Below are 53,269 nucleotides of genomic sequence, written 5' to 3'. Positions count from 1 at the left end.
AGACATCCGGCGGCAGGCCGACATCGACGAAGCGGGACGGCGTCACCAGCACATTGTGGCTTCCCAGATGCAGGGCGACCATCGGCTTTGCATGGGTCACGGCCGGCTGGATGCGAAGCGTCACTTCCACGCCGTCGGGAGTCACGTAATCGACGCGAGCCTTGCCGATATCGCCTTCGGTCAGGCCCCAGGATGTGCATTTGAGCTTGCCGTTGTCGAAATAACCGATCTCCTCGACGGAGGGCGTATTGATCGTCAGCGTACGCATCAGCGCGAGATGGGCGGGGGAGCAGCGAGCGGCGCCGGAGGCCTCCATATCGACCAGCGCCTTGCGGGCATCGGCAAAGGTGAAGTGCGCGCGGGCGATCGCGTCATTGCCGGCTTCGTCGAGAACCCGGAGCTCCTTGTTGATCGCCAGTTTCCAGGAGGCATAGCCCATGACCGCGAGAGGGATAAGCGCGCCGACGGTTGCCAGCACGACGCTTAGTACGATGACCCTTGAACGCCTTGCCTGCATGCGGACGACCCTCCACAGAGCCCCATTCAGCCACAAATCGCTTAACGCAGGTCTTAGACCGGGATTGCAATTTTAAGTATTTTATCGGGTTGAATTCGCGCGCATCGCGGTTTGCCTCAGCGCTCCGCCTTCTGGAAGATGTGGGCGGCCGATATGCGGGTCGTGGGGATGACCGGGCCGAGAAGCGCGCGAAGGTTTCCGGTCAACGCCTCGGCGACGCTTTCCTGCCGTTCCGGCGCGAGCGCCAGGAAGGGTGAGAGGCTGCGATGCAGGGCGACGAAGCGCTCGATGCCGTAGTCTTCGGCAAGCTCGACATGGCAAAAGAGCCTCTCTTCGAAAGCCTCTGTCTGCAAGGGCCCGGCAAGACCGCGGAACACCGCGGCGACATCATCCCGCGATTGTCTCGCGATCGGCTGCTTGTAGCCGGAGCGCCGGAACGCCTCCTCCACTGCCTCGGCCTGCCCGGCCGCCGGCTGGGGCTCCTTGTTCCACAGCAGCACGGCAAATCCACCCGGCACCAGCACTTCGCCGATGCGCCGGACGCCTCTTTGCTGATCGATCCAGTGAAAGGAGGATGCGGCAAGAACGATATCGAACGGGACCGGGAGATCGGCCTGCTCCAGCGTGCTCGTCTGGAAGGAGACATCCGGAAAAGGGGCGAGGATTTCACGCGCAATCGCCACGAAATCGGCATTCGGCTCGACGCAGGTAAAGCGGCCGCCGAGCGCGGCGAAATCCTGCGTGGCGGTGCCCGGGCCGCTGCCGACCTCCAGAATACGGCTGTCCGGCCGCCACCCCGCGACGGCTGCGGCTGCGGCTATCAGCGCAGCCGGATAACGCGGCCGTCCCTCCACGTAAAACCGTGCACCGCTGGAATACCAGCGCGCCTTTTCATCATCGGTTTTTTCGTCGTAGATCGGCAAGCGTGATCCTCCGTGATACCGCTTCCTTCTCGACAGCAGGCCGGCGACCGTTGCCAATTGCGGAACGGTCAGCGTCGGCGCCGCAAGCCAAGACTATGTTCTCGTCTGGCATGCCGGTGTTGCCGCGCATGGCGGAATCTTAATCGTGCCACCATATCCTGAGTTGCACACGAACATCGGTATCACCCACGCGATTAGGGAGGTCGCCCATGCTGTTTCTCGAGTTATTGCGCATTTCGGCCGCGGTCTTTCTTGCCATGTTAGTTGGCGGAACACTCGGTGGAAAGATCAGTGGTGGCCCGGCGTGGAAAAGCGCGATCGCAGTCTTTGTCGGCGTTCCATTATCCGTGGTGGTGTTCTTTCTAATGCAAGGACGCGGGTCGCCGGCATCGCTGATTGCCGGTCAAGTCCTCGTCGGCGTGACGTTCACCTGGCTGATAGGATGGACGCTTGGATTGCGCTTCTACCCCATCCTCGGCATGCTGATCGGCGGCTGCGCTTTTGGCGCGGTGGCGCTAAAGGTGTGTCTCGTTGTGATTGCCGCCAGTGATGCCGCTCCCTACTAACGGCCACATGTGCCGCAAAGCTGCGAAAGCAAGGTCCACCTTAATTTGGCTTTCCGGCTACGCATCTCTGCGGTTAGGCTAGCCCGGAATAGCCCCGCTTATGGAGATGAAGCATGTTCACCCACGTTATGATCGGCAGCAACGACCTGGAGCGGTCGCGCCACTTCTATGACGCCACCTTCGCGGCATTGGGCGGCAAGCCCGGCGAGATGGATGCGCGAGGCAGGCTGATCTATGACCATGAGGGCGGCCGGCTGATGATCACCACACCGATCGACGGCAAGCCGGCGACCGCCGCCAATGGCGGAACGATCGGCATGGGTGCTGCAAGCCAGGCCCACGTTCTCGCCTGGCATGCCGCCGGTGCCGCGCATGGCGGCACGGCAATCGAGACCCCACCCACGGAACGCCCGAACGGGGCGTTTGTGGCCTATCTGCGCGATCCCGACGGCAACAAGCTGACGGCGCGCACCAAGGCGACGAAGTGAGATGGAGTGCGTCAGGCTTTGGCCGCTTCCGCAAGCAGCGGTCATTGCAGCCGCCATTGCCACTAATCTCCGCCTGGAATTGGCTTGAAGAGGGCCGCTATGGATGAGGAAGTCTCAGATCGCGTCGTTGAACAAAGGTGGCGAAATCGGGTTATCGAAGCTGTCGAAGTTCTTGCTCGGGGGAACGAAGGGCTCATTGCGGTAAATTACAACGAATACTTCCTGGGGTTTTATGACTGCTGGGACGATGGGCAGCTGCTCGTGCGGCCGAACAGTGCCTTCTCGGCCGAGGAAGAACAGGCGGTGAATGCGCTGGGGCGTATGCTGGAAGGCATCACAAAGGATACGCTGCAGTTCCAGAGCGAGGCAGAGTATATTCGGTCGGGATGCGCTGAACGGATCAAGCCTGTGGCGCAGCACGTTCTTGAACTGTTTCTGTCGCGAGGCCGGTTTAGCGAGGATTATGAGGAAGCATCGCCGACTCTCACTGGACCTCAACCTAGCTAGGGATGTGGCTCTTTTCCGGGAGAAACCGCTCGGCGGCGATGCGGTCTCGGCGGCGTTAGGCGTTGAGTGGGCATTGCTCTCGATCAGAAATGCGTAAACGGCTCGCTGGAAACGCTGCTTCGACGCTCTTCTCCTGCCGCATATCGAGGAAGGTGACCGACAGCCGCGGCAAATGCATCGCGAATTTCAGATTGGCTGAAGTTGCGGTCCCATAGCTCGGTCATGAGTGTCGTCATGATATCACGCAGCGGCTCTGTTGGATGACCCTCCTGCCTGGAGAGCTCGGCGCAACGCAAGGCGAAATTCGAGGCTGCGGTCAGGCTGAATACGCCCCACTGTTCTTCACTCTGCTCGGGCATCTTTGACCTTCCATCATGTTGCTGGCCACGAGAATACACCTGGAAAGCAAATTGTCTGCCAAGGGGGCCTCGACTCAATCCCGACAGCCCGCGTCAGGCCTTCGTCATTTCCGCTCCGGCCTTCGACTTCAGCAGGATGATGAGAAGCAGTCCGGCGACGATGAGGGCTGCGCCTTCGAGATGATAGCGCTGCAGCTGCTCGCCGAGGATGAGGTAGGCGAGGACGGCGATGAAGATCGTCTGGATGTAGAGCAGCACGCCGGCCCGCGCTGCGCCGAGCGCCTCGATGCTGCGATTGAAGAGGTAGTACATGATCGCGCCGCCCGGGATCGCCACATAGCCGAGTGCCAGTAGGCCGCTGGCATTGAGCGCCGCGCGCTCGTCGGAGGCAAGCTCGAAGAGGTAGAAGGGCAGCGCCGTCGCGACTGCGGCACCGAGCAGCAGAACCAGGAGCGCCAGGCGGTTCAGATCGAATTTCGCCCGGCGCAGCAGCACGGTATAGAGGCTGAAGCAGAAGGCGCCGGCGACGATCCACAGCTCGCCGGGATTGAGGTCGAGGCGCAGGAGTGCCGCCGGGTTGCCCTTGACGATGATGACCAGGATCCCGAGAAAGGCGAGGATCGAGCCGATCACCTGCCAGCGCCCCATCGGCTCGGCCAGGATGAAACGGGCGAGGATCATGGTGATGATCGGGATCAGCGCGATGATGATGCCGGCGGTCGTGGCATCGGCATGTTCGAGGCCGACGAAGATCAGGCCCTGGCAGATCGCCAGCCCGATGCCGCCGATGACGAGCAGCTCCAGGCCGCGGGCCCGCACCAGCGCGATCATGGCGGAGAAATGCCGGTAGACGATCGGCATCAGGATCGCCCAGGCGATCAGCACCCGCCAGAAGCACAGCGCCCAGGGCGGCATCTCGGGAGAGACCCATTTGGCGGCGATATAGACGCCCGCCGACAGCAGCCAGCAGAAGACGCCCACGGAATAGGCGGCAGCGAGCGAACCGCCCGGCCCCTCTTCCGCCCCGACCGTGTCACGATGGACCGCCAAGACATGTATCGCCATGGAGGAGTTATGCCACAATTCCCCCGCGCTGCACAGATGAGGGCGACGGCGCGCTCAGCCGCCCTGATCGCGATCCATCTTGATCTGCCGCAGCATGCTGTGACCGGAGACGAGAAGCTCGAGCAGGAAGGCGGCCAGCGAGGCCATCAGCGAAACGATGGCGCCGCCGAAGAACCACACCAGATTTTCTGGCCTGAGACGCACGGCAAGCGCGCCGGAGAGAAGATTGAGGATTGCGCAACAGGTACAGATACCGGCGAAGACGCCAAGGATGACGGCGGCCTCGAGGATCAGGGTCCGGCTGCGGAGATAGACGAGCTGGCGCGAGCGGTTTTCGCGCGGCAGGTGGGTGTCCGTCACCTCGTTCAGCCTGTCCGAGACGCGCCCCAGACGGGTGACGTAGATCCCGACAAAGGCAGCGGTGCCGGCAAGCAGGAATACCGGGGCAAGCGAGGTCTGGATGACCTCTGCATAGTCGACAATGATCGGAGGGGTGTCCATCCGGATTCCCTAACAGTTCGATGCTGCAACAGGATATCAGGATATGACGGGGGCTTCCACGGAGGCAATGTGAAAGGTGGAGGCTCAGCCAAGGAGGACGTTGGCACGGCTTGGCTCGCCGACTAGAACGACAGGAACAAACGAGGGAGGATTGCGATGACGGACGTGCTCGACAAGGGACCTTTCTTTCATGGCACAGTCGCAACTTTGCGCGCAGGTGATCTGCTCACCGCGGGATACAGGTCGAATTACCATCCCGACGTCGTCATGAACCACATCTATTTCACAAGCCTTGTGGACGGCGCCGGGCTTGCCGCCGAAATTGCGGCGGAACTCATCAAAGGCGGCAGCATTCCGCATGTCTACGCTGTGGAACCGACAGGGCCATTCGAGAACGACCCGAATGTGACCGACAAGAAATTCCCCGGAAACCCGACCCGGTCCTACCGCAGCCGCGCACCGCTCAAGGTCATCGGCGAAATCACGCACTGGACCAGATTGACGCCTGAAGCCCTGCAGGCGTGGAGAGAACGGCTGGCCGTGCTGCTTTCCGACGAACGGGCAGAGATTATCAACTGATGCGGGGGACGCGGAGGTGTGGGGCGTCAACGGCTGTCGCCAGAGCGCTACGCTGTCCGGTCGCGTCCGCGGCGGAAGAGTCTTCTCAGCCCAAAGACTTGGGCTGACTGGATTCCTGTGACGAGCACAGGAATGAGGGAAGTGGCAGCCTGCCCAAGCACAGGGCGGAGGGGAGCGCGAACGGCAGCTATGCGCCCGTAAATTCGAGATCTATTCAATCGGCCGGACCGGCAAACAGTATGAGATTTTCGTCCGGGTCCCTGACAATGAAATTTCGAGCGCCCCACGGCTCCTTCTTGAGCGTCTGGTGAAAATCCACTCCGGCAGCCTGGAAATCCAGAAAGAGCCGCTTGATCTCACTTGCGGTGTCGACCGTGATCGAACCGGAGAGCAGATGTTCGCGTTGCCGGATGTCGCCGGCAAACACGGGCTCGCAAACGAGCCTCAGAGCGAGGCGGGCGTTGTCACGAACGACCTGTCCGTAGAATGGAGGGTCGCCGTAAACAAAGTCGAGCGCGAAGCCGAGTTTGCCGGTGAAGAATTCGCACGACGCTCTGATGTCGGAAACGAAGAGTTGTGCGGAGACAGAACTGAGAACCGGGTGGGATGCGGTCTGTTTGCTTTGATTGTTCATATTGGGATTGTCCATACGGGCTCCTGACCTGAGCGCCAGCCACCCTTCGAATCCCAATTGACGCGCGACAAGATCTTGCGCGTCTTTGAGCTTGAAACTGGATTCCAGTATCTGATTATCGTCGAGATGTTGAAATCGTGGCAAAGCAGCGCGGATATGGGCCGCGACCGGATAATACCGCTCGCGATGCCACCGCAGATACTGCTTGGCTTGCTTCTTGAGGTTTTCGAGATTCGGCATAGGCGCTACCTTTGAAAGTGTAGGCGGGCGTTGCCCAGTCGGCTCAACGGCCGGTGCACCCTACGTAGCGCTATCTTCAAAATGCAGAACTTCCGTGAGACGGTCAAGACCCACGACCTTTCTATCACAAAGCCTGCGATCGAACTCCGAAGAGTTTCCGCAACGACAGCCGTCATGGCCAGATCATCGACCGCGTCGAGCGAGAATGGATGACCCGTTTGGGCCGACGTCGGTCACCAGCCCGCCGCCAGCCTTCGAAAGGATTTTGCAGCATCGCGTCCCAGTCAGCCCAAGCGCAGGGCGGTGTAATCACGTCTGCTTTGCGCAAACGCCAGTCAATATCGGATCGCTAACGTTATGTAAGACACGCGCGAAGGCGTTTGGACATAGCTGGCATCAGGGCCGGATTTACGCCTTGCAATCTACAACGTCCGATGGCGAGATAGACTCTCGCCAACATTGCACGGAAAGCACGAGATATTGGAAAACATTGCGCACTTAATCGCTTACGACGAGGCTGGGGAACTGTCTTCATTAAAGCCTTTATCGGATGAGCAAGTTGCAGCAATCGCCGCGCAGCATCCCGGAATCTCGAACCAGTATCTTGAGTTTGTTCGAGAGATCGGTATCGGTTCGACGACAAGAGGTCTCAATGTTTATGATCCAGAGCCTGCATCAAACGCTGAAATTCACCCGTCCTACCAAGCCTATCAATCTTTGAGTTATAGGGCACTGACTGGACGCCCCCAGCCCCCAGTGAACCCGTTTCCTGCCGACGCGGTCGCCGTCGCAGACAGTGGGGCATCATGGCGGTATTGCCTTTGCCCATCGGTAGGCTCGGGAGTTTTCTGTCTGGACATGGCTGGTCCAAGCTTCGAACCTGAGTGCGATGATTTCTTTTCGTTTGCCGCGCGCACCTTAATCCTCGGCAGACGCTCGGATCAGTAGCCTCTCCTAGGGCCGGACTGTGACCATCGCCAACGCCGAATCTCGAAAGAGCTGCGCTGGGCGACCACCGCCCCTCCATCTCTTCTAAATCAACGCAGCGAGAACCTTCATCAGCTCAACCGCCCTAGCCCTGCTCAGGGTGACGGATGCGTTGGCTGTGTGTGTGCCGCGGCCATCGTCACTGCGTGTTTCAGACACGTTGAGCCGAATTGTTCTGTCGTTGGAGCTGATTGTTGCCGTCAGACTAGCGCTGCTCGTGGTTGTTTCGTCCCAAGTACAGCTCTGCTTCATCCCATTGATCGGATAGGGATTGTGGATAAAACGCTTAGGAAAATCCATTACGAGTATCTCGCGGGGTGAAAGAAAGCGCAGCATGCCACGCGGCGTTGTTGCGTCAACACACCACCGCACCATCACCGACACGATTTACCAAGCATTATATTTAGGGTCAGATGGCTTCATGATCGAACCTACCATAAATTTTGTCGAGCTGTCTGAAATCCGAGCTTTAACGGAACGGCTCTTTGAGAGGCTCCGAGAAGTGGGGCTTGATCGTGTGCCGCTCGACCAAGGTCCTTTTTGGACGGTTTTCTTCGATGAGGCGTTCGGCGAAGTAGCGCCCGAGCCGATGCTGACCGACGTTGGCGATTGCGTCGCCGATCTGCGGGCGGAAGTAAGCGCCGAGGAAATGATCGGCTGGCATGCGCTACATCATTTGTCCGAACTGCTGAGTTACCTTGCGAAGTGCGATCTCGATGGCAATCTAAGTCGCTAGTGCCCCCGCCCCATCATCAATCGTCGGCACAACGTCCCCTCAATCCCGATAGCCAGACCCCTCCCGGTCCAGCACCCGCCTGACACTTTCCAGGTGCATGCGCGCACTCTCCGGGTCGCCCTCGCGCATCTGCCTGGCCGCAGCGGCCGCAACCTCGGCCGGAACCGGCAGGAGGCGGCGGCCGGTGCTCATGGCTTTGAGCTGCACTTCGGCGGCGCGTTCGAGGTAGTAGAGATCGTCCCAGGCCTCGGCGATATTGGGGGCGCAGACCATGACGCCGTGGTTTTTCATGAACAGGATATCGTTGCCGCCGAGGACGGCGGCGATGCGGTCGCCTTCGCGTTCGTCGAGCGCCAGGCCGTTGTAATTCTCGTCGACGGCGACGCGGCCGTAGAATTTCAGCGCGGTCTGGCCGGCCCAGACCAGCGGCTCGCCCTCGACCATGCTGAGTGCCGTGGCATTCGGCATATGGGTGTGGAAGGCGGCGCCGACGCGGGGCGACATCTTGTGCAGGCGGGCGTGGATATAGAAGGCGGTCGCCTCCGGCACGCCGTCACCGGCGACGACATTGCCCTCGAAATCGCAGATCAGCAGCGAGGAGGCCGTCGCCTCCTGGAAGGCCCAGCCGAGGCGGTTGACGATAAAGAGATCGGGATGGCCGGGCACGACGGCGGAGAAATGGTTGCAGATCCCCTCCTCCAGGCCGAGTTTCGCCGCCATCCTGAGGCAGGCGGCGAGATCGGCGCGCGCCTTCCAGATCTCCTCGGTATCGAGCGAGACATTGCGCAGGAGGGCAGGCCCGCCCTTGGTGATGTTCAGTTCGTGAGCCATGGTTGCCTCCGCAGCAGTGGTTAAATCCAGCCGGCGGCAGCGAGCACGCCGGGTACCTTTTCGAGATCGGGAACGACCGCATCGGCGCTGTAATCGCTGAGCGGCTTGCGCCCCGTTCCGCGATCGACCCAGACCGTACGAAAGCCCAATCTGCGGGCGGCGGCAAGGTCAAGATGCGGGCTTGCGCATATATGGACGAGATCATTCATGCCGATGCCGAGTTCCTTCCAGGCATGATGGAAGATTTGGGTGGTGGGCTTGTAGGCGCCGGCCTGCTCTGCGGTGATGACGCGGTCGACATGGCCGCCGAGCTGGGCGACGTTGCCCGCAATGATCGCATCGTCGGTATTGGAGATGATGGCGAGGCGGAAGCCCGCCGCCTTCAGGCGCCCCAGCGTCTCCACCACTTCGGGAAATGGCGGCATCCTGCCGATCGAGGAGGTCAGGATTTCGGCATCATCGGGGGTGAAGGCGAGGCCGAATTCGCCCATCGCCCGCTCCAGCGCGATGGCGCTGACATCCCCGAACGAGCGGTGCGGACGCTCCTCTTCCAGCGCGTGTTCGTGGCGGTCATAGGTGGCGATGAAGGCGGGCTGGTCGATATCGCCGCCTTTCGCCGACAGGATCCTGTCCATGGCGGCGAGCAGGCCCTCGTCCCATTGAATGAGCGTTCCGTAGCAATCGAAGGTCAGCCAGCGCGGGCGGTTTCCGGGAAGGGTCATATCCGTCGTCTCCTTGTGTGGGAGCAGATTGACAAAGGCCGGCGCCATTGAGAAATTAAATAAGGAAATTTCTCTCAGTGAAAAATCAAATGAGCTACGGTTTCGATCTCGATCTCCTCAAGACCTTTGCCGCCGTCGTCGATACCGGCGGCTTCACCCGGGCGGCCGAGCGGGTGCATCTGACGCAATCGACGGTCAGTCAGCAGGTGAAGAAGCTGGAGACCAATATCGGCCATGCGCTGCTGTTGCGCGACACGACGGGCGGCGTGCAGACGACCGAAGCGGGCGAGCTGCTGCTCAGCTATGCCCGGCGGCTGCTTTCGACCGCCGAGGAAGCGGCCGAGGCGATGCGGAAACCCGCGGCGCCGCGCACCGTGCGGCTCGGCGTGCCCGAGGATTTTGCCGGGCGGCGGCTGATCGGACTGCTCTCGGGTTTTTCGGCCGCCTCCCCGCATATCAGGCTCGATACGGTGAGCGGCTGGAGCACGGAGCTGCGCCGGCTGCTGGAAGCCGGCGAGATCGACCTGGCGCTGATCAAGCGGGAGCCGGGCGATGGCGCGGCACTCGCAAGCTGGAAGGAAGAGCTGATCTGGGTGGAGGGTGAAACGCGGGCGGCGGAGAGTGATCCGGTGCCGCTGGCGGTGTTTCCGGTCGGCTGCATCTACCGCGAGCGGGCAATCCGCGCCATCGAGCGCAGCGGGCGGCGCTGGCGGATCGCCTATACCAGCCAGGGGCTGATGGGCGTGCAGGCGGCCGTCGCCTCCGGTCTCGGCATCAGCCTGCTGCCATCGGATGCGGTTTTGCCGGAGCACCGGCCGCTTTCGGCCGCCGATGGCTTCGAGCCGCAACCGGCATCGGAGCTGGCGCTGGTGAAAGGGCGGGCACGGCTTTCGGCGGAAGCGAAATCGCTCGGCGAATTCCTGACCGGCAATCTGGCGCCCTAGGGCCGATTGGCCCGGAAATGCGGCAGGGGCGAGCGTGGCGCCCGCCCCTCAGCCGGTGTCTCAGCCGAACTTTTCGGTCGTATCGGCCTTGCCCTTCACCCAGTAGCCGGAGGCCTTGATCCAGGCGAGCGGATAGCCGCGCTCTTCGGTGAGATAGGCGCGGATGGCGCGCACCACCGAGGCCTCGGCGGCGACCCAGACGAGGGTCTGCGGCGCGATGTCGATGCCGCTCAGCGCGGCGATCAGCGGTGCGGCATCCGTCGCATCCGAAAGCGGGCGGTGGGTCCAGCGGGTGGTGAGCTCAGCCGCCGTCTCGAAGCTCTGCTGCTCCAGCGGCCCGGCGACGGCGCCGAGCACGGTGATGACGGTGCCCTCACCGCTTTCCTCGACGCGCCGGCCGATTGCCGGAAGCGCGGTTTCATCGCCGACCAGCAGCCAGCGCCTGACCTTGTCGGAGATGACGGCCGAGCCGCGCGGGCCGCCGATTTCGAGCGTGGTGCCGGGTTTAGCATCGATCGCCCATTGGGTGACCGGACCGGCCTCGTGCAGGGCGAAATCGATGGTCAGGCTGCGGGCGGCGTTGTCATAGCGGCGCGGGGTATAGTCGCGGCGCTCTTCCTCTCCGTTCGCACCTGGCACGATGACCTTGATATGGTCATCCGGCGCGAGGCTGACGAAATCGGCGAGGTCTTCGCCACGGAGCACGACGCGACGCATGCCGGGCGTGATGTCGGTGACGCTTTCGGCCACCAGCGAGCGGCGGCGCAGCTCATGCCTGACACGTTCGATTTCAGGGGCGGAAATATCCTTGGCGTTGGTATCCATCTTGTCCTTCAGGGGCTCATAAAGCTCGATCCGCAGGACACAGTCGCGCAGATCGAAGCCGCAGAGCCGTTCGATCATACGCGTTGAGTGACGTTAACGCTTACGTGGCCGGGCAGGCGCCCGGACAGTGACGAACCGGCTTAAACCGACAGTGGCCCCCGGCGCAAGAGGCTGCGCGGCGGATATATCCAATGTTTCTAAGATTTAACTTATGCAAGGCGGGTGGGTCCGATGGTCGTCTGAATCGCAATATAGGATGCGATGGCGGATCAAAAAAGATCATGGCTTCAGGTATTTGAGCCGCCCGCTTCCAGCCAATCGCGATAGGCGGCAATCAGCTTGGCGGCGACGAAGACTTCCGTTCCGGCCAGACCGGCGGAGCAGAACAGGGTCGTTTCGCCCTCCTCCACCGGTCTTGCGGATGAATTTCCGGCGAGCGCGCTCAGATCGGCAAGCGGCACGGCAGCAGCAGCCCTGGAGAGAAAGAACGGTGCGTCATAGGCCGTCGTCTGCTCGATGGAATCGGTGGCGACCATTGCCGCCTTCAGGGCGATATCGAGGTCGAGCTCGTGGCCATCCGCCGTCTTGGGGCCGACGGAATTGACATGCGCGCCGGGTTTCAGCCAGGCGGCCTCGATGACGGGAACCCTGCTATCCGTGGCGCAAATGACGATGTCGGCATCCGCGACGGCCTCGCGCGCCGAACTCTCGGGCAAGATGGGCAGCTTCAACCGGGCTTCCATCTCAACGCTGAAGGCACGGCATCTTTCGCTGTTGCGGCTGAAGACGCGGACCTGCCGGAGAGGCCGGACGATCGATGCGGCTTCGAGCTGTGTCCGGGCCTGCAGACCGCTGCCGATCACGGCAACGTTCGCCGCGCTCCCGGCGGACATGCGGCGGATGGCGACGCCGCCGATCGCACCGGTTCTGAGGGCGCCGAGCTGTTCGCCGACGACGACGCCTTCCAGCCTGCCGGTCGCGATCGACCAGACGGCGACGACCTGATCCTGCCTGCTCCCGGCGAAGGTCTCGTAGGCGCGGAAACCGGCCAGAGCCCGCTCCCCCATCGACCCTCCGACGGTGAAGACGAGGCTTCCCGCCCCCGCAAAGGGAACCGCATGCCGTGGCGGCGCGATGAGGAGACCGGCGGCCTTTGCCGCCAGGGCCTCCTCGACCGCCTCTATCGCCAATGCCATTGCCGGCATCGCCGCCAGCTGCTCGTCACCAAGAACAATCATTTCCAACTCCGCGCCGATCCGCGAAAGGCTGGCATCTCAACCTAGGTTGAGGTCAAGCGGGCCAGTCTCCATCCCCGGCCTGTATCCCTCCTCGCCCCAATGCTGCATGCGCGCGCTGCGGCGCGGCGGGTTGTAGTGGCGGGCGAGCGCCAGGAGGGCGGTGCGGAGCATCAGCTTGGCGGAGCGGACCGGCCATTGGCGTTCGCGCTCCACGGTTTCCAGGCCCTTCATGAAGCAGCAGATATCAAGCGCCGCACCCGCGAGCTCCGGTCCCATCGCCTCGATGGCGCGGTTGACGGCGATGCGGGCGGCGATGGCGCTGTCGGCGAGATCGGTCATGCCGCCGCGCTCGCCTCTGGTGCGGCCGGAAAGGCGCGGCTGCCAGGAGGCGGTGACGCGGGGCTGCAACTGGGCGCGGGTGAAATCGGCATGCAGGCGCTCGCCGGCGGCCAGCGCCTCGGCGGGAAGAAAGGGCTCGCCGCCCTTGTCCTTCAGCCGGGAGAGCGCTGCGAGCGGCGATTCCGCCTCGTTGACGCGCAGGGGCTGCGGCGTGCCGTCGATCTCGCGGACGGTGGCGGCGATCTCGCCATGCTGTTCGATGAAGGCCTCCTCGCGGGCGGCGAGCGCGCGCCGCAGATAGGCGCGGGCCGGGGGTGCGAGGCTGAGGCGGGACTGGGTCTCTGTGACGAGGCCGCGGGAGATCGCTTCGGCAAGCACGGCGGCCGGAAGCGCCTGGCGGCTGCCCGAGCGGTGGAGCACCGGTGCCGGCGTCCCCTGCCCCTCCACCTTCGCCTCGCCGCCGGACAGGAAGCGCAGGAGCTTCAGCATCGCTTTGTTGTTCGCCGCCTCACTCATGGGACGAGACCTCCGGAAAGCGGAAGACCGAGACGACGGTGCGCTCGATCGCCGAGACAAAATCGTCGAAGGCGGCATCATCGCGGCGCTGCTCGACGACCATGCAGGCATGCGCCACCGTCGACCGGTGCCGCCCGAAGCCGCCGGCGATATCCTGCTGGGTGAGCTGCAGCGCGGTGTGGCAGGCATACATGGCGATCTGGCGGACATGGCAGAGCATGCGCCGCCGGTCGCGCCGCTCCAGCATGCGGCTGCCTGTGATCATCACCATCTCGGCGGTGATCTTCTGGGCGATGCGGCAGACGGTGCGGATGGGGAGTGAGACCGATGGCGGGCGCGGAGGCGGAGGCGGCGCCGGCGGCTCGTCGTCGATCAGCGGACGGAGCGCGGTTTCGAGACGGTGGCGGGGTAAAGGGATTTGATTGAGCGGCATTTGAAAACTCCTGGGTAATAGGAATTAATTCATATACCGTAGCTGAAGATTGACGGGGCGGGAAGAGTGGGGTGGGAGATGATTGGCGGATTTTGGGGTGGTTGTGGCTTAACGTGTTGAAAGGGTTTGTGGATTATTTTCCTATTCACTTCGGTCGCGGCAGGACTCGAGTGTGGAGCCCCCTCATCCGCCCTACGGGCACCTTCTCCCCGAGGGGAGAAGGGAAAATCGGAGCAGGCCGCGAGTCCCCTTCTCCCCAGCGGGGAGAAGGTGCCCGTAGGGCGGATGAGGGGGCCGTGGGTGAGACGCTCAATCGGTCAACTTACAACCCCGCTTCGGCCATCCAGATCTCCGCATCCGCCCCGCCGGGAATGCGCAGCGGCGCGGCGGTATCCGTGGCGGCGCGCCAGATGGCTGCAGCAACATCCGGCGCATGGGTCACCGGGCCGGTGTCTTCCTGCACGCTTTTCACGAATTGCTGGAGCAGCGGCGCGTAATCGGGATCATCGGCGCCGCGCAGATGCGGGCGGGCGTTCTGGCCGAAGCGGGTTTCGGGCGAGCGGCCGGGCAGGACGATATGGACGCGCACACCGAAGGGCGCGACTTCGACGGCGAGGGATTCGCTCAGCGCGTTCACCGCCGCCTTGCTGGCGCGGTAGACGCCGATGACCGGCAGTGTCTTGACCGTCACCGTCGAGGTGACGTTGACGATGACGCCCGCCCGGCGCTGGCGCATCTGCGGCAGCACCGCCTGGATCATCGCCAGCGTGCCGATCACATTGGTCTGGAACAGCGACTGCGCCGTTTCGGGGTCGGTCAGCTCGATCGGCGCCGGGGCGCCGAAACCGGCATTGTTGACCAGCACATCGACCGGACCGGCGCTCGCAACCGCCGCCGCGATGCTTGCGGGATCGGTGACATCGAGCGCCAGGACGCGCAGGCGCTCGGACGCCGGGAGCAGGCTGGCCGCGGGCGTGCGCATCGTCGCGACGACGTCCCAGCCGCGTTCGAGAAAGAGTTTCGCGGTCTCCAGGCCGAAGCCGGACGAGCAACCGGTGATCAAAATCGTAGGCATAGACATCTCCATGTGAAAAGGAATGCCGTGATGCTAGTGACCGGGATCAAGACCTTCTATAGTCTGAAGTCTCCATTTCTTTAGCGTCAGTCCTGATCATGACCATCGATCCGCTTGCCGACATCGTCACCCTGCTGCAGCCGGCGGCGCGCTTTTCCAAGCTGGTGGAATGCGCCGGCGCCTGGCGCATTCACCGCGAGGCGACGGGGGAGCCGTTCTATTGCGCCATCCTCGAAGGCGCCTGCCGCGTCAGATTCGGAGACGATCCGCCGTTCATCCTGGAGGCCGGCGATTTCGTGCTGGTGCCGGCGATGCGCGAGCTGGTGAACGAAAGCCTCGAGGGAACAGCCGATCTGCCGGATACGATCCCGGCGCAGCTGAGCGACGGCCGCTTTCGCGCCGGGCGCCTCGAAGGGCCGGCGGATCTGCGCATGCGGATCGGCCATTGCAGCTTCGGCGCGCCGGATGCGGCGCTGCTGGTGTCGCTGTTGCCCGAAGTCGTCATCGTTCGCGGCGAGCCGCGGCTGGCGACGCTGATGCAGCTGGTCGGCGAGGAAACCCGGGAGCGGCGGCCGGCCCGCGAACTGGTGCTGGAGCGGCTGCTCGAAGTGTTGCTGATCGAGGCCCTGCGATCCGGCACGGAAACGACGGATGCCCCCGGCCTCAGCCGCGGCCTTGCCGACGAGCGCCTGGCGGCCGCCCTCCACGCGCTGCATGCGCGCCCGGCCCACCCCTGGACCGTGGCCGATCTTGCCGCGGAAGCAGCCCTTTCGCGCTCCGCCTTCTTCGCCCGCTTCCAGCGCGTCGTCGGCGTGGCGCCGATGGAATATCTGCTCGCCTGGCGGATGGCGCTGGCGAAACAGCTACTGCGCAGGCGGGAGATGGGGATGGACGAGGTGGCGGAGCGCGTCGGCTACGGCTCGGCGAGCACGTTCAGCGTTGCCTTCGCGCGCTATGCGGGGGTGCCTCCGGCGCGGTATGCGCGGGGTGGGTGAGGTTGCGTGAGACGGGAAGGATACCGTCGTGAGACAGGTGTTGGGTGTGGCCCCCTCATCCGCCTGCCGGCACCTTCTCCCCGCGGGGGAGAAGGGACGATCCCATCTGCTGGTAGCCCAAGGGAGCGCCGGTAGCGACCTCCCTTCTCCCCAGCGGGGAGAAGGTGCCCGAAGGGCGGATGAGGGGGCTCCGGGTGAAGGGCGGTGGGCGAGGCATCGTACAAGCTATCGACTCCGTCAGGCACAGCCGCCCGGAACATCGCGACAGGGAATCGAGATGTAAATTTCTCCGCTCTCCACGCTTCCCACTCACCTCTCGCTCCTCCCCCTCACCCCACCCTCCCTTGTCATCAAACCGATACACTTCACTTGCTAATGATTTGCAATTGCAGACCGGACACCATTGATGACCGAAGACCATACCGAGACCAGTATTCTCCTTCCCCTCGCCGTTCTCTCCATCGCCCAGCTGATCGGCTGGGGCGCCGTCGGATTTCCGGCTGTCGCAGCGTCACAGATGGCGGCGGATCTTCAGATCGGGATGCCTGAAGTCTTTGCCGGGACGACGGTTTTCTATGTGATGATGGGGGCGTGTTCGCCGTTGTTGTCGCGGGTGTTTGCGAACCTTGGGGCGCGGCCGGTGATGATTGCCGGGACGGCAGGGTCGGCGGTCGGGCTTCTTCTCCTGTCGCTGGCGCATTCGCCGGCCGGCTATTTCCTGGGATGGCTGATCGTCGGCGCAGCCGGCAGTGCCAGCCTGACCATGCCGGCGCATATCCTGCTCAACGAGATTGCCGGGCGCAAGGCGGCGCGGGCGATCGGTACGCTGATGCTGGTGACCGGCCTGTCGAGCACGATCTTCTGGCCGCTCACCTCGTTTCTGGAGGCGGAGATCGGCTGGCGGGGCGCCTGCGAGGTCTATGCGCTTGTGATGGCTGTCGTCTGCCTGCCGCTTTACATCTTCGGCCTGCCGCGCAGACGCATCGAGGCGGCCCCTTCGGGCGTGACGGCGGCGCCCGTTGCGGCGCGCAGCTATGACCGGACCTTCGTGCTGATCGTGGCGGCTATCGTCTTCAATGCCTTCATCACCTATGGCTTCAGTTCGGTGCTGATCGAGCTCTTGAAAGGCGAAGGCCTGAGTGCGGCGCAGGCGCTGACCTTCGGCTCGGCGCTCGGCATCATCCAGATCGCGGCGCGCGGCGTGAATTTCGTCGCCGATAACAAATGGGATGGGGTGGCAATCGGCATCGGCTCGTCGGCGATGCTTTGCCTGTCGCTGTTGATCCTGCTTGCGGTGCAGGGTTCGCCGGTCGCGGTCGGCGTCTTCCTGGTGCTTTACGGCACGAGCAGCGGCGCTCTCGCCGTGGCGCGCTCGACGATCCCGCTGGTGTTTTACGACAAGGGAGAATTTGCCAGGGCGTTGTCGCGGATCGCGCTGCCACTCAACTGGATTTCGGCCGCCTCACCGCCGGTTCTCATCTGGCTGATGAGCAATTACGGCAATGGCGCGGTGCTGTCGCTCTGCCTGTTCTGCTCGCTCTCGGCCATCGTCATGCTCTGCCTGCTGCGCGGGCGGCGGCCGGCCGAAGCGGCGCTCGCGGCATAACGGCATCCGGAAACGAAAAAAGCCGGGCGGGAGCCCGGCTCTTGGCATCGACAGCGCGCTGATATCAGCCGCGGCCGCGCTTGCGGCGCTGGCCGAGGCCCATTTCCTTGGCGAGGCGCGAGCGCGCTTCGGCATAGGCGGGAGCGACCATCGGATAGTCGGCGGGAAGATCCCACTTTTCGCGGTATTCTTCCGGCGAAAGGCTGTGATGGGTCATCAGGTGGCGCTTCAGGGACTTGAAGTTGCCACCGCATTCCAGGCAGGTGATCTGCTCGTCCTGAACGGACTTGCGGACAGAAACAGCAGGCTTCTGCTTTTCTACGATCGCTGCGGCGGGTTGAGGCACGGACGTGTTGCTAAGGGCGGAATGCACGTCGGAAATCAGATTGGCCAAGTCGGTGACCGGGACTACATGATTGCTGACATAGGCCGCTACGATATCGGCCGTCAGCTCTACCAGCAATTCCGGCCCAGTGCCGGTCGCGGTATCCGTCATATTTTGTTTCTCCTGTTCGCATGCATGGATGATCTATGCTTCGAGAAGCAAAAAGATCGCCTTCGTAGAGGCTAACAGCAGAAGTCCAGCCTAAGGCAGCATGTCCTAAAACGCGAATCCACCCCTAGATTCTTGCCGCCGAATTCTGTCCCAATACTGCCTGAATCCGAATCATACCGTCGCACTCTTCGACCGCAGCCCTAATTAGACATTGGATATCAATGTTAAGGATGGAAAAGCGAAACGATTCTAATTCGAAATCAGAACTCTACTTGCAATTCAATTATCATCGTTTTACCGAAAGTCCAATTCTTATTTGCGTGATTTCTACGTAAAAAATCGACGCACATTAAGATTTTGCAAGCAAGCACCCGACTTTAGTCCATAAGCGAAGGCAAAATTTGCGTAAAACTGCTTAACGCCCTGTATTTTATACTCTCATCGTTTGCGCATCTCATCACGTACGGAACCGTCCCACAATTTGTGCCCGGTCGCATGCGCGGCCTTCGCCAGGAGGTGCGCGGCAACCGGAGCGGTCAGTAGAAGGAAGACGATGCCGGCTAGCGCTCGCGCAAAGATTGCAAATTCCCCGGAATAGGTGCCGGCCGCCAGAAGCAGCAGTCCCGAACCGACTGTGCCAGCCTTGGACGCCGCATGCATGCGCGAATAGAGATCGGGCAGACGCAGCACGCCGATCGCCGCAGCGAGCGCGAAAAAGGCGCCGCCGAGCATCAGAAGCGAGACGAGGATCGCGATCGCATATTCCATCAGCCTGCCCTCCCCGGCTTGGCGGTCTTGCGCTTCGGCTTGCCCTTGGGCTTGGACTTTTTGACGGCGGGCGGCGCCTGCTGCTCGCCGCGCGACAGCACGAAGCGGGCGAAGGCGACGGTGGCCAGAAAGCCGACGAGGCCGAGCGAGATGGCGATGTCGATATAGAGCGTGAAGCCGGTCTTGACCGCGACCACGGCGATGAAGCCGATGGCGATGCCGGTCAGCATATCCAGGCCGACAACCCGGTCCGATAGCGTCGGCCCGGCGATGATGCGCCAGGCGGTCAAGAGCAGCGCCAGGCCGAGGACGGCGAGCGCGATATTGGCGGCGAGCGCGACGATGGCTGACGGTTCCATCAACGGAAGGCCTCCATGATCTTGCGCTCGAAGCCCTCGGCGATCGCCTTGCGGGCGGCCTGCGGGTTGGAGCAGTCGAGCGCGTGGACATAGAGCGTGCGGCGGTCGTCGCTGACATCGACGGAGAGCGTGCCGGGCGTCAGCGTGATGAGATTGGCGAGCAGCGTGATCTCGAAATCGCGGTCGACGGTGAGCGGAAAGGCGAAGATGCCGGGCTTGATATCCATCCTCGGCTTGAGGACGGTGAGCGCCACCGTCCAGGCCGAGAGCGCCAGTTCCTTCAGGAAGAGCAGCGCCAGCGACACGATGCGGCCGGCGCGGAAGACATAGGCGCCGCGGCCGATCGACTGGCGCACGATCGCGAGCGCGATGGCGCCAAGCACGAAGCCGAGCAGCAGATTGTGCGGCGAGGCGCTGCCGGAGACGGCGGCCCAGGCGATGGCGAGCAGCAGATTGAAGAGGAAGGCGATCATGGCACGCCTCCGGGAAAGACGGAGTGGATATAGGCGGAGGGATCGGCGAGGCTTTCGGCCGCCGATTGCGTCAGCGACAGCAGCTGTTCCGGCAGGATGCCGAAGGCGACGACGAGCGCGGTCAGGAGCAGCAGCGGCACGGTCATGGTCCAGCCGATTGCGGCGGGTGCGGCCGCCTCGCCGGCCGGGCGCCAATAGGCGAGCAGGAAGACGCGGCCGAAGCAGATGGTGGTGAGGAAGCCACCGACCAGCAGCGATGCCGCCAGCCACCAGGCGCCGACATCGAGCGAGGCCTTGACCAGCATCAGCTTCGGCCAGAAGCCGGAAAACGGCGGCAGGCCGGAGGCGGCGAAGAACAGGATGAGCGAGACGGCGGCAAACCAGCCGCGCGCCCGGTAGAGCCCGCCGAGCGACGCCAGCGAGAAGCTGCCGCCGAGGCGACCGGCAATGCCGGCGGCGAAATAGAGCGCCACCATCAGCACGATCGAATGCAGCGCATAGAAGATCGCGCCGCTGACGCCGCCCGGCGTGCCGATCGATATGCCGACCAGCATGTTGCCGATGCCTGAGATCACGACATAGCCGAGCAAGCGGCGGATATCGGTCTGTGCCAGCGCGCCAAGCGCACCGGCGAGCGTCGTTGCGGCGCCGAGCACGGCGATCAGCAGGCTGAGTTCTTCCCGCTCGACCGGCATCAGCATGACCATGACGCGGATCAGCGCGTAGATGCCGACTTTGGTGAGCAGACCGGCGAACAGCGCGGAAACGACGATGCGCGGCGTGTGATAGGAGGCGGGTAGCCAGAAATTCACCGGGAAAGCGGCGGCCTTCATGGCGAAGGCGAAGAGGAAGAGTGCGGCGAGCGTCACCAGCGGCGCGCTGTCGCGCAGGCTTGCGGCCTTCTGCGCCACGTCCGCCATGTTGAGCGTGCCGAAGATGGCGTAGAGATAGCCGACGGCCGTCAGGAACAGCGTCGTGGCGATCAGGTTCAGCACCGCATATTTCATCGCGCCGTCGATCTGCCGGCGCTCGGAGCCGAGGATCAGCAGGCCGAAGGACGAGATCAAGAGCACCTCGAACCAGACATAGAGATTGAAGACGTCTCCCGTCAGGAAGGCGCCGCTGACACCGGCCATCAGGAGAAGCAGCAGCGGGAAGAAGCCGAAACGGCGATGCCCGGCATCGGTATCGGCAAGCGCATAGAGGCTGCCAGCCAGTGCTGCGATCGCCGCCGCAAGCGCCATCAGCGCCCCAAAGAGATCGGCGGTGAAGGCAATGCCGAACGGCGGCAGCCAGCGGCCCATCACCATGGTGACCGGCCCTTCGGCGATGACCTTCTGCAGCAGCATCGCGTCGATGACGACAAGGGCCGCGAGGCCGATCACGGCGATCGGGGCGTGGAGGCGGACATGGGCGCGCAGCGTCAGCAGCAGGGCGCCGAGGACGATGCAAAGTGCGACGGGGAGGATGACCAGCCAGTGGCCCGCCGGAACGGGGGCGGTGAGCATGGCGGTGGAGAGGTCGATTGCAGTGGTGGGGGTCGCCATCAGCGCGCCTCTCGCGGCGTTGTGGCCTGGAAAAAGGCCCTCTCTGCCCTGCCGGGCATCTCCCCCACAAGGGGGGAGAAACGCTGGGCGCGTCCGCTCGCCCGGCAGTCATCCGAAAGCGTGAAGCCGGCGCCCTGCTTGATAAGGGAGTGGTGAGCCCGCCACGAGTCTTCTCCCCCCCTGTGGGGGAGATGCCCGGCAGGGCAGAGAGGGCCTTCGATGCGCACAACACCCATCATCAATACCCCACCGGCGGAACCGGCTCGTCGCGCGGCTCGGCAAGCCGCATCTCGTCGGTATTGTCGGTGCCGATGTCCTGGTAGGCGCGGTAGGTCAGCACCAGCAGGAAGGCGAGGAAGGAGAAGGATATGACGATCGCCGTCAGGATCAGGGCCTGCGGCAGCGGATTGGCCGCACCCTGCGGCAGCGTGTCGAGACCGGCGGGGATGATCGGGGGCACCTCGCGGGTCAGGCGGCCAGCGGTGAAGAGCAGCAGGTTGACGCCGTTTCCGAGGATGGCGATCCCCAGCATGATGCGGATCGAGAATTTCGACAGCATCAGATAGATGGCGGCGGTGAAGAACAGCCCGGAGAGAACGGCAAGCAACGGCTCCATCACTCCACCTCCCTTTCCTCGAGCGTCAGGGCAATGGCGGTGATGGCGCCGAGCACGACGAAATAGACGCCGAAATCGAACAGCATCACCGAAGAGAGCGGCACCTCGACGCCGAGGATCACAGGGTAGATCCAGAGCCCGGTCATGAAGGGCACGGCGGCGAAGATGGAAATCAGGCCGGCAACCGAGGACATTAAGAGCCCTGCTCCGGCGATGGCGAGCGGGTGGAACCGGATGGCGCGGCGCACCGCCGGGACACCATTGGCGATGCCATAGATCGCGAGCGCCGAGGCCGCGATCAACCCGCCGATGAAGCCGCCGCCCGGCTCGTTATGGCCGCGCAGCAGGATGAAGACGGAAAAAAGCAGCATCAGGGCTGTGAGGAACGGGGCGATGGTGCGGAAGATCAGCGTGTTCATGGGCGGGCCTCCCTGTTGCCTTCCCTTCTCCCCTCGGGGAGAAGGTGGCCCGCAGGGTCGGATGAGGGGGCCATGCGGTAAAACGGTTGCGGACGAGATGGTGCGCGCCGAGCCAGCGGCCCCCTCATCCGCCCTATCGGGCACCTACCGGGGTCGAGCCGCCGGTCTCGACCCGTCCTTCGGACCCCCGCTGGGGAGAAGGGAAGAACTGAGGCCATCATCACGTCCCCCTCCCCGGTTGTTTCGGATCCGGCGGCGCCAGTTTGCGTTCGGTGCCGGCGCGCATGCGGATGAGGGCGATGATGGCGAGGGCGGCGATGGCGACGACGGCGATTTCGCCGAGCGTGTCGGTGCCGCGGAAGTCGACGATGATGACGTTCACCACATTGGTGCCGTGGGCGATGGTCTTCGAATAGGTGTTGAAGAAATCCGAGAGCGCCGTGTCGAAGCGGCCGGAGGTGGCGCGGAGCAGGAGCAGCGTCAGGCCGAGGCCGCAGGCGAGCGCGATCGCGGCATCGAGGAGCCGCTGACCGCGCGGGCGGCGGTCGGTCGGCGACAGCCGCAGCCGCGTCATCACGAGGGCGAGGATCACGACCGCGAGCGTCTCGACCATGAACTGCGTGAAGGCGAGATCCGGGGCGCCGAACATCAGGAAGATCAGCGCGACCGAGAGGCCCTGGATGCCGAGCGCGGCGATCGCCGTCAGCCGGTCGCGGGCGGTCAGCACGGCGGCAAGGCCGATCACCGCCAGCAGCAGCACCGCCCATTCATGCAGCCGGACATGATCCGGCCAGGCGATGCCGGAGGGCAGTTCGCCATAGAGATAGAGCGGCACGAGCAGGATGGCGGCAAGCAGGATGAAGGTCGCCGTCACATAGATTTCCAGGCGCCCCGGCTGCAGGATGCCCGTGACGCGGTGCGCCAGGCGCACGAGGCCGGAGATGAAGATGTCGAAACCCGTACCCGGGCCGGGACCGGCAGCGCGGAAGAAGGCATCGGCGAGACGGCGGCTGCGGTCGAGCTGGAAATAGATGGCGATGCCGAGCGCGATGGTGAGCACCGACAGCAGCAGCGGCACGCCGACATGCGGCATCAGCGAAATGGTGATCTCGACCGGCCGGTGCGCGACGGCGGAGGCCATCGGCGTCGAGATATAGCGGTGGGCGGAGGCGGAGAAGATGGCGGCGACGAAGCCGAGCAATGCCAGCAGAGCCGGGCCGATCCACAGGAGAACGGGCGCCTCATGCGGCCGCTTCGGGGTTTCCGAGCGTTTACCGATGAAAGGCTTCAGGCCGACGGCGAAGGCGATCGCGAACATCAGCGCGTTGCCGAAGACGGCGACCGATGTGAAGACGATCGAGCGCAGGTCGCCGATCGCCAGCGCCGCATAGATCTCCTCCTTGGCGAGGAAGCCGAAGAAGGGCGGCAGGCCGGCCATCGAGAAGGCGGCGGCCAGGGCGGCGGCGCAGGTCAGCGGCATGGCCGAGGCAAGGCCGCTCAGCCGGGTGATATCGCGCGTGCCGGTCTCGTGATCGAGAATGCCGGCGACCATGAAGAGCGCGCCCTTGAACAGCGAATGGGCGACGAGATAGAGCACCGCCGCCTCGATGGCATATTCCGAGCCGAAGCCGGCAAGCAGCACCAGCAGGCCGAGCGAGGAGACGGTCGTATAGGCGAGCTTCAGTTTCAGGTCGGTCTGGCGGATGGCGAGCGCGGCACCGGTTGCCAGCGTCATGCCGCCGAAGAAGGGCAGCAGGATTTCCCAGGCCGGCGTTTCGCCGAGCAGCGGATGAAGGCGCAGGAGCAGGTAGACGCCTGCCTTCACCATGGTCGCCGAATGCAGATAGGCGGAGACCGGCGTCGGCGCTTCCATGGCGTTCGGCAGCCAGAAGTGAAACGGGAACTGCGCCGACTTGGTGAAGGCGCCGCCGAGGACGAGGAGCAGTGTGGCCAGATAGAACGGGCTCTCGCGCATCAGATCGCCCGCTTCCATGATCAGCGACAGCTGGGTGACGCCTGTGATGTTCCAGATGAACAGCAGGCCGGCGAGCAGGCAGAGGCCGCCGCCGCCGGTGACGACGAGCGCCTGCAGGGCTGCCCTTCGCGCCGCCTCGCGCTCGTGGTCGAAGCCGATCAGCAGGAAGGAGGTGATCGAGGTCAGCTCCCAGAAGATGAAGAGCATCAGGAAGCTGTCGGACACGACCAGCCCCAGCATCGAGCCCATGAACAGGAAGATGAAGGAGAAGAAGCGACCGTGATCCCTGTGCCCCTTCAGGTATCCCCCGGCATAGAGCACGATCAGCGTGCCGATGCCCGTGATCAGCAGCGCGAAGGTGAGCGACAGCCCGTCGAGAAACCAGGAGAAGCTGAGATTGTAGCTGGGCACCCAGACATAGCCGCCGGTCGCGACTTCACCGGCAGCGATCTCCGGCAGGAAACCGAGGAAATGCAGAAAAGAGAGCAGCGGGAACAGCGCGAGAAGCCAGGCGGCATTGGCGCCGAACAGCCTGACGGCAAAGGGTGCGGCAAGGGCGCCGATGAACGGCAGGCACAGGGCAAGAAATGTCAGACCCGTGACACCGGCCATATGCTCTCCTTGATGGAAACCCCTCGGAAATCCGGAAAACCGGATGCGTTTCCAAGACCTAGGTCAATCGGCGCCGGGCCTCAAGCCTTTTCGGGATGGGTGCACAGGCAAAGCGCGGGCCGAGAGCGGCATGCACCAATGGCGCGAGGAGGATCAGCGGCCAGACGATGCAGGCGGCAAGGCCGGCGATCCGCGATGGCGTGTAGCGATCATGCTCCGCCCAGCCCTCCAGAAAGGTGATCAGAAAACAGGCGGCCGAGATGGCGGCGTAGATTGCGAAAGCGAGGATGGTCAGCACGTCGAAGTCCCCCCTGGTACTCCCCGTTGCAAGGAGAATACCGGAGAAGCGCCAACGCCCGCAAACCGGCAAAACGGACTAAAGCTTTCAGGCTATAGACGCATCACTCTTGATACCGCCCAATTTCCGCTCCACATTCGCGGCGTCGGAAAATCTGTCTTCTTTGGCGCCGAAGGAGCAAGCCCCCATGCCCGATATCGACATTGCGAAGTTTCACAGGACCGATGACGAGTGGAAAGCTCAGCTGACACCCGAGCAATACCGCATCACCCGCCATCACGGCACCGAGCGGGCCTTTACCGGGCCTTATTGGGATAGTTTCGAGACGGGGCTCTACAGCTGCGTCTGCTGCAACGAGCCGCTGTTCCGCTCCGATACCAAATTCGATGCCGGATGCGGCTGGCCGAGCTATTTCGAGGCCGTATCGCCCGAGGCGATCACCGAGCACCGCGACACCACCTATGGCATGGTGCGCACCGAGATCCGCTGCGCCAATTGCGACGCCCATCTCGGCCACGTCTTCCCCGACGGACCACCGCCGACAGGGCTGCGCTACTGCATCAACGGGCACGCCATGGTGTTCGAAGCGGGACGGTAAAAGCTCAGCTGCCGCGCAGGCGCTGGAGAACGATCGCCGCGGCCTCGGCGATCGGCAGGTTCGATGTGTCGAGGATTTCGCATCCTGCTGATTGAGCCTCGCGGCGCAGGAAGGCGGCCCAGTTCATCATGTCGTCATTGGCGAGTTCAGGCTGGTTGCGATCGGACGTCAGGCGGTGGCGCCGGGTCGCGTCGTCGCAATCGACGAGGATGATGTGGCAGGCAAGGCCCATGGCGGCTGCGGCATCGACGACGAAGCCGATGCGCATCTGGCCCTCGAACAAGACCGGGCGGCCGGGCTGCATGGTTCCGGCGAGCCGCGCCATCCATTCCGCCGTCATCGCCTGCTGCCAGCCGGCCGGCGAGCCGAACAGCGCGTTCATTTCCTCGACGGGCGGCACGCCGATCGAATCGAAGAAGCGGATGTCGATGTCCGCGCCGTGCTCCGCGGCGATCAGATCCGAGATCGCGGTCTTGCCTGCGCCCGAGGCGCCTGTGAGGACGACGAGGGTCAATTCGGCACCCTCAGTTCCATGAAGGTCAGGTCCAGCCAGCGGCCGAATTTCTTGCCGACTTCGAAGAAGGTGCCGCCATTGCGGAAGCCGAGCTTTTCGTGAAGGGCGATCGATGCCGCATTGTTGGCCTCGATGCCGGCGATCATGACGTGGATGCCGTTTTCACCGGCACGCTTGATCAGCGCCTGCATCAAGAGCTTGCCGATGCCGGCGCCCTGATTATCCTTCTCGACATAGACGGAATGCTCGACCGTGTGGCGGAAGCCGTCGAAGGCGCGCCAGTCGCCATAGGAGGCGTAGCCGGCGATCGCGCCATTGCGCTCGGCGACCAGAACCGGAAAGCCCCTCGCCTGCCGCGCCTTGAACCATTCGATGCGGTTGTCGAGATCGACGACGGTCTCGTTCCAGATCGCCGTCGTGTGTTCGACGGCGTGGTTGTAGATATCGCGGATCGCGGCAAGGTCGGCTTCGGTGGCGTCGCGGATGGTGACGGCGTCGGTCATGTCTTCTTCCATTTCGGCAAAATATAGGGCAGCGATACGCTGGCGCCCAGGCGATGTAAACCCGATAGATTTGCCGCGACCGGCGGCGCGGTTTGCGCTAGTTTCCGGCGCCTGACCGGAGGATACGATGCGCCTGTCCCTTGCTCTCCTGCTGCTTCTTGCCGCCTCGCCTGCGCTGGCCGCCGACTGGAAGCCCTATGCCAATCCGCGCTTCGGCTATGTGATCGACCTGCCCGGCGATTTCGCCGCCGTCAGCGAGGCCGACAATGGCGACGGCATGACGCTGCAATCGAAGGACGGCAAGGCGAAGCTTCTGGTCTTCGGCGCCAATCTCACCGAAGAGAATTTCGCCGACGATACCGCCAGGCGCAAGCAATCCGACAAGGATGCCGGCTGGGTAATCTCCTACGACAAATCGGCCAAGGGCTGGGCCAGCTATTCCGGCACGCGCAAGGACCGCATCCTCTATGTGCGCGCGGTCTCGCTCTGCCAGGGTGCCGGCGGCTATTTCGTGCTGGATTATCCGAAGGCCGATGCGAAGCTCTACGATCCCATCGTCGCGCATCTCGTCAAGACGCTCTCGGGACCGCCGCACTGCCGCTGAGTGCGGTGCGCCGCATGCCCTGATCAGAGATTGGAGGCGCCCATGCTGAAGCAGGTGAGCACCGCCGAATAATGCACGGCGGCAGCGGCAACGACGAAGCCGTGCCAGATGGCGTTCTGGAAGCGCAGCTTCTCCCAGACATGGAAGATGACGCCGGCCGAATAAATGACGCCACCGATGACGATCAGCAGCATCGAGGCGAAGGGAATGCGCGAGGCGACGGGCTCGGCCACCAGCACACCGCTCCAGCCCATGGCGAGATAGAGCAGGATCGCCAGCTTGTCGTAGCGCCCGGGAAAGACGCATTTCAGGAGAATGCCGACGATCGCCACCACCCAGATGCCGATCAGCATCGAAAACAGAAGCGGATCGTCGGAGCCCCTTTCGAGGAACGGCGTGTAGGTTGCGGCGATCAGGATGAAGATCGAGGAATGGTCGAGCCGGCGCAGGAACCATTTGGTGCGCGAAACCGGCCAGGCATTGTAGGTGAAGGAAATGCCGATCGTCATGACGAGCCCAATGCCATAGACCCAGGCCGCGGCCAGCTCGCCATGCGAACTCCAGACGGTGGCATAGAAGATCAGCACCGTGGCGCCGACGAGCGCCAGCGCCAGCCCGACACCATGGACGATGCCGTCAGCGATCAACTCGTATTTGTCATAAGCCCAGCGGATCCCGTTGAACTCTGCCATTGCGCACACCCGTTTCTGTTGGTGCCAATGCTGGCATCGAATGGGTATCGGCGCAACCGGTACCAAGGTGTTAGAGGCTTAAACTCGGGCGGAGCGAATATGGCAGGACAGCGGCGATGGCAGCCGCTATACGAGCGGCATCAGGACGCATCGCGATCCCTCGCCGGCCGGAATAGAATTCCTTCATCGAAATTATAGAAACTCGTCTCCCATGATCCGTATTGTTCTTGCTTCCGCGCTGCTTGCAGCCTCGCTTTCTGCTGCTTCTGCTGCTTCCGCGGCGGAGCCTCCCGCAGTGGCACCTGCCGCTCCCGCTGCCGCGAAGCCGGCGCCGAAGGTCAAGGGGCCGAAGCTGGTGGAGCCGGAGCTGCATGTGGTGCGCTCGGGTGTTCCCGGCCGTCCGCGCGTGGCGCTGACCTTCGATGCCTGCATGGGCAAGGCCGATGAGCGGATCATTTCGACGCTGGTTTCCGAACGCATCCCGGCGACGATCTTCGTCACGGCGCGCTGGCTGAAGCGCAATCCGGAGGCGCTGGCGGTGTTCCTGAAGAACCCCGATTTGTTCGAGCTCGAGAACCACGGGCAGAACCATATTCCGGCGGTCGACAAGCCGGCGCTGATCTATGGCATTGCGGCGGCGGGTTCGCCCGAGGCCGTACATCAGGAGGTCCAGGGCGGCGCCGATGCGATGCTGGCGGCCGGGATCGCAGCACCGCACTGGTTCCGCGGCTCGACGGCGAAATACGACCTTCCGGCAATCGCCCAGATCCGCGCCATGGGCTACAAGATCGCCGGTTATTCGGTGAATGGCGATGGCGGGTCGCTGCTCGGGGCCGCGGTGACGGAGAAGCGCATCGGTTTGGCCAAGGATGGCGATGTGGTGATCTCGCATATCAATCAGCCGACGCATGCTGCGGGTGCCGGGGTCGCCAAGGCGATCGTCGATCTGAAGGCCCGCGGGGTGGAGTTTGTCAGGTTGCAGGATGCTGAAGATCTGGGGGATGATCAGACGACGAATTAGTCGTTGTGCCGTGAGGCCACCCCCCTCTGCCCTGCCGGGCATCTCCCCCACAAGGGGGGAGATCGCCTGGGGGTGAGCCGCTCGACCACCGGGTCTCTATGCTCGTCACATGGACAAGGTAGGAGAGAGATGCGTTCGCCCAATCAACGTAGCCCGGGTGCCCGCCCCCAGCGGATCTCCCCCTTGTGGGGGAGATGCCCGGCAGGGCAGAGGGGGGTGGCCCCGGGTGAAACGCGCGCCCTACCGCAACATCGTCTCCACCCCATATTCCCCAGCCCGAAAACCCCTGAACCCCGGCCCGTCGCGATCCAGCGCGTAATCGTCGAACCAGTCGCGGTGGACGCCTGCCACCATCGCGCCGATCATCTGGGCGGCGAGGAAGGAGAAGGTGATGCCGTTGCCGCCGTAGCCGTAGGCGGCGTAGACGTTGGGCAGGCGGGGGACCGGGCCGATCAGGGGCAGGCCGTCGGCTGTTTCGCCGAAGGTGCCGCACCAGGCGGTGGCGATTTCGGTGTTGGCCTGCGGCCAGAGGCGCTGCAGCTTGTCGCGGATGATGCTTGCCTTGCCGGCGAGCTCGGCATCGCGCCGGTCGGGGTCGACTGTGGCGTCGTCCTCGCCGCCGGCGATGATCCGGTGGTCGGGGGTGGTGCGCACGTAGAGATAGGGATGGGCGTCCTCCCAGATCAATGCCCGGTCGCGCCAGAGGGTTGCCGGATCCTGCGGCACGGTGGCGATCGCGAAGCTGGAGCTCACCTTGTGCAGCTTCGGCATGTCGATCTCGGGCATCGAATAGCCGGTGGCGAGCACGGCGGTATCGGCTTCGATGACGAAGGGACCGTCGAGCTCGGCGGTGACCTTGCCGCCCTCGCTGTGCAGCCGCTTCACGGTGGCGCGTACCGGCATGGCGCCGCGGGCGATGGCGATTTCGAGCAGGCCCCAGGCGAGCTGCAGCGGATCGGCCTCGGCGGAACCCGGCGAGAGAATGCCGGCATCGCGATCGAGCTCGAACTGGGTGAAGAGGTCGCAATGTTCGAGATAGACACCCGGCAGACCGGCGCGGCGGCGCAGCTGTCGCTCCTCGAAAAGATCGCGGGCGCCCTCATGGTTCTGGGCGAGATAGAGTGTCTGCCGCGGTTGGAAACCGCACGGCAGCGCATGGGCGGCGATCAGCTTGGCAAGGCCGGAGACGGCGGCGGCGCTGCGCCTGTACATGCCCGCCGCCCGCTCGAAGCCGTAGTAATGCTCCAGCTCGGTCAGCGTGCTGTCGATCTCCCATTGCAGCATGGCGGTGCTGGCGGCGGTCGAGCCGAGGCCGGGCTCTTCCTTGTCGATGACGATCACCGAGAGCCCGCGGGCCGTCAGGTGTTCGGCGGCGAGCGCGCCGGTTATCCCGCCGCCGATGACCAGCGCGTCGGTCTTGTAGCTTTGCGTCAGCGGCTCGTAGGCCGGGCCGCGGGCACCGCGTCCCCAGGGGCTCGCGCCGCTGCGCAATGCGTCCTGGCTTTCAGGATTGAATTCGACGCCATCGCCCATGGTCACCTCACTTCGGCAGTTGCGGCTGGACGCGCTCTTCGAGGAACAGCTCGTCGACGATGGTCATGACGATCAGCGACAGCGGCAGCGCCAGCATGGCGCCGACCGCACCCCACATCCAGGTCCAGAAGATGATGGCGAGGAAGACGACGAAGGGATTGATCTCCAGGCGACGGCCCATGACGGCCGGGAAGATCAGGTTTTCCATCAAGAGGTGGACGACGAAGAAGCAGGCGGCCGGCAGCAGGCCGATGACGATGCCATCATGGGTGAGAATGCCTGCAACGGCGACTGCGAAGGTCATCATGGTGATGCCGAGATAGGGAATGAAGCTCGAGAGAAAGGCGAAGAAGCCCCAGAGCACCGGCGCCGAGAGCCCGCCTGCCCAGGCGATCAGCGTCATGATCACGCCGAGCCCGGCATAGATGATCGACGCCGTGGCGAAATAGAAGCCGAGCACCTGCTCGACCGAGCTGATGACGCGGATCGCGGCGAGGCGCTGCGGCCGCTCTCGGAAGGTCATGATGATCGTCTTGCGGAGATTGACCCGGCCGATCAGGAAGAGCAGCAGCGCGGCAAAGAAGATCAGCCCCTGCACCAGCGCCGGCGTCAGGTTGGCGGTGACGAGATGCAAGACGTTGCCGGTGTTTTCGAGCAGCTTGTCGGCCGACATCGGCCCGCTCTGGAAGGTCTCGGGGGTGATGTGCAGCCAGCGGATCTTTTCGAGATAGGGCATCAGCCGGTCGGTGGTCTTCTCGATGAAGGCCGGCCCTTCATTGAGGAGCGTCGTCACCGGCCCGGCCAGCGCATTGGAAACCAGGAAGATGACCAGCGCCACGGAGCTCGACAGGATCACCGCATTGGTGATGCGCGGCACGCCCATGCGCGACAGCTTCTCGGCGAGCATGCCGAGGATCATGCCGACGACGATCGCCAGTGTCAGCGGTATCAGGATCAACGACATCTGATAGACGGCGGCCAGCCCGAGAATGCCGAAAATGCCGATGATCGCCCAGGCCATCGAAATATCGAGACCGTCCTTCTCGACCCGGCGAACCGGCGTCTGCGGCATCTGTTCGGTGGCTGCCGAAAGCGTCTCGGCCCAGGCGCTCTTGTGCGAGCCGCCGATCGCGATCTTCCTTGCCTGCTTGCGGATGCCGTTGGCTATGCCCATGTCGATCTGTCCCCGGAAACCCCATTGCTTCGCCACGGAAACGCAAATCGGCGGATTCGGTTCCGCAGCGGTTTCAGCGCGATCGAAGGTGTTGCGTGGAGACCACGAAAGACGGTGGACAGCCTATACGGCAGCAGGTGGTCCGGCGCCTCAACGGCCCCGGTCATGAAGCGTCGGCTCCTTCGGCATCAGCCTGCGCCGCGTGCGCTCCAGCGCTTCGATGCGCCGGCACTCGCGGGCAACGGTTGCGGCGGTGACGTCCGTCCAGGGGCCGCCGTCGCTTTCCGATGCGATCACCCGGCCGCCGGATTCGATGAATTCGCAGAAGAGGCGCCGTGATCTGATCTCGCCCGAGAGTTCGGCGATGTGTGCCAGCCTGTCCATCCGCGTCTCCTTCATTCGGTAGATCAAAGGAGGGTTCGCCACGCGCGACGACGGCGAACCCTCGAACCTCGTCGTGCGATAGATTGGTCGCCAGCGCGCACAAGGTCTGCTGATGAGATAGGGCTTTCGAAACGCGCTGGTATCGGACCGAAGTCCTATCTCTGCCGCCTCTCCCGGCCGCCGCCGCGTCCTATCCGACCAAAGTCCGATATGCGGAACAAACTCGCTGCCGCGGCTTTTCCCACCCCACCAGACAGAAGGAGATTTGGTCATGAAAACAGTTCTTATCGCAGCAGCAATGACGTGTTTCGCAGCTTCCGCCTATGCCGACGGCGCCGTCACCGGCATGGTCGGCGGTGCAGCCACGGGCGCCATCGTCGGCGGCCCTGTCGGCGCCGGCGTCGGTGCTGTGGTCGGCGGCATTGCCGGCGGCGTCATCGATCCGCCGCCACGCGAAGTCGTCACCTATGTCCAGCAGGCCCCGGTTCCGCAGCAGACCGTCGTGGTGCAGCAGCCGGTCCAGGTGGGGGCGGCCCTGCCCGCCGATGTCGTGGTGACGCCGGTGCCTGAGAACCCCAAATACGGCTATGTGGTGATGGGCCAGGAGCGCGTCATCGTCGAGCCGCAGACCCGCAAGGTGGTCCAGGTCATCCAGTAAGATGATTCAGTAGTGCATCCGGCCTGGTTCCAGAGTGAAAACTCCCTGCGGATGCGCGATGCAGGCGTTGGCTTCGGTCAACGCCTGTTTCGTTTTGCACGCTATTTTGCGACGCTCGCAAACACCTTCGCCAGCCGCGCGGTCGCCACATCCGCCTCGGCAGCCGTCAAACCGGAGAAGCCGAGCAGAAGGCGCGGCTCGCTGGAGGCGGAGACATGCATCGGCGAGACCGGGATGACGACCACGCCGCCTTTCAGCGCCGCTTCGGCGAGCGCCCGGTCATCCGTCCATGTACCCGTGCTTCGGACGGTGTAGTGGATGCCCTGTTCGGGGACGGGGGCGATCAGGTGGTCGGAGAGCCGGTCCTTCAACAGGAGAGCGAGATTGTCGCGGGCGGCGCGGTGGCTTTCGCGCAGGCGCCGCAGATGGGCGGGGAAATAGCCCTCGTTGAGGAAATCGGCGACGATGAGCTGGTGGAGCGGCGCCGGGAAGCGGTCGATGATCGGGCGCACGGCGCGGAAGGCGGCGACGAGATCGTCGGGCACGATCAGATAGCCGACGCGGAAGCCCGGCAGCAGCGCCTTGCTGAAAGTGCCGGCATAGATGACGCGGCGCGTCGCATCGAGGCCCTGCAGCGAAGCGATCGGATGGCCCTCGTAGCGGAATTCGCTGTCGTAATCGTCCTCGATGATCCAGCTGCCGCGGTCCTGCGCGAAGGCAAGCAGCTCCAGCCGCCGTGCCAGCGGCAGGGCCGAACCCGAGGGGTATTGATGCGACGGGGTGACGTAGATCGCCGCCGGTGCCGGGCCGTCATAGAGCGACAGGTGCTCGGTGATCACGCCTTCGCCATCGACAGGCAGGCCGGTGATCGCGGCACCGTTCAGCAGGAAGGCGAGCCGCGCCGGCGGGTAGCAGGGATCCTCGATCATCACGGTTTCGCCGGGCGAAACGAGCACGCGGATGGCGAAATCCAACGCCTGCTGCGTGCCTGAGGTGATGAAGATCTGGCCGGGATCGCAGCGCACGCCGCGCGAGGCCGCAAGATGGGCGGCCACCGCCTGGCGCAGCGAAAGTTCGCCCTGCGGATCGCGGTAGCGGTCGCTGGCGTAATCGATATGGCGGTGGGCGAGCCGCTTCAAGAGCCCGGCGGTGCGCTCGTCATGGATCACCCGGCCGGTGGCGAAGGCCACCTGGGCGGGCGGCGCAAGATCGGTGCGCATCGCCAGCCGTGCCGCCGTCGATATGCCGCGGCGCGCGCTGTTGTCGGCCGCCTCGCGTGCGCCGGTGCTTCCGGTGGGCATCGGCGGCAGGCCGGAGGCGACATAGGTGCCGGAGCCATGCCGCCCCTCGGCATAGCCCTCGGCGATAAGCATCTCGTAGGCCTCGGCGATCAGCCCGCGCGACAGCGACCATTCCGATGATGCCGTGCGCGTCGAGGGCAGCCGGTGATCCGGCTGCAGCACGCCCGCGACGATGCCGTCGCGAAGTTGCAGATAGAGCTGGCGCACGGCGGGAACGGATGAGGATGCGTCGATATCCGGCAGGAAACCGGCGGCGGCGCTTTCGCGGCGCAGGGTGCGGGCGCTGGTCTTCGCGGCATTGATCTTGCGGAGTGAAGTGGCTTGCATGGCTGGCTCAAAGTGGCTCTGGATATACCATCGATTATTCACTTTTATCGGACCACTTTCAATCGCTCTCCGGAAATGCCCATGCGTCCCTCTGCTGCACCCTTCCTCTTCACCGGCACCATGCTTGCTGCGGCAGGCTATGGCGCCACTTTCCTGTTTTCGGCCTATTACCGCGCCCATGGCGGCAGCGATGTCGATACCGGGCTGACACTCGCCGCTGCCATGGCCGGGACCTTTACCGGCGTGCCGCTGGTCGGCTGGCTTTCCGGGCGGATCGATGCTGCGCGGATGAGCGCGATCGCGAGCGCTGCCGTGGCGCTCGGCTTCCTGCTGCTCGCCTTTGCTGCGGGCGGCGGTCTCGGCCTGCCGCTGGTCTCCGGCTTCCTGATCGGGCTCGGCTGGGGAATGTTCTATATCGGCGCGCCGATGGCGCTGTCCGAGCGCGTCACCGACGCCGATCGCGGCTTCTGGTTCACCCGCTTCGGCGCCTTCCAGATGGCCGGCATCGGCGGCGGCCCGGTCATTCTCAATCTGGTGCTGAGCGAGGCCGGGCTCTCGGTCGAGGCGACCTTCATGCTGGTCGGCGCTGCCTGCCTTGCCGCGTCGCTGCTGCTCTGGATCTTCGGCTCGATGGCGCCGGGCGGTGAGCGAACATCGGCGCTGCGCCCCTGGGTGCGGGATATCGGCGTGATTGCCCGCAGCGCCTCGATCCGGCCGATCCTGATGGTGGCGCTCGGCGCCTGCGTCTTCTCCGGCCTGCTGACCTTCCAGTCCTCGCTGGTCGCGGGCACGGGTGCGACCGCCGCAACCTTCTTCGCCGTCTATGCCGTCACCGTCGTTGCCGCGCGGCTGCTGCTTGCCCGCTTCCTGGCGACCCTGCCGCAGGCGCAGCTTGCCTCGGCTCTGCTGACCTCGATGTGCCTTGGCGTCGCCGCGATGTTCGGCGTCGGCCTCCATCCGGCCTTCCAGATCGTCTCGGCGATCCTGACCGGCATCGGCTACGGTCTCGTCTATTCGGTGATCCAGACCTGGGCCGTCAACAACACCGAGCCGCTTTATCGCCATGCGGCGCTGACCTGGTTCGTGATGTCCTATTTCGTCGGCATCTTCGGCTTCCCGGCCGTGGGCGGATGGGTGCTCGTTCATCTCGGCCGGGAAGTCTTTCTCTCGATCCTGCTCGCCGCAGCGCTGGCCGAGCTCGCCATTGCCGCCAGCATCGGCCTGCGCCGGGTGCAGGCGGCGTGAGCCCTATTCCGCAGGGCTGGCGCAGGCGGCCTCTCCCGTCTCCGCCGGCCGGCGACCGAGAAAGGCTATGACGACGACGGCGGTAAAGACCGTGACGCCCGCAAGCAATGTCAAAAGCGAGCTGAAGGCCTGCGCATAGGTTGCGGCAAGCGCCTCGCCGGTCATGCCGGGGATCAATGCGCCGGCGGCCCGGAGATCGCCGGTCACCAGCCGCTGCGCTGCGGCCGCGGCGCCATCGCCGCTGAGCCTCGTGCCGATCAGGGCCGAGAGCACGGCGCTAACAACAGCCAGCGCCACGCCTTCACCGGCAACGCGCGTGGTGCTGAAGATGCCGGTCGCCATGCCCGCCCGCTCCTTCGGCACGACACTGACGGCGAGCCCGTCCATCAGGCCCCAGGGCAGGCTGATGCCGGTGCCGATCATCATCAGCGGCGCGATCAGCAGCGCCGGATCGGAGGACGGCGTGGCCGACAGCCAGAACAGACCGCCCGCCGAAATCAGCAGGCCGCCGCTGCAGATGATCGCCGCCGAGAACCAGCGGGTCAGCATGCCCGCGACGACGGGCAGCACCAGCAGCGGTCCGGAAAGCGCCACCATCATCTGACCGGCCTGAACCTCGCTCATACCGTCAATGCCGACGAAACGCACCGGCAGCAGGATCAGCAGCACCACGAAGGCATAGGCGGGTGCGGCCGCCAGCAGCTGCACGCCGACGAAGCGCGGGTAGCGGAACAGCGAGAGGTCGAGCATCGGGCGGGCGACACTGCGTTCGATCCGCCAGAAGGCGACGAGAACCGCTGCGGCGCCTGCAAGCAGCGCGGCAACCGGCGCACTGGTCCAGCCCTGCTCCGGCGCCAGGAGCACGCCGTAGGTCAGGAGTGCCAGCGCCAGGGTGAAGCTTGCGGCGCCCGGCCAATCGAGGCCGGCGGCATCGGGATCGCGGGTTTCGTGCAGGAAGTTTGCGCCGAGCACGAAGGCAATCAGGCCGAGAACCGCGACCAGCGCGAAGATCGACCGCCAGCCGAAACTCTCGGCCATCAGCCCGGAAGCGATCGGCCCGAAAGCGAGGCCGACGCCGAAGCTGGCGCCGACGATGCTGAAGGCCCGCATCCGCGCATTGCCCTCGAATTCCTGCGCCAATGCGGCCATGCCGCTGGAGAAGGTCGCGGCCGCCCCCAGCCCCTGCAGCGCCCGCAGGATATCGAACCAGAGGATATCGGGGGCGAAGGCGAGCAAGACGGAGAAGATCAGAAAGGCCGTGAGCCCGCTGAGGAACAGCCGCTTGCGGCCATAGGTATCGGCCAGCGTTCCCGCCGCCATCAGGCTGCTGCCGAAGGTCAGCATGAAGGCATTGGTCACCCAGTTCAGCGCGATCGGGCTGCCGCCGAGCGAATGGGCGATCGCCGGAAGCGCCACTGCCGGGCCGGTAAAGGTGAGCGGCATTGCCGCGGCCGCAGAGCAGACACCGGCGAGCGCCAGGATCCGCTTGGACATGTCAGGTTTGGTCATGAGCTTTCCGCCTGTTCGAAAGAGAGGGCGTGCCGCCTTGAGGTGGGAGGGCTATCGGCGGCAACGCAAACAGGATAAATTCGCTTCAATCATGCGATAAGCGCGCTATCTCTCCTGGCATAATGGAAAGATTCGCTCGAATGGATGGAATGAGATGGATCAGCTGAGCGGGCTTTCGGCCTTTGTCAGAACCGCCGATCTCGGCAGTTTCGTCGCTGCGGGCCGCGTGCTCGGCCTGTCGGCATCCGCAGTCGGCAAGGCGGTGACGACACTGGAGAAGCAGCTTGGCGTGCGGCTCTTCCAGCGCTCGACGCGCAGCATCCGGCTGACGGAGGAAGGCCGGCTGTTCCACGAGCGCTGCCGCCGCGTGCTCGACGATCTCGAAGATGCGCAGGCCTCGCTCGCAGCAGCGGTGGCGACGCCGCGCGGCCGCTTGCGGCTCAGCGCGCCGCTCGTCAGCTACCATCTGCTGCTGCCGGTGCTGCCGGAATTCATCCGCCGCTATCCCGAAGTCGAGCTCGATCTCGATTTCAACGACCGGATCGTCGATCTGATCGACGAAGGCGTCGACGTGGCGATCCGTAGCGGCGATTTGCAGGATTCGAGGCTCATGTCGCGGGCGCTCAGGCCATTCCAGATGCTGCTCTGCGCCGCACCAAGCTATCTCGAAAAACACGGCACGCCGGAGGTCCCGCAGGATCTGGCCGGTCATCTCGCCATCCGCTTCCGCTTTCCAAACAGCGGCAAGATCCAGGACTGGCCGCTGATGGAGGCAGGCGGCGCGGCCCTGGCGCCACCCGGCCTGATGACCTGCAACAATATGGAGGCGCTGCGGGGCGCCGTGCTTGCAGGTCTCGGCATCGGCTGCATGCCGGATTTTCTGGCGCGGCGGCCGCTTGCCGATGGGACGCTGCGCAGCGTGCTTGGCGACCATATCGATGGCCCCGGGCAGTTCCATGTCATCTGGCCGTCGAACCGGCACCTGTCGCCGAAGGTTCGGGTGCTGGTCGACTACCTGATCGACACGCTGTTTGCCGAGCGCTGCGACGAACCCGCAGCGCCCGGCCTTTCCGTTACCGGTCGACCGTCGGCATGATCCAGGAAGCGTAGCGGTCGCCGGAGACCTTCTCCGGTGCCAGCGCGGCGTCGAGGCTCTTCATGTCGGCGGCGCTGAGCGCGATGGCGGCGGCGCCGACATTTTCCTCGAGATAGCTCTGGCGCTTGGTGCCGGGGATCGGCACGACGTCGTCGCCCTTGTGCAGCAGCCAGGCGAGCGCGATCTGAGCCGGGGTTGCCTGCTTGTCGCGGGCGATCGCGTGAACCACTTCGGCGGCCTTGACGTTTTCGTCGAAGTTTTCGCCCTGGTAGCGCGGGTCGTTATGCCGGTGATCGTTTTCCGGATATTCCTCGGCGCGCATCACCTTGCCAGTGAGAAAACCGCGGCCGAGCGGCGAGAAGGGCACCAGGCCGATGCCGAGTTCGCGCAGGACCGGGATGATCTCCGGCTCGAGATTGCGCTCCCACAGCGAATATTCGCTCTGCAGCGCCGTCACCGGGAAGACCGCGTGGGCCTTGCGGATATTGGCGATACCGGCTTCCGACAGGCCGAAATACTTGACCTTGCCTTCCTTGACGAGCTCGCTGACGGTGCCCGCCACGTCCTCGATCGGCACGGTGCGGTCGACGCGGTGCTGGTAGAGGAGATCGATATGATCGGTCTGCAGCCGCTTCAGCGAGCCGTCGACCGCCCTGCGGATATTGTCGGGATGGCTGGTCACTTCGCCGGGCACCTGCTTGCCGTCGACGATCTTGAAGCCGAACTTGGTGGCGATCGTCACCGCGCTGCGGCGGCCCTTGAAGGCGCGGCCGAGCAGGTCTTCGTTGGTGTGCGGTCCATAGACTTCGGCGGTGTCGAAGAAGGTGCAGCCGAGATCGATCGACCGGTGCAGCGCGCGGATCGCCTCGTCCTGATCGGCCGGACCATAGGACTGGCTCATCGGCATGCAGCCGAGGCCGATTTCCGAGACTTCCAGACCCTGGCTGCCGAGTTTGCGCTTCTTGAGGCTCATGATGCATTCTCCATTCGTGATTGCGCCTGGAGACTGCGCCCGGACGGCCGAATTTCAAATACTTGTAAATTCCGATTACATGCGCGAAAATTCGAGAATGTCGAACGATCCCTTTTCAGACCTGCTGACGCTCACCAATGCGCAATCCGTCATCTCCGGCGGCTTCAAGATCGGCGGCGCCTGGTCGCTGCAGTTCCGGCCGCAGCAGATCAAGTTCTATGCGCTGCTGAAAGGAAGCTGCTGGCTGGATGTCGAGGGCGGCGCCGGGCCCGTGCGGCTGGAGGCCGGGGATACCTTCCTGGTCACCACCCGCGATTTCGTGCTCTCGACCGATCTGTCGCTCACGCCGGTCGAGGCGAAGCCGCTGTTTGCCACCTTTGCCGGACGCATCAAGCAGCTCACCACGGATACCGATGTGGAAATCATGGGCGGCCATGCCGGGCTCGATCCGGAGCGCGGCGCGCTGCTGACCGATGTCATGCCGCCCTTCATCCACGCAAAGGCCGGCTCGCCGCAGGCGGCCGTGCTGCAATGGGTGGTGGCGCAGATCGTTTCGGAACAGACAGCAGACCTGCCGGGCGGTTCGGTCGCCTCGGCGCAGCTGGCGCAACTGCTGTTCGTGCAGCTGCTGCGCGCCCATCTCGATCATGCCGGTTCGCTCTCCGCCGGCCTGCTGCGCGCCGTCAGCGACCGCCGCATCGCGCCGGCGCTGCGGCTGATGCATGCCGAGCCCGGCCGCGCCTGGCAGCTGGAAGAGCTCGCCACCGCCGCCGCCATGTCGCGCACCACCTTCGCCGTCTATTTCAAGCAGGTGGCCGGGATTGCGCCGCTCGCCTATCTCACGGAATGGCGCATGCGGCTTGCCGAACGCTCGCTGCGCGAAGACGACGTGCAGGTGGCGACGCTCGCCCGCTCGCTCGGCTACACTTCCGAAAGCGCCTTCTCCAACGCCTTCAAGCGCGTCACCGGCCGCGCCCCGAAGTTTTACCGGAACGACACGCGGGCCATGGCCGTGGCGGCGGAATAGGCTGACGGGGCGATCCGCGCATGATAGGGCTGCGGCAGTCAAACATGGATGCCGCGATGCCTGCCGAAATCTCCTTCCGCCAGCCCACCCCTGACGATGCCGCGCGATGCTTCGAGATCGAGACGTCAGCCTATGAGGGTGACGAGGCGGCGACGCTGGAGAAGATCGCGACGCGGATCGCACTCTATCCCGAGGGCTTCGTCATTCTCGAAGCGGACGGCAAGATCGCCGGTTTCATCAATAGCGGCTGCGCCTTCGAGGTCGTCATGTCGGACGAGGCGTTCAAGGAGCTGGTCGGGCATGATCCCGCGGCGCCCAACGCCGTCATCCTGTCCGTGGTCGTCGATCCCGCCGAACAGGGCAAGGGCTATTCGAAGCTCCTGATGCAGCATTTCATCGCGCGGATGAAGGCGATGGACAAGAAGACCATCCATCTGATGTGCAAGGAGGCGCATGTGCCGCTCTATGCCCGGATGGGCTATCGCTACACCAGGCCCTCCGCCTCCGATCACGGCGGCATGGCCTGGCATGAGATGGTCATGGAGCTCTGATCAGATCGCCGGACCAAGCCTTATCGGGCTGCCGTCGGAGAAGCGCGAGAAGCGGAAGCGGTCGAGCCTGTGGCCGGTGTCGTTGCCCTGGATCAGATCGGACATGACGCGGCCGATGCCCGGGCCGATGCCGAAGCCGTGGCCGCTCATGCCGGTGGCGACGAACAGGCCGCCGATGGCACTGACGCGATCGACGACAGGCACGACATCGGGCATGGCATCGATCATCCCAGCCCATGTCGTCTTCAGGCGCAAGTCTTTGAATTGCGGGAAGAGTGTGGTGAAGCCGCGCCTGATCGAGGCGAGATCGGACGCTCCGGGCGCCGGATTGAGGACGCGCATGCGCTCGAAGGGGCTCTTGCTGTCGGGCGTCCAGTCTCGCGGCGTCGACCAGCTGTCGGGGAAACCCGCGGGGGCGGCCGGGAGATAGCGCGTGCCGAAGGGATGGTCGAGCAGCGCCGGGAGATATCTGGTGGCGTTGCGGAAGGCGTCGGGGCCGACGAAGAGCAGGTTGCTGCCGCCGGGTGCCAGCGTATAGCCGCCATCCTGCCGGCGCCGGAAGGCGATGTCATCCTCGATCGCCGCACCTGCATGAAATTCCGGCAGCGGCTCGGTCGCGGCCACGGTGGCGCGCACGCTGAGCTGCGGGATCGAGACGCCATGCCTGCGCAGGAACAGCGACGACCAGGCGCCACCGGCGACCAATACCGTCGATGTGGAAATCCTGCCGCTTTCGGTCCAGACGCCCGTGATGCGCCCGCCAGCGGTATCGAGCGCCCTGACGGCGCAGTTTTCGATGATCCGGACACCCTTGCGGGCGGCAAGCCGCGCCAGCGCCGGGACGGCGAGCCAGGGCTCGGCGCGCATATCCGACGGCGTCGTCATCGCGCCGGCATAGCGGCGCGCCATGCCGCCGATCCGCGAGGCGACCTCGGCGCCATCGAGAAGCCGGGTATCGAGATCATGGGCAGCGGCGATCTGCATGAACTTGGCGAACTTCGCCATGTCCTTGACGGTGCGCGCCAGATAGGTGACGCCGGTCTGCCGGAGGCCGATATCCTCGCCGCATTCGTCCGCGAGCTGCTGCCACAGACGGCAGGCCTCGATGACGATCGGCAGCTCGTCGGGATCGCGCCCCTGCTTGCGGATCCAGCCCCAGTTGCGCGACGACTGCTCGGCGGCGATGCGGCCCTTTTCCAGGAGCGTGACCTGGATATTGCGCGCAGCCAGGAAGAGCGCGGTGCTGACGCCGATCACCCCGCCACCGACGATGACCACCTCCGAGCTTTCAGGCACGGGGCTGGAATGGTTGACAGGGTCGGCTTCGGAGAAGGGAAACATCAGGGAGGATCTTGCTGCATGAGGAGTGTCAGCCGATCCCTAGCCTTCCGTTAGCATCCGTTCAAGCATGGTTATGCTGCGTTTTGGCGGCGCCCGGAACGATCTTTGCGGAGCATTGCTTTCCTCAGGCGAAACGCAGCGCCGAGCGCGCTTTCGCCTTGGCGGCCTCTTCCTCGCGGTCGCGCGGCGGCTGCGAGGTTTCCAGCGACTCCAGCAATTCGGCGGCGCATCTGGCGATCGATTGTACGGCATGCTCGAAGGCGGCCTCGTTGCGCTTCGAGGGCTTGTTGCTGCCGCTCAGCTTGCGCACGAACTGCAGCGCCGCATCATGGATCTCCGCCTCCGTTGCCGGCGGATCGAAATTGAACAGCGGTTTGATATTCCGGCACATGGCCCGCATCCTCCTCGTCTCGGCACCGCGAAAGCACCGCGGCACAAGGGGGAAGCTAGCGGTATCGGCGGCAATTGCAACGGAGTGGGTGGGCCGGGTGGGCTTTCAGTCTGGACGGACAGCCTGCTAAGCTCAGGCATGACCAGCGCCATACCTTCAGACTATCTCATCGGCGGGACTTCCGATTGGAGCGTCAACCACCGGATCAATTCGGCCTTGCCAGGCTATCTGATGATCAGTTCGACTGCCGATACCAACAGTCTGAGCGACCTATCCGCCGACGCGCTGAGTGCGATGGGGATGGTTTTTGCCAAGGTGCAGCGAGCGTTGAGCGATGTCCTCGGCGCCGAGCGGGTCTATATCGGCCGCTACGGGCATTCGCCGGGCTATCCGATCCATTTTCATGCCATCCCGATCTATGGCTGGGTCGAGGAGCTCTTCTGGAGCGACGCGCGCTACCGGGTGCTCGAGCGCTTCGCGGATGGGCCGGGAGAGACGCCGACCGATGGCGCCGAGCTGACGCTCTTCGTCTGGCGCGAGTTCTGCGAGCGCAAAGACCCGCCGCCGATCAAGGGCCCGCCAGTGGCCGAGACGATCTCGATTCTGCGCCGGACCCTTCAGTTCTGAAGGCAAGGTGCGAGGCGCTTACGCCGTCAGCGTCAGCCCGATCCCCCAGGGATCCCTCAGGAACACGCCGCCGTCGCGGGCTTCGGTCTTGATCTCGAGCTTGTCGAGTGCGGTCTTGGCGGTGTCGAGGGCGGTTTTGTCGTTGAAGTGCAGCGAGTAGTCGGCAAGGCCGGTCATCGTCTCGCTGCGGGTGCCGGCGCCGCGGCTGTTCCAGATGTTGGCGGCGACGTGGTGGTGGTAGCCGCCGGTGGCGAAGAAGCTGGCGCCGGGATAGCGGGCCATGATCTTCAGGCCGAGGACGTCGCGGTAGAAGGCGTCGGCTTCGGGTATGTTGCCGACCTGCAGATGGATATGGCCGATCGCCGTGCCGTCGGCCATGCCGTTCCAGCTATCCTGAGGGGCACTGTCGTAGAGCGCCTGGAGGTCGAGGCGGTTGGTCGCCATTTCCACCTGGCCGTCCTGATGGAATTTCCAGACGTCGTGCGGGCGGTCGGCATAGATCTCGATGCCGTTGCCTTCGGGGTCGGAGAGGTAGATCGCCTCGCTGACGAGATGGTCGGAAGCGCCGTCGAGCACGACATTGTTATGCGCGGCATGGCGCAGCCAGCGGGCAAGCTCGGTACGGTCGGGCATCAGGAAGGCGGTGTGGAACAGGCCGGCGGCGTTGCGCGGCGCGGTCTGCGCGTTGCTATCCGTCGTCAGCGTCAGAAGCGGCAGGCCGGCGACGCCAAGCACCTCGCCGCTCGCGGTCTTTTCGATCACCTTGAGGCCGAGCATCGACTGGTAGAAGCCGGAAACGGCGGCCAGGTCCTTCACGACCAGATGCGAATGGCCGACATGGGCAGGGCGCGTCAGCGCGTAGGAAGTCTCAGATGTCATCAGTCTCTCTCCCGCCATCAGTTGCGAAGGTGTACCGGCGGTGGCGGCGAAGGCGCCGCCTGTGGCAAGCTCGAGGAATGTTCGCCGGTTCATGATCTCATGGTCCCCTCGGCCGCTGTACTTGCATGCTATATGGCGCATTCCGATTGTTCGCAGAAGACGGGTTTTTGCGGATAAATCGTTCAACATCTGTTGACGCGGTGGGCGCCGCCGCTTGATCCGTATCAAAGCGCCTTATCTATCCTCCGGTAGAGTGGATGCAGTTCATACCGGAGCAGATCATGTACAAGAAAATCCTCGTTCCCATCGAAATCGGCAGTATCGACCGCGGCGAGAAATCGCTGCGCAAGGCGGCGACGCTGCTCGACGAAGGCGGCGAGATCATTCTGCTGAATGTCGTCGAGGACGTGCCGACCTATGTGGCGATCGACCTTCCGGCCGAACTCGTCGAGAACGCCATGAAGGACGGCCGGGCGCGGCTGGAAACCCTGCGGCTGAAGACCGGCATCCCCGCCAGCATCGAGATCGGCCGCGGCCCGCCCGCCAACGGCATTCTGGTGGCCGCCGAAACCCACGGCGCCGACCTGATCATCGTCGCCTCGCACATCCCCGATTTCTCCAACTACTTCATCGGCGCCACCGCCGACCGCGTGGTGCGGCATGCGAAATGCTCGGTGCTGGTGGATAGGTAGGAACCCGTTCTTCCTGGACAGGAGGAAAGGGGCAGTCACCCCCTGCCCTTTTCTCCATCCTCCTGGAAATAGAGCCTCTGGATGATGGCCATGATGAGGGCTGTGGCCCAGCCGAAGATGATCCAGCCGTTGACCGCTTCGAAGACCGAGACCTGGCGCCAGTCCTGGCCGAGGACGATGTCGCCGTAGCCGACGGTGGTGAAGGTGGTGGTGGAGAAATAGACGGCATCCTCGAAGCTCGGCAGCGCGCCGATGAGATAATAGACCAGCGCCCAGAGGCAGATGTCGAGGATGATCGGCACCAGCAGGTAGCTGACCCAGACGACGGTCGCCAAAGTGGCGTGGCGGGTCAGATAATGCGGGTCGATGCGCCGGAAGACCCTGAGGCCGGCAGCCATGAAGATTGCCTGGATGGCGACCGTGGCGGCAATCAGTGCCGTCGCGAGGAGAAGCTTGGCGAACACTGTGCCTCCCGGGATGGATGCGGCCCGCGTGGAGCGGCGTTCGCTTCACGATAGCAGCTCTGCCGGAGGCTGCATTGAAGAGGATCAATCACGCCGCCCTGCAAAGACTGAAAATCCGCCACTGGCATCGCGAGGCTTGATCGCGGTCAATGCATGAAGGCCGCCTGCGCCGTAGCGTGGGACGTTTCGAAATATGGCGGAGGCGGCTGTGCAGAACGTTCAGCAGACAGGCGGACATTCGCGGCCCTCGGGCATCCTAGCCGCCGCGATTGCGGAGCTTCGCGGCATGCCGCTGCTCGCCCTCCTCGTCTTCGTGCCGGTGGTGATCCTGACGGAGATGGCTGCACCCGAGGCGCATACGCTGCTCTTCATACTCTCGGTACTGGCGATCGTGCCGCTGGCCGCACTTCTGAGCCGGGCGACGGAAGCGGTTTCGGCGCGCACGGGTGACGCGGTCGGCGGGCTGCTGAACGCGACGCTCGGCAATCTCACCGAACTGGTGATCGCGCTCGCCGCATTGCAGGCGGGCGAATATCTGCTGGTCAAGGCGTCGATTGCCGGTGCTATCGTCACCAATACGCTGTTCATGCTCGGCGGCTCGTTCCTGCTCGGGGGATTGAAGCATCATGTGCAGGAGTTCAATCGCGTCAGCGCCCGGTTCCAGGCCTGCCTGTTGTTTCTGGCGACCGTCGCCGTGCTCGTGCCGTCGCTGATCGGCAATAACGGGCAGAAGCCGGAGACGCTGCATCAGCTCAGCCTCGGTCTCGCGATCATCCTGATTGCCGTCTATGCGATGGGCATGCTGTTTTCGCTGAAGACCCATCGCGAGCTCTTCGCCAGTGTCGGCGAGGCGGCGGAGGAGCATGGCGGCTGGCGGCTTTCGACCAGCATCACCGTGCTTGTCGTCGTGACGCTGTTCGTGGCGCTGATCAGCGAGGTCTTCGTCGGCTCGGTGCAGGCGGCGGCCGAGAGCATGGGCATGAGCCCGGCCTTTGTCGGCTTCATCGTCGTGGCCCTGGTCGGCGCCGCCGCCGAGATGGCGGCGGCCTTTTCCGCGGCACGCGCCAACCGGCTCGATCTCAGCGTCGGCATCGCGCTCGGCAGCGCCTCGCAGATCGCCCTCTTCGTCGCCCCCGTCCTCGTCATCCTCAGCTATTTCATCGGTCCCGAGCCGATGTCGCTGGAATTCTGGCCGGGCGCCGTCGCCATGATCTTCATCTCGACGATGGCGGCGAGCCTGCTTTCGAATGGCGGACGCGGCGCCTGGTATGTGGGCGTGCTGGCGCTCGCCGTCTATTCGGTCTTCGGGCTGACGCTGTTCCTGCTGCCGCCCGCCTCTCCCTGAGATTCAGGCATTCAGCTGCTTGAGGAAGGCGATCATCCGCTCCGACACCTCGGCGGGGCGTTCCTGCTGCAGCCAGTGACCGGCGCCGGGGAGGATGTCAGAGCCACGCAGTTGCGGCACCAGTGCGGGCATGGCGGCGATGATTTCGGTCATGCCGGGGATGGCGAGGCCGGGGTCTCGTTCGCCGGTCATGAACAGCGCGGGGATCGCGACGCGCTGGCCGGCATTGGCCTGCTGGAGTTCCCAGTTGCGGTCGAGATTGCGGTAGTAGTTCAGACCGCCGGTGAAGCCCGACGCCTTGAAATCCGCGACCAGTCTTTCGAAATCGGCGGAGGGTAGCCAGGCGGGAAGCTCCGCCGGATCGGGCAGCGCGGCGAGCAGGCCGGCGTTGCGGCTGACCATCGAGAAGGGATTGGGCGTGTTATCGCCGGGCTTTCTCGGACCCGCCTCGCCGCTCGCCGCATGAAGGATCCTGCGCAGCGTCAGCGCAGGGTCGCGCTCGAACTCCGCTTCGGCAAGACCCGGCTCCTGGAAATAGAGCGTGTAGAACAGCGCCTCGTCATTCTGCGGAAAGATCTTCGAGGGCGGCACCGGCGGCAGGCCCATCATCGGCACGCTCAGCGCAATGACGGCCTTGAACCTGTCGGGGCGCAGGAGGGCAGCCTGCCAGGCGATCGTCGCGCCCCAGTCGTGACCGGCGATCACCGCCTTCTCCTCGCCGAGCGCATCCATCAGCGCGATGAGATCGCCGACGGCGTGGAAGACGGTGTATTGATCGACGCTTTCGGGCGCCGCCGTCTTGCCGTAGCCGCGCAGATCCGGCGCCACGGCGCGATAGCCGGCCCTGGCGAGGGCGGCGACCTGATGGCGCCAGGCATGCTTGCTTTCCGGAAAGCCGTGGCAGAGCAGCACGAGCGGCCCGGAGCCCGCCTCCAGGATGCCCGTCCTGATCGTTCTGGTGTCGATGACTGTCTCGTTCATGATGGGCTCGTTCATGATGGGCTCCTGATTTGTTGCCTTGGCGCCGGAAACTGAGATAACCAAGGCCGGTGCGGCGAGTAGAAACTGGCGGCGCAGCATGAGTGCTCCTTTTATCCGTAACAATATCTGTTACAGATAGGCGGAGCCGTCAAGATAGCGTAACAATAATTGTTGCGGAAAGGTTCGCGATGAAGACCGATGGCCGGCTTTCCCGGATGCTGCATGTGCTGGTGCATATGGGCCTGCTCGGCGGCAGGGAGACGTCGGAACGGATCAGCCAGATGCTGAACACCAATCCCGTCGTCGTGCGCCGAACGCTGGGGGCACTGCGCGAACATGGGATCGTGGAATCGGAAGGCGGGCGCGGCGGCGGCTGGAAGCTCGTGCGGACGCTGGACGAAGTGACGGTGCTGGATGTGCAGCGGGCGCTGAACGAGGGAGCGATCCTGCCGGCGCCGCTTTCGCGCGATCACCCCTCCTGCCCTGTCGAGCGCGCCTCGAATTCCGTGCTGCAGATGGCGCATGCGGCGGCCGAGAAAGAGCTGCTGGCGCGCTACGCGGCGACGACGCTCAGGGAGATCGCCGACATGGCGATCATCGATCAGGGCAAGGAGCCGCCGAAGCTTGCGTGATCCATGATATCAGGCCGATAGGCCGGTTAGCTCAATCGTAGAGGTAATACTTGGTCCAGGTATCCTTCGGCACTTTTTCGCCGATCTGGTATTCGAGCTCGCGGACATTGATGTGCTGCGGGCCGGTGATGCAGGTGTAGGAGAGATGGTACCAGTCGCCCTTGCTGCGGAAGACCGCGCCGGGGGCGACGAGGCGGTCGTCGCTGGGGACCGGGTCCTTGAAGGTATAGGCGATCACCTTGTCCGGCTTGAAGCCGGTCTTGTCGCTGTTGATGCGGCTCATCGCTTCGGTATCGCAGCTCTGTTCGAGGCGGGTCGCGGGATCGAGCTTTTCAAGCTGCTTCTTGATGGCGGGATCGACGGCGAAGGCGGACGAGGCAAGGCTGAGAAGCGATACGGACAGGACCAGGCATTTCGGCATTTACGAAGAATCCCTCTATCTGCTCAATCCGGAACAAGTCTCCGCCAGACGCCCCCGTCATCTCCGTCTGGCCAAGCGCAGGTCCCGCGCGATGGTAGCGGACTTTCTTAAACAATGTGGTGACATCAAGGCAACGTGAGGAAGACTTCGATTTAGCAGGAGCTTATCCACCGATGCTTGCGCGGCGCTTGATTGCATCCCGCAGCACCTCTATCTCTTCCCCACCGCAATACCGATCCGGAGCTTTTCATTTGTCCGTTTTCAAGAACCTGCCGAACCCGCCCGCCGCCGCCAAGAAGCCTGTCACCGATACGCGCCACGGCATCACCAGGACAGACGATTATGCCTGGCTGCGCGCCGATAACTGGCAGGCGATGTTCAAGGATCCCTCGATCCTCGATCCCGAGATCCGCAAGCATCTGGAAGCCGAAAACACCTATATGAACGCGGCAATGGAGGACACCAAGCCGCTGCAGAAGGTGCTGTTTTCCGAGATGCGCGGCCGCATCAAGGAAGACGACAGCTCGGTGCCGATGAAGGACGGCGGTTTCGCCTATGGCACGTTCTTCGTTACCGGCGGCGAACAGCCGCACTATTTCCGCATCCCGCGCGACGGCGACACCAAGGACGAGACGATCCGCGCCGTGCTGCTCGACGGCGATAAGGAAGCCGCCGGAAAGAGCTATTTCCGCCTCGGCGGCCTCGACCATTCCACCGATCACAGCCGCGGCATCTGGGGCTATGACGACAAGGGCTCGGAATTCTTCACGCTGAAGGTTCGCGACCTCGCAACCGGCGAAGATCTCGCAGATGTGATCGAGAATACCGGCGGCGGCGGCATCTGGGCGCCGGATGGCAAGAGCTTCTTCTACTCGGCGCTCGACGAGAACCACCGTCCCTCGAAGGTGTTCCACCATATTCTCGGCACGCCGCAAAGCGACGACCGGCTGGTCTACGAGGAAAAGGATCCGGGCTTCTTCATGGGCGTCGGCGGCTCGCTGCTCGACGATTTCATCTATATCGACATCCACGACCACGAGACCTCGGAATACCGGCTGCTCTCGACCAAGGATCTGACGGCCGAGCCGAAGATTGTCGCCGAGCGCGAGGAAGGCATCGAATATACGCTGACCGAGGGCGGCGACGTCTTCTACATCCTGACCAATGACGGCGACGCCAAGGATTTCAAGATCGTGGAAGCGCCGGTCAATACACCTGACAAGGCAAACTGGCGCGAGATCGTGCCGCACAAGCCGGGCACGCTGATCATCAACCACATGGCCTTTGCCCGCCATCTCCTGTGGCTGGAGCGCAAGGACGGCCTGCCGCAGATCATGATCCGCGACCGCAAGACGGGCGAGGAACATGCGATCGCCTTTGCCGAGGAGGCCTATTCGCTCGGTCTCTCGGGCGCCGCCGAATACGATACCGACGTCATCCGCTTCTCCTATTCGTCGATGACGACGCCCTCCCAGCTCTACGACTACAACATGGTGACGCGCGAGCGGACGCTGCTGAAGACGCAGGAAGTGCCGTCGGGCCATAACCCGGACGACTACGTCACCCGCCGCGTCTTCGCGCCCGCCTGGGACGGCGAGACCGTGCCGGTCACCCTGCTCTACCGCAAGGACACCGCGCTCGACGGCTCGGCGCCCTGCCTGCTCTACGGCTACGGCGCCTATGGCATTACGATCCCGGCCGGGTTCAACACCAACTGCCTGTCGCTCGCCGACCGCGGCTTCGTCTATGCCATCGCCCATATTCGCGGCGGTAAGGACAAGGGTTTTGCCTGGTACGAAAACGGCAAGATGGAATTCAAGACCAATACGTTCAAGGACTTCATCGCCGCGGCTGACTATTTGAATCAGCAGAAGTTCACCTCCTACGCTGGTATCATCGCCGAGGGCGGATCGGCCGGCGGCATGCTGATGGGGGCGATCGCCAACATGGCCCCGGAGAAATTCGCCGGCATCATCGCCGCCGTTCCCTTCGTCGATGTGCTGAACACCATGCTCGACGACACCCTGCCGCTGACCCCGCCGGAATGGCCCGAATGGGGCAACCCGATCGAGAGCCAGGAAGAATACGAACAGATCGCCGCCTACTCACCTTACGACAATGTCGGCGCCAAGGCCTATCCGCCGCTGCTCGCACTCGGCGGGTTGACGGACCCGCGGGTGACCTATTGGGAACCTACGAAATGGGTGGCGAAGCTGCGTGAGAAGACGACCGGGGAAGCGCCGATTCTGTTGAAGACCAACATGGATGCCGGGCATGGCGGAGCATCCGGGCGCTTCCAGCGACTGGAGGAGATTGCGTTCGAGTATGCGTTTGCGATCAAGGTTGCGGGGAAGATGTAAGAATTAGCGTAAAATTCACGCTTAAAGTTTACAATCCAGGCATACCGCAATCATGAGGGGTGAGCCTTGCGGAATAGCTGGATTGCATTCTTTTTAGCTCTGCATATCGCCACTGGGTTTTTTCTTTGGGGAATCCTAAGAGATTTCCATTTTGTTGATCCTTCTCTGTTGGCGGATGTCAACTCTGAAGAGAAAGCCAATGTTCTTAATCTAGCTGTCCAGATTGGCCGGCTAGATTTTGTTTCCGCAATACTCGCGATGTTTGGCATACTCGTAGGACTTGCGGCGATATTCGGCATTGTGGAAGTGCGCAACCGTGCCGAAGAGCGAGCCCGCCTCACCGCAAAGGAAATAGCGGAGAACGTCGCGATTATCGCCGCTCGCGAAGAAGTGCAGCGTTCGTTGCCTTCAATTGTGAGACGAGAAGCCTTATCTGTTAAGATGTTCTCGGAAGGCGAACCGAGTGATTCCGAGATCAACGACCTAATGTCAAAATTGGACAAGAATGGAGACAACAAGTGAGAGAGAGCGAACTTTCATTTGTTCAGGATCGGCTCAGAACTGCCCCGATAGATGTTGTCGGGATTATTGAAGATTTGGGTATTGAATACGAGGAAAAGCCCATGCCACCGGGCGTCGATGGGCGCATCGACTTCAATGGGGGAAGTTGCAAGATAACCGTAAACTCGGAGCAATCTCGGCAGCGTAAGAACTTTACTGCCGCCCATGAGCTTGCCCATTACTTGCTGCACCGTGATCTGCTTGAAGAGCGCGGCCACCTTGATCGTCTATTCGATGCGCCGACCGCAGCCAATCCATCTGAGCCATTCAGGCCTTCTCACGAAGTGCAAGCGAACAAGCTGGCAGCGCAGATACTTATGCCGCGTGAAGCAGTCTTGAGCGAGATGGTTTGGCAAGATTACGATCTACAAAAAATTTCGCGCATGTTTGCGGTATCGCCACAGGCGATGGAAATTAGACTCAAGACACTCGGCATCGACCTTGAAGGCGAGCGGCAGCGGGAGCTCCGTGGCGAATTTAACGTGAGAGTATAACAGGGGCACCCACCCATGCCCGTCTACATCGCCCTCATCCGCTCCATCAATGTCGGCGGCACCGGTGCCTTGCCGATGGCGGAACTGAAGGCGATCTGTGATGCGCTCGGGTTCGAGGACGCCAAGACCTATATCCAGAGCGGCAACGTCGTCTTCCGCTCCGCTGACAGCGAGAAAACGGCAGGCGAGAGGCTCGACGCGGCGCTGGGGGAGAAGCTCGGCAAGAGGCCGGGGGTGATGATCCGCAGCCGAAGGGAGATGGAGGCGATCGCCGGAAACGCCCCCTTCCCCGATGCCAAGCCGAGTTTCGTGCTGGTGCATTTCCTGCCGGAAGCGGCACCGAAAGACGCGTTCGACAAGATCAGCGCGCCGGATGGCGAGGAGGCAGTGTTTTCCGGCCGGGAGATCTATGTCCACTATCCCATTGGCTCCGGCAAATCGAAGCTGAAGCTCTCGGCGCTGAAGGCCGGAACCTCGCGCAATATCAACACGGTGCGCAAGCTTGTGGAGATGGCGGCGGCGCTGGAGAGCTAGCCGCCCACGCGAAAACGCGGGCGGCCGCTTCTCTCAGGACGCGGCAGTCGCCGCCTGCCTGCTGCGCAGGAGGACGGCGATGATGAAGCCGCAGGCTGCGGTGAGGCTGCCGGTGAGGAAGACGGCGCTGTAGCCGGCGCGGTCGGCCAGGAGCCCGGCGAGCGGGCCGGTGAGCCCGTAGGCGAGATCCTGGAAGGCCGAGAAGCCGCCGAGCGCGGTGCCGCGCAGATGCGGGGCGACGAGGTGGACGACCTCGCGGCCCATGGCCGGGAAGATCATCGAGCAGCCGAGGCCGGTCATGAAGGCGCCGAGAAGCGCGAGGTCGGGACTGCCGGCACTCCAGATCAGCATCTGGCCGACCGCTTCCACCGCCATCGAGACGACGGCGACCGTCAGCCCGCCGAAGCGGTCCGGCAGGTGGCCGAAGAGGATGCGCACCAGCACGAAGCCGGTGCCGAAGGCCGTCAGCCCGAGACCGGCATAGGCCCAGTGCTGATCACGGAAGTAGAGCGTGAAGAACGAGCCGATCGCCGCGAAGCCGATGCCCTGCAGGCAGACGACGAGACCATGCGGCCAGATGCGGCCGATGACGCTCCAGAGCGGCGGGCGGGCTGCCGTGGCATGCACGGCGACAGCCGGGATCGGACG

Annotated in this window: 63 protein-coding genes and 1 pseudogene (2 of these 64 cut by a window edge); 25 read left to right on the top strand and 39 right to left on the bottom strand. The window is 64.0% G+C overall.

Annotated features, from left to right (window positions below; all coding sequences use genetic code 11):
• On the bottom strand, nt 1-517 hold the start of the coding sequence (locus ACQZ5H_RS01215) for an EAL domain-containing protein (RefSeq protein ID WP_449096501.1). Its footprint begins 1,076 nt before the window's first position; only the first 517 of its 1,593 coding nucleotides appear in the window; its start codon is at nt 515-517; its stop codon lies off the left edge, out of view.
• A 116-nt stretch (nt 518-633) separates the two neighbouring features.
• Complete coding sequence (locus ACQZ5H_RS01210; protein WP_449096500.1) at nt 634-1,440, bottom strand: class I SAM-dependent methyltransferase; 807 nt, start codon at nt 1,438-1,440, stop codon at nt 634-636.
• Between the two features lie 209 nt (nt 1,441-1,649).
• Here ACQZ5H_RS01210 and ACQZ5H_RS01205 point away from each other — a divergent pair, with 209 nt between their 5' ends.
• The 3 genes from ACQZ5H_RS01205 (at nt 1,650) to ACQZ5H_RS01195 (ending at nt 3,001) form a co-directional block, all read left to right on the top strand.
• Nucleotides 1,650-2,006 carry a hypothetical protein gene (locus ACQZ5H_RS01205; RefSeq protein WP_449096499.1) on the top strand — a complete coding sequence of 119 codons (357 nt, stop codon included), beginning with the start codon at nt 1,650-1,652 and terminating at the stop codon, nt 2,004-2,006.
• A 113-nt stretch (nt 2,007-2,119) separates the two neighbouring features.
• A complete protein-coding gene (locus tag ACQZ5H_RS01200; protein ID WP_449096498.1) occupies nt 2,120-2,494 on the top strand; it encodes a VOC family protein in 375 nt (124 codons plus the stop codon).
• Between the two features lie 99 nt (nt 2,495-2,593).
• The gene (locus tag ACQZ5H_RS01195; protein ID WP_449096497.1) at nt 2,594-3,001 is read left to right on the top strand and encodes a hypothetical protein; all 408 of its coding nucleotides are present in this window, start codon (nt 2,594-2,596) and stop codon (nt 2,999-3,001) included.
• 83 nt (nt 3,002-3,084) lie between these two features.
• Here the strand turns inward: ACQZ5H_RS01195 and ACQZ5H_RS01190 are convergent, their stop codons facing one another.
• The 3 genes from ACQZ5H_RS01190 to ACQZ5H_RS01180 form a co-directional block, all read right to left on the bottom strand.
• Nucleotides 3,085-3,360 carry a hypothetical protein gene (locus tag ACQZ5H_RS01190; RefSeq protein WP_449096496.1) on the bottom strand — a complete coding sequence of 92 codons (276 nt, stop codon included), beginning with the start codon at nt 3,358-3,360 and terminating at the stop codon, nt 3,085-3,087.
• Nucleotides 3,361-3,453: 93 nt separating this feature from the next.
• Complete coding sequence (locus tag ACQZ5H_RS01185; protein WP_449096495.1) at nt 3,454-4,425, bottom strand: DMT family transporter; 972 nt, start codon at nt 4,423-4,425, stop codon at nt 3,454-3,456.
• Nucleotides 4,426-4,479: 54 nt separating this feature from the next.
• Complete coding sequence (locus ACQZ5H_RS01180) at nt 4,480-4,926, bottom strand: DUF2721 domain-containing protein (protein WP_199626483.1); 447 nt, start codon at nt 4,924-4,926, stop codon at nt 4,480-4,482.
• A gap of 150 nt (nt 4,927-5,076) precedes the next feature.
• Between ACQZ5H_RS01180 and arr the strand changes: the two genes are divergently transcribed.
• Entirely contained in the window at nt 5,077-5,505 is a 429-nt protein-coding gene (gene arr, locus ACQZ5H_RS01175; protein ID WP_449097007.1) for an NAD(+)--rifampin ADP-ribosyltransferase, read from the top strand.
• 214 nt (nt 5,506-5,719) lie between these two features.
• Here the strand turns inward: arr and ACQZ5H_RS01170 are convergent, their stop codons facing one another.
• Nucleotides 5,720-6,379: a VOC family protein gene (locus tag ACQZ5H_RS01170; RefSeq protein ID WP_449096494.1), complete on the bottom strand. Its 660-nt coding sequence runs from the start codon at nt 6,377-6,379 to the stop codon at nt 5,720-5,722.
• A gap of 480 nt (nt 6,380-6,859) precedes the next feature.
• Here ACQZ5H_RS01170 and ACQZ5H_RS01165 point away from each other — a divergent pair, with 480 nt between their 5' ends.
• Complete coding sequence (locus tag ACQZ5H_RS01165) at nt 6,860-7,327, top strand: hypothetical protein (protein WP_449096493.1); 468 nt, start codon at nt 6,860-6,862, stop codon at nt 7,325-7,327.
• 373 nt (nt 7,328-7,700) lie between these two features.
• Complete coding sequence (locus ACQZ5H_RS01160) at nt 7,701-8,102, top strand: hypothetical protein (protein WP_449096492.1); 402 nt, start codon at nt 7,701-7,703, stop codon at nt 8,100-8,102.
• Between the two features lie 39 nt (nt 8,103-8,141).
• Here ACQZ5H_RS01160 and ACQZ5H_RS01155 read toward each other — a convergent pair whose 3' ends face one another.
• Both ACQZ5H_RS01155 and ACQZ5H_RS01150 read right to left on the bottom strand, forming a co-directional pair.
• The gene (locus ACQZ5H_RS01155; protein ID WP_449096491.1) at nt 8,142-8,933 is read right to left on the bottom strand and encodes an aldolase; all 792 of its coding nucleotides are present in this window, start codon (nt 8,931-8,933) and stop codon (nt 8,142-8,144) included.
• 20 nt (nt 8,934-8,953) lie between these two features.
• Entirely contained in the window at nt 8,954-9,655 is a 702-nt protein-coding gene (locus tag ACQZ5H_RS01150) for a haloacid dehalogenase type II (protein ID WP_449096490.1), read from the bottom strand.
• 89 nt (nt 9,656-9,744) lie between these two features.
• On the opposite strand from ACQZ5H_RS01150, the gene ACQZ5H_RS01145 reads away from it, so the two are divergent.
• Entirely contained in the window at nt 9,745-10,599 is an 855-nt protein-coding gene (locus tag ACQZ5H_RS01145) for a LysR family transcriptional regulator (protein ID WP_449097006.1), read from the top strand.
• A gap of 60 nt (nt 10,600-10,659) precedes the next feature.
• Here the strand turns inward: ACQZ5H_RS01145 and ACQZ5H_RS01140 are convergent, their stop codons facing one another.
• The 6 genes and pseudogenes from ACQZ5H_RS01140 to ACQZ5H_RS01115 form a co-directional block, all read right to left on the bottom strand.
• On the bottom strand, nt 10,660-11,424 hold the full coding sequence (locus tag ACQZ5H_RS01140; protein WP_449097005.1) for a siderophore-interacting protein: 765 nt from the start codon (nt 11,422-11,424) through the stop codon (nt 10,660-10,662).
• A gap of 287 nt (nt 11,425-11,711) precedes the next feature.
• On the bottom strand, nt 11,712-12,662 hold the full coding sequence (locus ACQZ5H_RS01135) for an ornithine cyclodeaminase family protein (protein WP_449096489.1): 951 nt from the start codon (nt 12,660-12,662) through the stop codon (nt 11,712-11,714).
• Between the two features lie 36 nt (nt 12,663-12,698).
• A complete protein-coding gene (locus ACQZ5H_RS01130; protein ID WP_449096488.1) occupies nt 12,699-13,517 on the bottom strand; it encodes a DUF6456 domain-containing protein in 819 nt (272 codons plus the stop codon).
• Nucleotides 13,510-13,950 (bottom strand): helix-turn-helix domain-containing protein, encoded by a 441-nt coding sequence (locus ACQZ5H_RS01125; RefSeq protein ID WP_413711221.1) that lies wholly within the window; start codon nt 13,948-13,950, stop codon nt 13,510-13,512. Before ACQZ5H_RS01125 ends, ACQZ5H_RS01130 begins: the two co-directional genes overlap by 8 nt.
• 125 nt (nt 13,951-14,075) lie before the next feature.
• Nucleotides 14,076-14,263: pseudogene (locus tag ACQZ5H_RS01120) on the bottom strand (endonuclease domain-containing protein); the annotation flags it as partial.
• 9 nt (nt 14,264-14,272) lie between these two features.
• Complete coding sequence (locus ACQZ5H_RS01115) at nt 14,273-15,025, bottom strand: SDR family oxidoreductase (protein WP_449096487.1); 753 nt, start codon at nt 15,023-15,025, stop codon at nt 14,273-14,275.
• A gap of 98 nt (nt 15,026-15,123) precedes the next feature.
• Here ACQZ5H_RS01115 and ACQZ5H_RS01110 point away from each other — a divergent pair, with 98 nt between their 5' ends.
• Together ACQZ5H_RS01110 and ACQZ5H_RS01105 are read left to right on the top strand one after the other, a co-directional pair.
• Nucleotides 15,124-16,020 carry an AraC family transcriptional regulator gene (locus ACQZ5H_RS01110; RefSeq protein WP_449096486.1) on the top strand — a complete coding sequence of 299 codons (897 nt, stop codon included), beginning with the start codon at nt 15,124-15,126 and terminating at the stop codon, nt 16,018-16,020.
• A 406-nt stretch (nt 16,021-16,426) separates the two neighbouring features.
• Nucleotides 16,427-17,626, top strand: a complete 1,200-nt coding sequence (locus tag ACQZ5H_RS01105) for an MFS transporter (protein WP_449096485.1) — start codon at nt 16,427-16,429, stop codon at nt 17,624-17,626.
• A gap of 64 nt (nt 17,627-17,690) precedes the next feature.
• Here ACQZ5H_RS01105 and ACQZ5H_RS01100 read toward each other — a convergent pair whose 3' ends face one another.
• The 9 genes from ACQZ5H_RS01100 to ACQZ5H_RS01060 form a co-directional block, all read right to left on the bottom strand.
• Nucleotides 17,691-18,122 (bottom strand): Ros/MucR family transcriptional regulator, encoded by a 432-nt coding sequence (locus ACQZ5H_RS01100; RefSeq protein ID WP_112389884.1) that lies wholly within the window; start codon nt 18,120-18,122, stop codon nt 17,691-17,693.
• Nucleotides 18,123-18,560: 438 nt separating this feature from the next.
• Nucleotides 18,561-18,893 carry a monovalent cation/H(+) antiporter subunit G gene (gene mnhG, locus ACQZ5H_RS01095; RefSeq protein WP_199626812.1) on the bottom strand — a complete coding sequence of 111 codons (333 nt, stop codon included), beginning with the start codon at nt 18,891-18,893 and terminating at the stop codon, nt 18,561-18,563.
• A complete protein-coding gene (locus tag ACQZ5H_RS01090; protein WP_449096484.1) occupies nt 18,890-19,252 on the bottom strand; it encodes a cation:proton antiporter in 363 nt (120 codons plus the stop codon). The genes mnhG and ACQZ5H_RS01090 overlap by 4 nt, the downstream gene beginning before the upstream one ends.
• Nucleotides 19,249-19,722: a Na+/H+ antiporter subunit E gene (locus ACQZ5H_RS01085; RefSeq protein ID WP_449096483.1), complete on the bottom strand. Its 474-nt coding sequence runs from the start codon at nt 19,720-19,722 to the stop codon at nt 19,249-19,251. The genes ACQZ5H_RS01090 and ACQZ5H_RS01085 overlap by 4 nt, the downstream gene beginning before the upstream one ends.
• Nucleotides 19,719-21,269, bottom strand: a complete 1,551-nt coding sequence (locus ACQZ5H_RS01080) for a Na+/H+ antiporter subunit D (protein ID WP_449096482.1) — start codon at nt 21,267-21,269, stop codon at nt 19,719-19,721. The genes ACQZ5H_RS01085 and ACQZ5H_RS01080 overlap by 4 nt, the downstream gene beginning before the upstream one ends.
• Before the next feature lie 238 nt (nt 21,270-21,507).
• Nucleotides 21,508-21,885, bottom strand: coding sequence for a Na+/H+ antiporter subunit C (locus ACQZ5H_RS01075; protein WP_449096481.1), 378 nt, complete (start codon nt 21,883-21,885; stop codon nt 21,508-21,510).
• A complete protein-coding gene (locus ACQZ5H_RS01070) occupies nt 21,885-22,304 on the bottom strand; it encodes a Na+/H+ antiporter subunit B (RefSeq protein WP_130278746.1) in 420 nt (139 codons plus the stop codon). The genes ACQZ5H_RS01075 and ACQZ5H_RS01070 overlap by 1 nt, the downstream gene beginning before the upstream one ends.
• Before the next feature lie 220 nt (nt 22,305-22,524).
• Entirely contained in the window at nt 22,525-24,891 is a 2,367-nt protein-coding gene (locus ACQZ5H_RS01065; protein WP_449096480.1) for a putative monovalent cation/H+ antiporter subunit A, read from the bottom strand.
• A gap of 58 nt (nt 24,892-24,949) precedes the next feature.
• Nucleotides 24,950-25,189, bottom strand: coding sequence for a hypothetical protein (locus ACQZ5H_RS01060; RefSeq protein ID WP_130278748.1), 240 nt, complete (start codon nt 25,187-25,189; stop codon nt 24,950-24,952).
• Nucleotides 25,190-25,376: 187 nt separating this feature from the next.
• Here ACQZ5H_RS01060 and msrB point away from each other — a divergent pair, with 187 nt between their 5' ends.
• Entirely contained in the window at nt 25,377-25,787 is a 411-nt protein-coding gene (msrB, locus tag ACQZ5H_RS01055) for a peptide-methionine (R)-S-oxide reductase MsrB (RefSeq protein WP_112719174.1), read from the top strand.
• Between the two features lie 4 nt (nt 25,788-25,791).
• Here the strand turns inward: msrB and ACQZ5H_RS01050 are convergent, their stop codons facing one another.
• Complete coding sequence (locus tag ACQZ5H_RS01050) at nt 25,792-26,301, bottom strand: AAA family ATPase (RefSeq protein ID WP_449096479.1); 510 nt, start codon at nt 26,299-26,301, stop codon at nt 25,792-25,794.
• Nucleotides 26,298-26,804 (bottom strand): N-acetyltransferase family protein, encoded by a 507-nt coding sequence (locus ACQZ5H_RS01045; protein ID WP_449096478.1) that lies wholly within the window; start codon nt 26,802-26,804, stop codon nt 26,298-26,300. The genes ACQZ5H_RS01050 and ACQZ5H_RS01045 overlap by 4 nt, the downstream gene beginning before the upstream one ends.
• Before the next feature lie 127 nt (nt 26,805-26,931).
• On the opposite strand from ACQZ5H_RS01045, the gene ACQZ5H_RS01040 reads away from it, so the two are divergent.
• Entirely contained in the window at nt 26,932-27,408 is a 477-nt protein-coding gene (locus ACQZ5H_RS01040; RefSeq protein WP_449096477.1) for a hypothetical protein, read from the top strand.
• A 23-nt stretch (nt 27,409-27,431) separates the two neighbouring features.
• Here ACQZ5H_RS01040 and trhA read toward each other — a convergent pair whose 3' ends face one another.
• Entirely contained in the window at nt 27,432-28,100 is a 669-nt protein-coding gene (gene trhA / locus ACQZ5H_RS01035; RefSeq protein ID WP_449096476.1) for a PAQR family membrane homeostasis protein TrhA, read from the bottom strand.
• Between the two features lie 211 nt (nt 28,101-28,311).
• Between trhA and ACQZ5H_RS01030 the strand changes: the two genes are divergently transcribed.
• Complete coding sequence (locus tag ACQZ5H_RS01030) at nt 28,312-29,121, top strand: polysaccharide deacetylase family protein (RefSeq protein WP_449096475.1); 810 nt, start codon at nt 28,312-28,314, stop codon at nt 29,119-29,121.
• 240 nt (nt 29,122-29,361) lie between these two features.
• On the opposite strand, the gene ACQZ5H_RS01025 is transcribed toward ACQZ5H_RS01030, so the two are convergent.
• The 3 genes from ACQZ5H_RS01025 to ACQZ5H_RS01015 form a co-directional block, all read right to left on the bottom strand.
• The gene (locus ACQZ5H_RS01025; protein ID WP_449096474.1) at nt 29,362-30,654 is read right to left on the bottom strand and encodes an NAD(P)/FAD-dependent oxidoreductase; all 1,293 of its coding nucleotides are present in this window, start codon (nt 30,652-30,654) and stop codon (nt 29,362-29,364) included.
• 7 nt (nt 30,655-30,661) lie between these two features.
• A complete protein-coding gene (locus tag ACQZ5H_RS01020) occupies nt 30,662-31,828 on the bottom strand; it encodes an AI-2E family transporter (protein WP_112719181.1) in 1,167 nt (388 codons plus the stop codon).
• 150 nt (nt 31,829-31,978) lie between these two features.
• Complete coding sequence (locus ACQZ5H_RS01015) at nt 31,979-32,212, bottom strand: hypothetical protein (protein ID WP_449096473.1); 234 nt, start codon at nt 32,210-32,212, stop codon at nt 31,979-31,981.
• 271 nt (nt 32,213-32,483) lie between these two features.
• Here ACQZ5H_RS01015 and ACQZ5H_RS01010 point away from each other — a divergent pair, with 271 nt between their 5' ends.
• Nucleotides 32,484-32,870 carry a DUF1236 domain-containing protein gene (locus ACQZ5H_RS01010; protein WP_162708749.1) on the top strand — a complete coding sequence of 129 codons (387 nt, stop codon included), beginning with the start codon at nt 32,484-32,486 and terminating at the stop codon, nt 32,868-32,870.
• Between the two features lie 101 nt (nt 32,871-32,971).
• Here the strand turns inward: ACQZ5H_RS01010 and pdxR are convergent, their stop codons facing one another.
• Nucleotides 32,972-34,498 (bottom strand): MocR-like pyridoxine biosynthesis transcription factor PdxR, encoded by a 1,527-nt coding sequence (gene pdxR / locus ACQZ5H_RS01005; RefSeq protein WP_449096472.1) that lies wholly within the window; start codon nt 34,496-34,498, stop codon nt 32,972-32,974.
• A gap of 81 nt (nt 34,499-34,579) precedes the next feature.
• Between pdxR and ACQZ5H_RS01000 the strand changes: the two genes are divergently transcribed.
• Nucleotides 34,580-35,743 (top strand): MFS transporter, encoded by a 1,164-nt coding sequence (locus ACQZ5H_RS01000; RefSeq protein WP_449096471.1) that lies wholly within the window; start codon nt 34,580-34,582, stop codon nt 35,741-35,743.
• A 3-nt stretch (nt 35,744-35,746) separates the two neighbouring features.
• On the opposite strand, the gene ACQZ5H_RS00995 is transcribed toward ACQZ5H_RS01000, so the two are convergent.
• Nucleotides 35,747-37,252, bottom strand: a complete 1,506-nt coding sequence (locus ACQZ5H_RS00995; protein ID WP_449096470.1) for an MFS transporter — start codon at nt 37,250-37,252, stop codon at nt 35,747-35,749.
• Between the two features lie 154 nt (nt 37,253-37,406).
• Between ACQZ5H_RS00995 and ACQZ5H_RS00990 the strand changes: the two genes are divergently transcribed.
• Nucleotides 37,407-38,348 (top strand): LysR substrate-binding domain-containing protein, encoded by a 942-nt coding sequence (locus ACQZ5H_RS00990; protein ID WP_449096469.1) that lies wholly within the window; start codon nt 37,407-37,409, stop codon nt 38,346-38,348.
• Here ACQZ5H_RS00990 and ACQZ5H_RS00985 read toward each other — a convergent pair.
• Nucleotides 38,326-39,321, bottom strand: a complete 996-nt coding sequence (locus ACQZ5H_RS00985) for an aldo/keto reductase (RefSeq protein WP_449096468.1) — start codon at nt 39,319-39,321, stop codon at nt 38,326-38,328. The genes ACQZ5H_RS00990 and ACQZ5H_RS00985 overlap by 23 nt on opposite strands.
• A 97-nt stretch (nt 39,322-39,418) precedes the next feature.
• Here ACQZ5H_RS00985 and ACQZ5H_RS00980 point away from each other — a divergent pair, with 97 nt between their 5' ends.
• Complete coding sequence (locus ACQZ5H_RS00980) at nt 39,419-40,348, top strand: AraC family transcriptional regulator (protein ID WP_449096467.1); 930 nt, start codon at nt 39,419-39,421, stop codon at nt 40,346-40,348.
• Nucleotides 40,349-40,404: 56 nt separating this feature from the next.
• Entirely contained in the window at nt 40,405-40,899 is a 495-nt protein-coding gene (locus tag ACQZ5H_RS00975; RefSeq protein ID WP_449096466.1) for a GNAT family N-acetyltransferase, read from the top strand.
• Here ACQZ5H_RS00975 and ACQZ5H_RS00970 read toward each other — a convergent pair whose 3' ends face one another.
• Entirely contained in the window at nt 40,900-42,240 is a 1,341-nt protein-coding gene (locus ACQZ5H_RS00970; protein WP_449096465.1) for an NAD(P)/FAD-dependent oxidoreductase, read from the bottom strand.
• Nucleotides 42,241-42,364: 124 nt separating this feature from the next.
• Nucleotides 42,365-42,631, bottom strand: coding sequence for a DUF2277 domain-containing protein (locus ACQZ5H_RS00965; RefSeq protein ID WP_112719191.1), 267 nt, complete (start codon nt 42,629-42,631; stop codon nt 42,365-42,367).
• A 138-nt stretch (nt 42,632-42,769) separates the two neighbouring features.
• Here ACQZ5H_RS00965 and ACQZ5H_RS00960 point away from each other — a divergent pair, with 138 nt between their 5' ends.
• A complete protein-coding gene (locus ACQZ5H_RS00960) occupies nt 42,770-43,258 on the top strand; it encodes an HIT family protein (RefSeq protein WP_449096464.1) in 489 nt (162 codons plus the stop codon).
• 18 nt (nt 43,259-43,276) lie between these two features.
• Here ACQZ5H_RS00960 and ACQZ5H_RS00955 read toward each other — a convergent pair whose 3' ends face one another.
• On the bottom strand, nt 43,277-44,137 hold the full coding sequence (locus tag ACQZ5H_RS00955; RefSeq protein WP_449096463.1) for a VOC family protein: 861 nt from the start codon (nt 44,135-44,137) through the stop codon (nt 43,277-43,279).
• 281 nt (nt 44,138-44,418) lie between these two features.
• Between ACQZ5H_RS00955 and ACQZ5H_RS00950 the strand changes: the two genes are divergently transcribed.
• Nucleotides 44,419-44,829 (top strand): universal stress protein, encoded by a 411-nt coding sequence (locus tag ACQZ5H_RS00950; protein WP_112719193.1) that lies wholly within the window; start codon nt 44,419-44,421, stop codon nt 44,827-44,829.
• Between the two features lie 35 nt (nt 44,830-44,864).
• Here ACQZ5H_RS00950 and ACQZ5H_RS00945 read toward each other — a convergent pair whose 3' ends face one another.
• Nucleotides 44,865-45,293: a potassium channel family protein gene (locus tag ACQZ5H_RS00945; RefSeq protein WP_449096462.1), complete on the bottom strand. Its 429-nt coding sequence runs from the start codon at nt 45,291-45,293 to the stop codon at nt 44,865-44,867.
• Between the two features lie 193 nt (nt 45,294-45,486).
• On the opposite strand from ACQZ5H_RS00945, the gene cax reads away from it, so the two are divergent.
• Nucleotides 45,487-46,638 carry a calcium/proton exchanger gene (cax, locus tag ACQZ5H_RS00940; protein ID WP_112719195.1) on the top strand — a complete coding sequence of 384 codons (1,152 nt, stop codon included), beginning with the start codon at nt 45,487-45,489 and terminating at the stop codon, nt 46,636-46,638.
• Between the two features lie 3 nt (nt 46,639-46,641).
• Here cax and ACQZ5H_RS00935 read toward each other — a convergent pair whose 3' ends face one another.
• Nucleotides 46,642-47,634: an alpha/beta fold hydrolase gene (locus tag ACQZ5H_RS00935; protein ID WP_449096461.1), complete on the bottom strand. Its 993-nt coding sequence runs from the start codon at nt 47,632-47,634 to the stop codon at nt 46,642-46,644.
• Between the two features lie 173 nt (nt 47,635-47,807).
• Here ACQZ5H_RS00935 and ACQZ5H_RS00930 point away from each other — a divergent pair, with 173 nt between their 5' ends.
• Nucleotides 47,808-48,251, top strand: coding sequence for an RrF2 family transcriptional regulator (locus tag ACQZ5H_RS00930; protein ID WP_199626450.1), 444 nt, complete (start codon nt 47,808-47,810; stop codon nt 48,249-48,251).
• A 31-nt stretch (nt 48,252-48,282) separates the two neighbouring features.
• Here the strand turns inward: ACQZ5H_RS00930 and ACQZ5H_RS00925 are convergent, their stop codons facing one another.
• Nucleotides 48,283-48,672, bottom strand: coding sequence for a DUF930 domain-containing protein (locus ACQZ5H_RS00925; RefSeq protein WP_112719198.1), 390 nt, complete (start codon nt 48,670-48,672; stop codon nt 48,283-48,285).
• Between the two features lie 251 nt (nt 48,673-48,923).
• On the opposite strand from ACQZ5H_RS00925, the gene ACQZ5H_RS00920 reads away from it, so the two are divergent.
• The 4 genes from ACQZ5H_RS00920 (at nt 48,924) to ACQZ5H_RS00905 (ending at nt 52,621) form a co-directional block, all read left to right on the top strand.
• Complete coding sequence (locus ACQZ5H_RS00920) at nt 48,924-51,032, top strand: S9 family peptidase (protein ID WP_449096460.1); 2,109 nt, start codon at nt 48,924-48,926, stop codon at nt 51,030-51,032.
• A 66-nt stretch (nt 51,033-51,098) separates the two neighbouring features.
• The gene (locus ACQZ5H_RS00915) at nt 51,099-51,554 is read left to right on the top strand and encodes a hypothetical protein (RefSeq protein ID WP_449096459.1); all 456 of its coding nucleotides are present in this window, start codon (nt 51,099-51,101) and stop codon (nt 51,552-51,554) included.
• Nucleotides 51,551-52,087: an ImmA/IrrE family metallo-endopeptidase gene (locus ACQZ5H_RS00910; RefSeq protein WP_203429356.1), complete on the top strand. Its 537-nt coding sequence runs from the start codon at nt 51,551-51,553 to the stop codon at nt 52,085-52,087. The genes ACQZ5H_RS00915 and ACQZ5H_RS00910 overlap by 4 nt, the downstream gene beginning before the upstream one ends.
• A gap of 15 nt (nt 52,088-52,102) precedes the next feature.
• The gene (locus ACQZ5H_RS00905) at nt 52,103-52,621 is read left to right on the top strand and encodes a DUF1697 domain-containing protein (protein WP_449096458.1); all 519 of its coding nucleotides are present in this window, start codon (nt 52,103-52,105) and stop codon (nt 52,619-52,621) included.
• 33 nt (nt 52,622-52,654) lie between these two features.
• Here ACQZ5H_RS00905 and ACQZ5H_RS00900 read toward each other — a convergent pair whose 3' ends face one another.
• On the bottom strand, nt 52,655-53,269 hold the 3' portion of the coding sequence (locus ACQZ5H_RS00900) for an arabinose transporter (RefSeq protein ID WP_449096457.1). Its footprint extends 576 nt past the window's final position; only the last 615 of its 1,191 coding nucleotides appear in the window; the start codon falls outside the window, past its right edge — the gene reads right to left on this strand; it ends in the stop codon at nt 52,655-52,657.

It is taken from the genome of Rhizobium sp. 21-4511-3d (assembly GCF_053522545.1).
The sequence above is the reverse complement of the archived record's forward strand: the minus strand, read 5'-3'. Positions and strand labels throughout refer to the sequence as shown.

Excerpts from the sequence above, each read along its gene's own strand:
- msrB (WP_112719174.1), top strand. The coding sequence starts at position 25,377 with ATGCCCGATATCGACATTGCGAAGTTTCACAGGACCGATGACGAGTGG.
- ACQZ5H_RS01115 (WP_449096487.1), bottom strand. The coding sequence starts at position 15,025 with ATGCCTACGATTTTGATCACCGGTTGCTCGTCCGGCTTCGGCCTGGAG.
- ACQZ5H_RS00905 (WP_449096458.1), top strand. The coding sequence starts at position 52,103 with ATGCCCGTCTACATCGCCCTCATCCGCTCCATCAATGTCGGCGGCACC.
- ACQZ5H_RS01155 (WP_449096491.1), bottom strand. The coding sequence starts at position 8,933 with ATGGCTCACGAACTGAACATCACCAAGGGCGGGCCTGCCCTCCTGCGC.
- ACQZ5H_RS00955 (WP_449096463.1), bottom strand. The coding sequence starts at position 44,137 with ATGACATCTGAGACTTCCTACGCGCTGACGCGCCCTGCCCATGTCGGC.
- ACQZ5H_RS01000 (WP_449096471.1), top strand. The coding sequence starts at position 34,580 with ATGCGTCCCTCTGCTGCACCCTTCCTCTTCACCGGCACCATGCTTGCT.
- ACQZ5H_RS00995 (WP_449096470.1), bottom strand. The coding sequence starts at position 37,252 with ATGACCAAACCTGACATGTCCAAGCGGATCCTGGCGCTCGCCGGTGTC.
- ACQZ5H_RS01140 (WP_449097005.1), bottom strand. The coding sequence starts at position 11,424 with ATGGATACCAACGCCAAGGATATTTCCGCCCCTGAAATCGAACGTGTC.
- ACQZ5H_RS01130 (WP_449096488.1), bottom strand. The coding sequence starts at position 13,517 with ATGAGTGAGGCGGCGAACAACAAAGCGATGCTGAAGCTCCTGCGCTTC.
- ACQZ5H_RS00970 (WP_449096465.1), bottom strand. The coding sequence starts at position 42,240 with ATGTTTCCCTTCTCCGAAGCCGACCCTGTCAACCATTCCAGCCCCGTG.
- ACQZ5H_RS01015 (WP_449096473.1), bottom strand. The coding sequence starts at position 32,212 with ATGGACAGGCTGGCACACATCGCCGAACTCTCGGGCGAGATCAGATCA.
- ACQZ5H_RS01040 (WP_449096477.1), top strand. The coding sequence starts at position 26,932 with ATGCGCCTGTCCCTTGCTCTCCTGCTGCTTCTTGCCGCCTCGCCTGCG.
- ACQZ5H_RS01200 (WP_449096498.1), top strand. The coding sequence starts at position 2,120 with ATGTTCACCCACGTTATGATCGGCAGCAACGACCTGGAGCGGTCGCGC.
- ACQZ5H_RS01170 (WP_449096494.1), bottom strand. The coding sequence starts at position 6,379 with ATGCCGAATCTCGAAAACCTCAAGAAGCAAGCCAAGCAGTATCTGCGG.
- trhA (WP_449096476.1), bottom strand. The coding sequence starts at position 28,100 with ATGGCAGAGTTCAACGGGATCCGCTGGGCTTATGACAAATACGAGTTG.
- ACQZ5H_RS01045 (WP_449096478.1), bottom strand. The coding sequence starts at position 26,804 with ATGACCGACGCCGTCACCATCCGCGACGCCACCGAAGCCGACCTTGCC.
- ACQZ5H_RS01030 (WP_449096475.1), top strand. The coding sequence starts at position 28,312 with ATGATCCGTATTGTTCTTGCTTCCGCGCTGCTTGCAGCCTCGCTTTCT.
- ACQZ5H_RS01145 (WP_449097006.1), top strand. The coding sequence starts at position 9,745 with ATGAGCTACGGTTTCGATCTCGATCTCCTCAAGACCTTTGCCGCCGTC.
- ACQZ5H_RS01075 (WP_449096481.1), bottom strand. The coding sequence starts at position 21,885 with ATGGAGCCGTTGCTTGCCGTTCTCTCCGGGCTGTTCTTCACCGCCGCC.
- ACQZ5H_RS00950 (WP_112719193.1), top strand. The coding sequence starts at position 44,419 with ATGTACAAGAAAATCCTCGTTCCCATCGAAATCGGCAGTATCGACCGC.
- ACQZ5H_RS01135 (WP_449096489.1), bottom strand. The coding sequence starts at position 12,662 with ATGATTGTTCTTGGTGACGAGCAGCTGGCGGCGATGCCGGCAATGGCA.
- ACQZ5H_RS01125 (WP_413711221.1), bottom strand. The coding sequence starts at position 13,950 with ATGCCGCTCAATCAAATCCCTTTACCCCGCCACCGTCTCGAAACCGCG.
- ACQZ5H_RS01150 (WP_449096490.1), bottom strand. The coding sequence starts at position 9,655 with ATGACCCTTCCCGGAAACCGCCCGCGCTGGCTGACCTTCGATTGCTAC.
- ACQZ5H_RS01180 (WP_199626483.1), bottom strand. The coding sequence starts at position 4,926 with ATGGACACCCCTCCGATCATTGTCGACTATGCAGAGGTCATCCAGACC.
- ACQZ5H_RS01070 (WP_130278746.1), bottom strand. The coding sequence starts at position 22,304 with ATGAACACGCTGATCTTCCGCACCATCGCCCCGTTCCTCACAGCCCTG.
- ACQZ5H_RS00975 (WP_449096466.1), top strand. The coding sequence starts at position 40,405 with ATGCCTGCCGAAATCTCCTTCCGCCAGCCCACCCCTGACGATGCCGCG.
- ACQZ5H_RS01085 (WP_449096483.1), bottom strand. The coding sequence starts at position 19,722 with ATGATCGCCTTCCTCTTCAATCTGCTGCTCGCCATCGCCTGGGCCGCC.
- ACQZ5H_RS01100 (WP_112389884.1), bottom strand. The coding sequence starts at position 18,122 with ATGACGGATACCGCGACCGGCACTGGGCCGGAATTGCTGGTAGAGCTG.
- ACQZ5H_RS01185 (WP_449096495.1), bottom strand. The coding sequence starts at position 4,425 with ATGGCGATACATGTCTTGGCGGTCCATCGTGACACGGTCGGGGCGGAA.
- ACQZ5H_RS01020 (WP_112719181.1), bottom strand. The coding sequence starts at position 31,828 with ATGGGCATAGCCAACGGCATCCGCAAGCAGGCAAGGAAGATCGCGATC.
- ACQZ5H_RS01105 (WP_449096485.1), top strand. The coding sequence starts at position 16,427 with ATGACCGAAGACCATACCGAGACCAGTATTCTCCTTCCCCTCGCCGTT.
- ACQZ5H_RS00935 (WP_449096461.1), bottom strand. The coding sequence starts at position 47,634 with ATGAACGAGCCCATCATGAACGAGACAGTCATCGACACCAGAACGATC.
- ACQZ5H_RS01110 (WP_449096486.1), top strand. The coding sequence starts at position 15,124 with ATGACCATCGATCCGCTTGCCGACATCGTCACCCTGCTGCAGCCGGCG.
- pdxR (WP_449096472.1), bottom strand. The coding sequence starts at position 34,498 with ATGCAAGCCACTTCACTCCGCAAGATCAATGCCGCGAAGACCAGCGCC.
- ACQZ5H_RS01010 (WP_162708749.1), top strand. The coding sequence starts at position 32,484 with ATGAAAACAGTTCTTATCGCAGCAGCAATGACGTGTTTCGCAGCTTCC.
- ACQZ5H_RS00930 (WP_199626450.1), top strand. The coding sequence starts at position 47,808 with ATGAAGACCGATGGCCGGCTTTCCCGGATGCTGCATGTGCTGGTGCAT.
- ACQZ5H_RS00960 (WP_449096464.1), top strand. The coding sequence starts at position 42,770 with ATGACCAGCGCCATACCTTCAGACTATCTCATCGGCGGGACTTCCGAT.
- ACQZ5H_RS01160 (WP_449096492.1), top strand. The coding sequence starts at position 7,701 with ATGCCACGCGGCGTTGTTGCGTCAACACACCACCGCACCATCACCGAC.
- ACQZ5H_RS00985 (WP_449096468.1), bottom strand. The coding sequence starts at position 39,321 with ATGAGCCTCAAGAAGCGCAAACTCGGCAGCCAGGGTCTGGAAGTCTCG.
- ACQZ5H_RS00980 (WP_449096467.1), top strand. The coding sequence starts at position 39,419 with ATGTCGAACGATCCCTTTTCAGACCTGCTGACGCTCACCAATGCGCAA.
- ACQZ5H_RS01025 (WP_449096474.1), bottom strand. The coding sequence starts at position 30,654 with ATGGGCGATGGCGTCGAATTCAATCCTGAAAGCCAGGACGCATTGCGC.
- ACQZ5H_RS00965 (WP_112719191.1), bottom strand. The coding sequence starts at position 42,631 with ATGTGCCGGAATATCAAACCGCTGTTCAATTTCGATCCGCCGGCAACG.
- ACQZ5H_RS01190 (WP_449096496.1), bottom strand. The coding sequence starts at position 3,360 with ATGCCCGAGCAGAGTGAAGAACAGTGGGGCGTATTCAGCCTGACCGCA.
- cax (WP_112719195.1), top strand. The coding sequence starts at position 45,487 with ATGGCGGAGGCGGCTGTGCAGAACGTTCAGCAGACAGGCGGACATTCG.
- ACQZ5H_RS01205 (WP_449096499.1), top strand. The coding sequence starts at position 1,650 with ATGCTGTTTCTCGAGTTATTGCGCATTTCGGCCGCGGTCTTTCTTGCC.
- ACQZ5H_RS01080 (WP_449096482.1), bottom strand. The coding sequence starts at position 21,269 with ATGGCGACCCCCACCACTGCAATCGACCTCTCCACCGCCATGCTCACC.
- ACQZ5H_RS00990 (WP_449096469.1), top strand. The coding sequence starts at position 37,407 with ATGGATCAGCTGAGCGGGCTTTCGGCCTTTGTCAGAACCGCCGATCTC.
- ACQZ5H_RS01065 (WP_449096480.1), bottom strand. The coding sequence starts at position 24,891 with ATGGCCGGTGTCACGGGTCTGACATTTCTTGCCCTGTGCCTGCCGTTC.
- ACQZ5H_RS01195 (WP_449096497.1), top strand. The coding sequence starts at position 2,594 with ATGGATGAGGAAGTCTCAGATCGCGTCGTTGAACAAAGGTGGCGAAAT.
- ACQZ5H_RS00925 (WP_112719198.1), bottom strand. The coding sequence starts at position 48,672 with ATGCCGAAATGCCTGGTCCTGTCCGTATCGCTTCTCAGCCTTGCCTCG.